The following is a 41,975-nucleotide window of genomic DNA, read 5'->3' as shown; positions in this document are numbered from 1 at the left end:
GGCGGCCAAGGCGGGCTGGGGCGGCAAGCTGCCTGCGGGGCGCGGACGCGGCGTGTCGCTGCAGTTCGTGTTCGGCAGCTACCTTGCGCAGATTGCCGAGGTCGAGGTCGCCAAGGACGGTTCGGTCCGCGTCCATCGCGTGGTCTGCGCGATGGATTGCGGGACCGTCGTCAATCCCGACACGGTGCAGGCGCAGCTGCAGAGCGGCATCAATTTCGGCGTCACCGCCGCGCTCTACGGCGAGATCACGCTGAAGGACGGTCGCGTCGAGCAGACCAATTTCGATAGCTACCAGATGCTGCGCATCGATCAGGCCCCGGCCATCGAGGTCCATATCGTACCGAGCACCGAGCCGCCCGGCGGCATGGGCGAGACCGGGACCTCGGGAATCGTGCCTGCGATCAGCAATGCGATCTTCGCGGCGACGGGAAAACGGCTGCGCAAGATGCCGGTCGATCCGGCGGTGTTGAAGCAGGCGTGAGGCGGCAGCGGCACCACTGGCGCGATCGTGAAGTCGCACGGATTTGCAGGTTCCGCTGATCCGTGCGACAAGCGGGCATGCATGTGAGGCGGCTCGTCAATCTCTGGATTCTGCTGTTCGTCGCGGCCGGGCTGTTGCTCGCGCCCGTGGCGCCGGCGTTTGCCCGGATGATGCCCGATGCATCGGCCGCCACGATGCAGGCGATGTCTGACCATCAGGCCATGTCGGACCACGCAATGTCCGGCCACGCAATGTCCGACATGGCCATGTCCGACGAAGCCATGTCGGGGCAGGCGATGGCGGACAACATGCCGTGCTGTCCGGACCAGACCAAGAGCAAGGGTTGCGACGATTGTCCGTTCCTTGCGCTGTGCATCCTCAGCGTCTCGCTGCCGGCGCCCGGCGGCGCGATGTCGCTGATCGCGCGCGAGCCGTCGCAAAACGTCTTTGCGGCGGGCGACGACCGTCTGCTCGACGGACTCGGCGCCAAGCCTCCGGATCATCCGCCTCGAACCAACGTCTGACAGGCGCTGAAAGCGCCTGATCGCTGACGCGCGCGTCCGATAGCGCGCGTGTCGCTGCATGCCGCTCACGCGGTTCATCAGACGTATCGAGGAATCATACCCATGAAGTCTTTCCACCTCGCGCGCGCCGCTGTGGCCGCGTTGATCGGCGTTGCCCTGACCCATGTGCCCGCCCACGCCGAGATCAAGAACTACGAATTCCAGCTGGTGCAGCCGACCGTCAAGGCCGGGGCCGATCGTATCGTCACGGTTCGGCTGGTCGACAAGAGCACCGGAAAATCCGTCTCCGACGCGGTCATCTTCTCGACCCGGCTCGACATGGCGCCCGACGGCATGCAGGAGATGGCCACCAAGGTGACGCCGATGCCGGGCACCGAGCCCGGCACCTACCGGTTCAAGGCGACCTTCGGCATGGCCGGCCGCTGGCAATTGTCGCTCGGCGCCAAGGTGCAGGGCGAGACCGGCTCGGTCGAGAACAAGCTCGTCGTCACGGCCGAGCAATGAGCCGCCGAGCAACGAGGCCCTTGATATGGGCTGGCGCTGCTGCTGCGATCGCGGCAGCGGCAGCCGTCGCATGGACCGCCCGCGGTTTGCCGCCGCGCCCCTCGACCGCTGCCATCGTCTCTGCCGTGCAGGCGGCGGAGACGACTGCGCCGATCTATTACCGCGATCCCGACGGCAAGCCGCTCTACTCGGCGACGCCGAAGCAGACGGCCGACGGGCGCGACTATCTGCCGGTGTTCCCGGACAGCGATGCGCAATCCGGCGAGCCCGAACAGCCGGCGAACGCGAAGTCCGCGGCCGCGAAGAGCGAGCGCAAGGTCAAATATTATCGCAATCCGATGGGGCTTGCCGACACCTCGCCGGTGCCGAAGAAGGACTCGATGGGGATGGATTACATTCCCGTCTATGACGGCGACGACAGCGACGATGGTTCGATCACGCTGTCACCCGGCAAGATCCAGCGCAGCGGCGTGAAGTCCGAAGCCGCGCAGATGCGCCGCATCCGCACCCTGGTCCGCGCGCCCGGCACGATCCAGCTTGACGAACGCCGCGTCTCCGTCATCGCGATGCGCGCCGAGAGCTATGTGCAGAAGGTCGCCGACGTCACGACCGGCAGCCGGGTGACAAAAGGGCAGCCGCTGATGGAGGTCTATAGCCCGGCGATATCGTCCGCCGCGGCCGAATATGTCGCGACCATCACGTCGAAGGCGACCGCGGGTATCGAGCCCTACGGGCGAGGCTCCAAGCAGCGGCTGACCAATCTCGACGTTCCCGATGCCGTCATTGCCGACATGGAGAAGAGCCGCACCGTTCCGATCGCCATTCCGTGGTCGTCGCCGCGCGACGGCATCGTGCTGCAACGGGCCGCGATCGAGGGCATGCGCGCGCAGCCGGGCGACGTGCTGTTCCGGATCGCCGATGTCTCTGTGGTGTGGGCGCTGGTCGATGTCGCCGAACGCGACCTCGGCAATATCGTGGTCGGGCAAACGGTCACGGTGCGGGCGCGCAGCTATCCCGGCCGCAATTTTGCGGGCCAGATCAGCGTGATCTATCCGCACGTCAACAAGGAGACGCGCACCGCGCGGGTGCGGATCGACCTGGCGAATGCCGATCTCGCGCTGTTGCCCGACATGTATGTCGACGCCGAGATCGACACCGGCAGCGCGGCGCCGGTGCTGTCAGTGGCCGACAACTCCATCCTCGATACCGGCAGCCGACAGACAGTGCTGCTCGACCGCGGCAACGGACGGTTCGAGCCGCGCGAGGTGAAACTCGGACGGCGCGGCGACGGCTATGTCGAAATCCGCGACGGCATCGCCGAGGGCGATGCGATCGTTACCTCAGCCACTTTCCTGATCGACGCCGAGAGCAATCTAAAGGCGGCGATCAAGGGCTTTGCCGAGGCCGGCGCGAAGCCGGCGGCGGGCGAGGGCGCGATGATGGATGGAGGCAAGCCATGATTGCCCGCGTCATCGCCTGGTCGGCACGCAATCTGCTGCTGGTGCTGTTCGGCACCGGCTTCGCGGCGGCAGCAGGTCTCTATGCGTTGTTGCACCTGCCACTGGACGCGATCCCCGATCTCTCGGACACCCAGGTCATCGTCTACACCGAGTATCCAGGGCAGGCGCCGCAGGTGATCGAGGACCAGGTCACCTATCCCTTGACCACGGCGATGCTGACGGTGCCGAAGTCGAAGGTCGTGCGCGGCTTCTCGTTCTTCGGCGTGTCCTTCGTCTATGTCATCTTCGAGGACGGCACCGACATCTACTGGGCGCGCTCGCGTGTGCTCGAATTCCTCAACAGCGCGGCGTCGCGGCTGCCGGCCGGCGTGTCGCCGACCATCGGTCCCGACGCGACCGGCGTCGGCTGGGTCTACCAATATGCCGTGATGTCGAAGCAGCTCAATCTCGCCGACACCAGAACGATCCAGGACTGGAATCTGAAATTCGCGCTGGCCAAGGCCGAAGGCGTCGCCGAGGTCGCAAGCGTCGGCGGCTTCGTCAAGCAATACAATGTGATCCTCGATCCGCAACGGATGCGCGACCGCGGCGTCACCATGCAGCGGATGCGCGATGCGATCCGCGCCAGCAATGCCGATGTCGGCGGCCGCACCGTCGAGCTCTCCGAATTCGAATACGTCATCCGCGGCAAGGGCTATCTGAAAGACATCAACGACCTCGGCAATGTCGTGCTGAAGACCGACAACGGCACGCCGGTGCTGCTGCGCGACGTTGCCCGCGTCGAGCTCGGCCCCGATGAGCGGCGCGGCATCGCCGAGCTGAACGGCGAGGGTGAGGTGGCCAGTGGCATCGTGCTGCAGCGCTTCGGCATGAATGCGCTCGACGTGATCGAGAACGTCAAGAAGCGGTTCAGGGAGATCGCGACCAGCCTGCCGAAATCGGTCGAGATCGTGCCGGTCTATGACCGGTCCAACCTGATCTATGCGGCGATCGAGACGCTGAAGCGCACGCTGTTCGAGGAGAGCGTGGTGGTCGCGCTGGTCTGCATTGTGTTCCTGCTGCATGTGCGCAGCGCGCTGGTAGCGATCCTGATGCTGCCGGTCGGCGTGCTGATGGCGTTCGGCGCGATGAAGTTTTTCGGGATCGGCTCCAACATCATGAGCCTCGGCGGCATCGCGATCGCGATCGGCGCCATGATCGATGCGGCGATCGTGATGATCGAGAACGCGCACAAGCACCTGGAGCGCGCCGAGCCCGGCCGGTCGCGGGTCGCGATCCTGATCGAGGCTGCGGCCGAAGTGGGGCCGGCGCTGTTCTTCAGCCTGCTGATCATCACCGTGTCGTTCATGCCGATCTTCACGCTGGAATCGCAGGAGGGGCGGCTGTTCTCGCCGCTCGCCTTCACCAAGACGTTTGCGATGGCGGCGGCGGCGCTGCTGTCGGTGACGCTGGTGCCGGCGCTGATGGTGATCTTCGTGCGCGGCAGGATCATTCCCGAGCACAAGAACCCGATCAACCGCTTGCTAATCTGGATCTACCGTCCGGTCATCAACGGCGTGTTGCGGGCCAAGACGCTGGTGATCCTGCTGGCGCTCGCCGCGCTCGCCGTGACGGTCTGGCCGGCGCGGCAGCTCGGCACCGAGTTCATGCCCGATCTCAACGAGGGCACGCTGCTCTATATGCCGACCACGCTGCCGGGCATCTCGGTGACCAAGGCATCCGAGCTGATGCAGACCCAGAACCGCATCATCAAGAGCTTTCCGGAGGTCGCCTCGGTCTATGGCAAGGCCGGCCGCGCCGCCACCGCGACCGATCCGGCGCCGTCGGAGATGTTCGAGACCGTCGTCAACCTCAGGCCGAAGCAGGAATGGCGCAAGGGCGTCACCCTCGACGGCCTGATCGCCGAGATGGACAAGGCGCTGCAATTCCCCGGCGTCTCCAACGCCTGGACGATGCCGATCAAGGCGCGCATCGACATGCTGTCGACCGGCATCCGCACCCCTGTCGGTGTCAAGGTGATCGGCCCCGATCTTGGCACGATCGACAAGCTCGCGCGCCAGGTCGAGCAGGTGCTCAAGACCGTGCCGGGAACGTCGTCGGCCTATGCCGAGCGCGGCCTCGGCGGCTACTATCTCGAGATCATCCCGAACCGCGAGGCGCTGGCGCGTTACGGCATCGCGGTGCAGGACGTGCAGGACACGATCGCCACCGCGCTCGGCGGTCAGAGCGTGACCACGACGGTCGAGGGGCGGCAGCGCTTCACCGTCAACATGCGCTATCCGCGCGATTTGCGCGACAATCCCAGCGCGATCGCCGGCGACATCCTGGTGGCGATGCCGGCAGGCGGCGCGGTGCCGCTCGGCGAGGTCGCCAATGTCGTGCCGGCGCGCGGCCCGAGCTCGATCCGGACCGAGAACGGGCAGCTTGCGACCTACATCTATGTCGACATCCGCGAGCGCGATCTCGGCGGCTACGTCGCCGACGCACAGCGCGCGGTACAGGCCGCCGTCCAGTTTCCGCCCGGCACTTATCTGGTGTGGAGCGGGCAATACGAATATCTCGAACGCGCCGCCGCGCGGCTCAGGATCGTGGTGCCGGTGACGCTCTCGATCATCTTCCTGTTGCTCTACCTCAACTTCCGCTCGGTGGCGGAGACCATGATCGTGATGCTGTCGCTGCCGTTCGCGCTGGTCGGCGGGCTCTGGCTGATGTGGGCGCTCGGCTTCAACCTGTCGGTTGCGGTCGCGGTCGGCTTCATCGCGCTGGCCGGCGTCGCCGCCGAAACCGGCGTCGTGATGCTGATCTATCTCAACCACGCGCTGGAGGAGGCGAAAGCGCGCTGTGCCGCCGAACGGCGAACGCTCGGCCGCGACGATCTGCATCGCGCGATCATCGCGGGCGCGGTCGAGCGCGTCCGGCCGAAGATGATGACGGTGGTCGCGATCATGGCCGCCCTGCTGCCGATCATGTGGAGCACCGGCACCGGCTCCGAGATCATGCAGCGCATCGCAGTGCCGATGATCGGCGGCATGATCTCCTCGACCTTGCTGACGCTGATCGTGATCCCCGCGATCTTCGCCATCGTGAAGGGCATCGAGATCAGGGCGAAGGTGTCGGAACGAGAGATTGCTGCAACCGCCGCCTGCCAGCAGCCGCAGTTGTGACCGGGACAACGCATTTCTTGAAATGGAGAATCCAATGAAGAGTTTCACCAGAACCTGCATCGCGCTCGTTGCGCTGTCGGCCGCGGCTGGGCCGTCACGCGCGCACGACAAGCACGGTCACGAAACCTATTCGGCGGGCGAGCCCGGCGATCCCAGCAAGCCGTCGCGCACCGTCGAGGTCGAGATGAAGGAGATGGAGTTCACGCCGTTCCGCATCGAGGTCAAGCGCGGCGAACAGATCCGCTTCGTGATCAGGAATGCCGGCACCGAGGATCATGAATTCCTGCTCGCGACCACCGCAGAGAATTTGAAGCATGCAGAGGTGATGAAGAAGCATCCGCATATGGAGCATGACGATCCGAACGGCGTCCGTCTCGCGCCGAAGAAGAGCGCCGAGATCGTCTGGAAGTTCACCAAGCCCGGAACGTTCGAATATTCCTGCATGATCCCCGATCACCGCGACTACGGGATGACCGGCCGCGTCATCGTGAAATGAAATCAACAATGAACGAAAGGACAACGACGATGAATGGGATCACCAGAACGGCAGGCGCGGTCACGCTCGCCTTGGCGCTGACATTTGGCGCGGCGTTCGCGCAGGCCGCTGATATCAATGGCGAGGTCAAGAAGATCGACGAGGGCGCGGGCAAGATCACGCTCAAGCATGGCCCGGCCAAGAGCCTCGGCATGGAGGAGCCGATGACGATGGTCTACCGGGTCAAGGATCCCGCGCTGCTCAAGCAGGTGAAGGTCGGTGACAAGGTCAGGTTCGAAGCCCAGGAGGGCGACGGCGGCTACACCGTCACGGCGATCCAGAAGGCGAAGTGAGACGATGACCGGCGTCGCGGCGCGCGCGATGCCGGTCGATCGCACCGCATGGTCAGGTGCTCATTGGCCGCCGCATGCGGCATCGCCGCAGCATTTTCCGTCCGCCCGGACCGGAGGGCAGGGCACCGAGCCGTAGGAGCAGAACACGCAGCAATCGCCGGCCTTCGGCTTGAGGCGGGTGCCGCAGCCCGCGCAGTCGTAGAAGAACTGGCAGGCGTCGGTCGGCATGGTCTCGGCCTTGGCGAAGCCGCAAGCCGGGCAGGTCAGGGTGGAGACGAGTTGCATGTTGCCTTCGTAAGCTCTGCGCCTTGCGACCACAAGGACGAGGAAGGCCGCCGGCGAAAGCGGCCGCCTTCGATGATGTTAACTCTACCGCATCGGCGATCGGCGGCATTGGAACGCGATCGGCTCTGGCGCGTTGCTGTGCATCATTCGTGTGCAGAAGGCCCCCTCCATGACAGTCAACGCGGCAATACTGATGGTGGCATTGGCGCTGTCGGGAACCGTGTTGGCGCAGAGCTCCGGCCCGTCGGCCGGCTCGGCGGGAGCCGGGCAAGCCGCCAATGTGACCACCACCGGCCAGGCGCTGAACACCAGCAAGAAGACCGGCGACAGCGGCTCGCCGATCGAGAAGGCTGTGCGTCCGGCAAAGCCTGGAGAAGACGGCAACACGGTCGGCGCGAGCCGTCCGCAAAAGCCCGACCGGCGCCTCGAGCACTACCCGTAATAGGCCAAGGCTCGTTGGCTCCACTCATTCTACGGCGCAGCAAAAAGCCGGCGCAGTCGTTACGACCACGCCGGCTCATGTTGGACGGCAGGCCCGCTCAGTAAACCAGGCCAGTGCCCGGGGGCTTCTCCAGCGCCGCGGCGAGCGAGCGATATTCATCGCTGTTGGTGCCGGCGAGCTGGGCGATGCGGTTCAGATGGTACTGCGCCTGATCGCGGTTGCCCTGCTCGACCTGCCAGAGGCCGTAATACTGCCAGGTGCGCACATGGGCCGGATCTGCCTTCAGCGCGCGCTCGTACCAGATCTGCGAAACCCTGTAGTCGCCGAGCTTGCGATAGGAGTAGCCGATCAAATTGGCGACGTCGGCGCGGTCGTCCTGGCCGAGCGCCTTCAGCTGCTCGATCGCGGCGGTATAGTCGTGCTTGTCGTAGATCGTGGCATAGGCGGCGTGGTAGCCGGCCAGGAACTTCTGATCGTCGATCGCGGAGCTCTTGTCCTTCTTCGCCTTCTTGCCCTTGCTGCCGCTGTCGGACGCCGGCGGCGAGGGATTGTCGCCACCTGCGGCGTAGGCCGAGATGACCGGCCCGGCGGCGAGCGTCATCGAGAGCACTGCGAGGCCTAGAAACTTCGTCGTCTTGCTCATTCCTGGTTGCTCCTGATCGTTCCTGATCGTGCTCGGTAATCCTACACCCAAGCCTGCTGACTTGAACACCCAAGGGTGCAGAACATTCCCGGCCGATCCCACGATTGCGTGAGGCCTGCGAGGGCGGGCAACAAGGGCGGGCAACATGACCAAGATGTCATTCACATGAATGAATTCCGTCCATGTCCTTCAGAACGGGTTCAGTGCGCGGCCCCTAAGGTCACGTGCATTGATCGGTGAGGCCGACCATCCGGCCGGAGACCTCTCGATCCCGAAGAGGAGGACCACCATGTTGAAGACGATTTCCGCCGCGCTGCTCGCCATGTCCGTGATCGCAGCGCCCGCGCTCGCCGCCGAAACCGGCAAGACCGCAACCCCCGCGCCGGCGACCACCACCGCTCCGGCGACGACTGCCCCGGCGACCAAGGCCGCCCCCGTCATCAAGAGCGAGCAGGTCCCGTCGAAGGTGCGCAATGCCAACGCCAAGATGCACCACAAGCACTATGGCCATCACCGCCACCACAAGCACATGGGCATGCTGAAGGTGAAGGCGCCGAAGCACGCGACCAAGCACGTTCACGCCAAGGTCGCGACCAAGCACGTCGTGCCGGCCAAGCGCGGCTGATCGAGCACGGCTGAACTGATCTCGAATCTGATCCTGAGGGCGTAGTTCGCTCCACATTGCCCCGCTGCGCCCTCAGCGACAAAGGCAAAGCCTTTGCGCAGGGATCCAGAACCGGCCCGTCCGTCCATTGCTTCCCCAATGGCGGCGGGCCGGAGTGCGTCCAGGCTTCCGATCGGCGGCTGGCGCGGAAATAACCCAGTTGCGAATTCACTTCCGCCGCCCCCGGCGGTCCAGAGCCCCCGTTCCGATAGGAATCGGAACGGGAGCTTGGATTTTTGTTTTGACGCGTTTTCTTCACGCGAACCGGTAGCCACTTCGCTCGAAAACGCGCTAGTAGACGCGGCCGGGGCAACATGAAACAGCTGACTTTGCGGACTTCATCACAACTGGCGGCGATCCTGCTGCTCTCGATGCCGCTCGCCGGCTGTCTCACCAGCGATGACGGCGGCGGTTCGACCACGTTCACCGACGATCGCGGCGTTGCCAACCAGCCGTTTCCGGACCGCTACCGCGAGCAGATCGTGGCCTTCATGCGGACCTATCTGAACAATCCGGTCGGGGTCCGCGAGGCCGGGATCGCCGAGCCGGTGCAGCGCACGGTCGGCGGCCGGCTGCGCTACGTGGTCTGCCTGCGCTACAGCGCCAAGGATACCGACGGCAATTACCGCCTGGCGCGCGAGCGCGGCGTCATGTTCGTCGACGGCCGGCTCGACCGCATCCTCGACAACGCCGCCGAGCCCTGCGCCGGCGCGTCCTACGCGGCCTTTCCGGATCTGGAAAAAATGTCGCGCTAGGCATGATCCGGAAAAGTGCGAAGCGGTTTTCCCTCGCGACAAACGCGTAGCGTTTGCGCGGAGATCATGCCCACGCCATCGCGCGCGGCGGCTTGTCGCAGCCCTGATCGAAACGTTAGCGAACTCCGATCACTTTTCGGGGAGCGCTGAACTTCACCTTAGCCGTTTGCGACCTACATACAGCCGAAATACGGCTGCTTAACCGGCGAAAAAACCTTCTGTGCCAAGGAACAAACGGGCGGTGTTGCGACCCCGTTACAGCTCGGAAACATCACGGGTCCGGCATTGCCCCAAAGCAACCTAATTGGCGTCACGTTGTTTGGCTTAACAGCGCAGCGTTAGTAACGGGGATCAGAAATGAAGAAGTTTTTGCTCGGCACAGTCGCGCTGGCCGCCCTTGCGGGCCCGGCATTTGCGGCTGACATGCCGGCTCGCACCTATACCAAGGCTCCGCCGCCCTATACCGCACCGGCGCTCGTCTACAACTGGACCGGTTTCTATATCGGCGGCCATGTCGGCGGCGCGTTCACCGACGGCACCAACCTGATGGGCAGCGATGCGCGCTTCATGGGTGGCGTGCAGGGCGGCTTCGACTATCAGTTCGCGCCGAACTGGGTGATGGGCGTCGAGGCGCAGTACTCCTGGCTGCCCAGCTCCTCGAACAACAATGGCGTGCTGCTCCCGGGCGGGACGCTGGTGACCGGGAATACCGACCAGCTCGGCTCAGTGACCGGCCGCCTTGGCTACACCTGGGGTCCGGCGCTGCTCTACGCCAAGGGCGGTTATGCCTGGCGCGACAACAACAACATCACGGCGACGGTCGGTGGCGTGCCGGCGGCCTTCACCACCGATGGCGGCCACAAGGACGGCTACACGGTGGGTGCCGGCCTCGAATACATGTTCGCCCCGAACTGGTCGGCGAAGGCCGAATACCAGTACTACAATTTCGGCAAGTCCAACTTCACCAGCGGCCCGGCCGACCTCGTCGGTACAAGCTTCCGGAACGACGAGCATACCGTCAAGGTCGGGGTCAACTACCGCTTCGGCTGGGGCGGTCCGGTGGGCTCCCGCTACTGATCGCGGTTTCGTTGCAGCGAGATCAAAGGCCGGCCTTCGGGTCGGCCTTTTTTGCTGCCCCACGCCTGCCCATTCAGCCGGTGTTCACGCCTGATCGTGCAATGCAAAAAATAATTCCTGCATTGCACGGAACTTTCATCGTGATCCGTTATTATGCGATCGCCGGGCTGGTGGACAAACAAACATGCGTAGCTTTGCGTTAGGGCTGATCCTCTCTGCGGTCTCCGTGCCGTGCTTTGCCCAGACCATCCTCAAATCCGAACCCTTGGCGCTCGCGCCTTACGAGGTCGTGTTCGTGCAGGACTCGTCCTGCTCGGCCGGCAAGGTGCTCAAGGTGACGGGCGCGATCCGGGGCCTGCATCGGCGGAAGATCTGCGTGTCGCTCGCCGCCGAACAGGCCTCGCTGGCAACCGCGACGCCGTAGGGGGCAACGCGACCATCGCACCAGCACCCGGTTCGCCCATGCGCACCGGGCGATCTGCCATCCGTTAGTTCAGCCGCGGCTCCTGCCGCGCTTCGCGATCGGCATCGGCCTTGTTCTTGACCGGGTCCTCGTTCGGCTCGAGCTGGCAGGGCCGGATCTCGTAGTCATTGTCCAGCACCGGGCGCGGCGAGGCCTTTTTCTCTTCCGAGATGGCATCCACCACCAGCCCGGATTTCCTGGCGAGCTTCCAGACGTCGGCCTCGGTCGGATACGCCTTGCTTAGCTTGGCGTCTTGATAGAACAGCGCGTATGGCATTCGTCGTTTCCCCAATCCCCCGACAACGCCAATGGCCGCCCCGGGTTTCGGGGAAGATCACCTCGTTCCAATCACGGAACCGTGAGCTCGGATATACGGCAAGCATCTGAAAATATGGGTCATTTCGGCCCTTTCGTCGGAGAGCCTTGAGTCCTTAACGGGTCGTAAACTCGGGAAAAAAGAATCCCCGGGACTCTCCGGGTAGAATCGCCGGATGCTCCGACCCATGAGAGCGATCCACCAGTCCCCCTACGAACGCGTGCACCTCGCGCTTGCGGTTGCGCTGCTCGCGGCCTGCGCCGCGAACGTGGCGCTGGTCTGGTCCTGGCTCTAGCTTCTTGTTCACGCGAACCGATTGGCGCGCCCAGCGAAAACGCCGTGGCCGCGCCACGCCTGTAGCGATTGACGGCTCAGCCATTCCTTCCATCATTGCCGGCAGAACAAGTGCCCGCTGCGGTCTGCGCGGACGGGCCGCTCAGCGGGATGGAGCCGATATGATCGAGATGCTGAAGGAACGGGTCAACGGCGACGCCGGCCTGGTGCGGCGCGGCCGCTATCTCACCACGACATTCCTGCTCGAGATCGGCAAGACCGCCTGGCTGATCGCGATCCATGAGGGCCGGATCGTCGCGGTGACCCAGGGGCCGTTCGTGATGCCGTCGTCCTCGTTCGCGCTGCGCACCTCGGACGAGGAGTGGGACAGGTTCTGCGAGCTGAGGCCGCCGCCCGGCTCGAACGACCTGATGGCGCTGATCAAGCGCCGCGTGCTGAAGGCCGAGGGCGAGCTGCAGATCTTCATGGCGAACCTGCGCTACTTCAAGGAAGCGCTCGGCAAGCTGCGCCGCGAGGGAGCCGCCGCATGAGCGCCAAATTCGAGCCGATCATCGGCCGCTACATGCATCTCGAGCTGTCCGGCCGGGCGCACCGCGTCTATGTCGAGGAGGCGGGCGAGGGCACGCCGCTGCTCTGCCTGCACACCGCAGGCGCCGACGGGCGGCAATATCGCGGCCTGATGAACGATCCGCGCGTCACCCGCAACCATCGCGTCATCGCCTTCGACATGCCCTGGCACGGCAAGTCGTCGCCGCCGCAAGGCTGGCACGACGAGGAGTACCAGCTCACCTCGACGCAATACACAGCGATGATCCTCGCCGTGATCGACGCGCTCGAACTCGACAAGCCGATCGTGATCGGCTGCTCGATCGGCGGCCGGATCGCACTGCACCTCGCGCTCGAGCATCCCGAACGCTTCCGCGCCATCATCGGCCTGCAGGCCGGCGCGCATGTCGATCCCTATTACGACCTGAATTTCCTGCACCGGCCCGACGTGCATGGCGGCGAGGTCGCAGCCGCCATCGTCTCCGGCCTCGTTGGGCCCGACGCGCCCGACAGCGAGAGGTGGGAGACGCTGTGGCACTACATGCAGGGCGGGCCCGGCGTGTTCAAGGGCGACCTCTATTTCTACAAGATCGACGGCGACATCCGCGCCCGCGTCGCCGAGATCGACACCAGGCGCTGCCCGCTGTTCCTGCTGTCAGGCGAGTACGATTATTCCTGCACGCCGGCGGAGACGCTGGCGGTGGCGAATAGCATTGCCGGCTGCGAGGCCACCATCATGAAAGGCCTCGGCCATTTCCCGATGAGCGAAAATCCAGGCGAGTTCTTGCAGCATCTGCTGCCGGTGCTGGAGAAGATCGGCGGACGCTAGAGCGCTGGCGCCGCCTGTTCATGGTTTCGACTGCATACCCTGCAAAAAGCGAAGCGGGTTGAGCGGGCCAATCGGGATCAGTTCGAAGCTCATCATATGAGCTTTGCCCAAAGGCAGCTTTTCGAGCATCTCGTGCGCGACGGCCGGATCGGTGACGTTGATGATGAAGGCGACGCCAGGCCTTCCCTGGAGCGAGTACCACTGCTCGATCTTGCCATCGAGGTAGAGCTCGACGGTTTCGCGAACTTCCTCCGGCAGGACAGCGCGCACCTGCGATTGGTCGAAACCGGGATTGATGGTCCCGATCGCGAGAATTTTTGTCGTCGGCGTCGTTTTCATGGCGACTCCCTGCGCGTTTGCGGAATTGAAGCCGACAAGGCAGCCAACAACTGCCAATGCGGCGGCAGAAGCCAATTTCATGTTGTTTCCCCTCTGTGTGTCGCTCAGGCGATCGGGTGAACCCGTTGGCAGCGCATCGCCCGCAAGCCAGCCGGATCAGGCTTGAAGCGCTACGCCGTGATCTTGACAGGTTCGACCGGACAGGCCTGTGCGAGGCCGGAATCCAGCGCGTCCGGCATCGGAAAGCAACGATAATCGTGGCCCTCGACCGCGTGGCGGGATATGACAACTGCGCATCCACGCGTATGGCGTGAACCGGTTGCGCTGGAGGTTTTGATGCTTCCGAAAGCTGAAGCGGCATATTTCGCGATTGCCGATATTTCCGGCTACACCAACTTCCTCGCCGCGGTCGAACTCGACCATGCACAGGATATCATCGCCGATTTCATGGACGCGGTGGTCAAGGGGCTGCGCCCGCCGTTTCGCCTCGCCAAGTTCGAGGGCGACGCCGCATTCGTCTACTCGACCGGGACGATCGACGGCTCGCTGCTGCAGGACGCGATCGAGGGCGCCTATTTCAAGTTTCGCCGGCGCTTGCGCGACGTTCGCCAGGCCTCGACGTGCGAGTGCAAGGCCTGCGTTGCGATGGGCGATCTCGATTTCAAGTTCGTCGTCCATCACGGCGAGATGGTGAAGCAGAAGATGGGCGGCAGGGAAGAGCTCGCCGGCCGCGATGTCATCCTGGTCCACCGGCTGCTCAAGAACACGGTGAGCGAGAAGGTCGGCGGACACGCCTACGCGCTCTACAGCGATGCGGCGATCCGCGCCATGGGCGTCGATCCGGTGGCGCAAGGTCTCGTCCCGCACCAGGAAACCATCGACGTCATCGGCGATGTGACGTTGTGGGTCCGCGATCTCGAAGCCGCGTGGCAGCACGATGATGCGCAAACGCGGATGGAGGTGACGCGCGAAGACGCCTACGCGATCCTGGAATTCGACATCGCAGCGCCGCGGCAGACGGTGTGGGAATTCATCACCGTGCCGGGCAATGGCGGAAATGGTGGGACGCCGACGACATCATCGAGGAGTCAGGCAAGGGGCGACGTGGTATCGGCACCAAAAATCATTGCGCGCACGGCAATCATACCAACGTCGAGGAAACGCTCGATTGGCGACCGGTCGATTACTTCACGGTCGGCATCACGTTGCCGGTGCCCGGAGCGCCGCGGATTATCATGACCCGGGCCGTTCTGGACGGCCCAAACGGAACGTCGCGTTTCGAACTGCGCATCGCGAAGCCGAAGCCGAAGGACAAGGCGTTCCTCGATGGCGCTGCGGCCAAATTCGCCGAACGCATGACCCAGGCGGTGGCCGGCCTGCGATCGATGCTGGAAGGGCAGCAGCCTGCTCTCGCGGTGGAAGAGCCGGCGCTGACGCAATCGGGCGGACGCTTCCTGACCGAGCCGGTGAAGTCGGGCGCGCAGGGCTGAGAGCCGACAAACAGTTCGGAGAAGGGCGCCGGTTATTTACCGGAGCGTGGCAGTTCGCTGTTGTCGCGGATCGCGGCGCGGACCTTGGCCATGGTCGTGGTGCAGTATTCCTCGCGCTCCTTCAGGAAGCGTTGCTGCTGCGCTCGGAAATTGGCAACCCGTTCCCGCACCTCGGACCCGAAGTCGCCGCGGATGTCGAGTTTTGGGAAATGCGGCGGCTGCTCCGGCGGTGGGACCTCGACGACCGTCACCGCCAAGGGCGACGGAGCGGAGGGCAGGCCCTCGAGCACGGTCGGCACTGGAAGCGGGGGTGGCATGACGACCCTTGGGGCCTCCCTTGGGGCCTCGGCCGCAGGCTCGATCTCCGGCGCAACCTTGCTCTCCAAGGCGGCCTTTGTCTCCAGAGGGGCCTTTGTCTCCAAGGCTGCCTCCAATGCTGCCTCGAAGGCTGCCTCGGTCGAGGCCGGCTGCGGGGCGGGCGTCGCGGCGGTCCGCTGCGCAGACGCCGGCACCTCGGCGTCGGGCAGCTTGCCCTTCACCGACTGTACGAAGGCCATTGTCTGCGCGATCAGGAGATCGCGTTCTTTCATCCACTTCATGGCGCACCTTGAGCGCGCGGATTCCAGCAAAGCAACCGCGCGGAATCAAGCGCCGGCCATCATGATGGTTGACGAAGACGCCTGTTTCACAGGTGCGGTGACATAATTGTGACATTCCCGGGGCGGGAGGACCGTCAGCGCTGGCGGGGATTGGTGTTCGGGACGAACGGGGTACCGACGATCCGGACCGGCATCGGACGATCAGCCGGCGCTTGATTCGCAGCGGACCGGGGCGCGGTGTTGGCCGGCGCGGGTGCCGGATCGAGCAGGGCGACGATGCCGGCAGCGGCCACGCTGAGCAGCGTGAAGCTGCCCAGAAGCAGTAAATTGCGGTTGGCCTCGCGTAGCCTCATGCGGGGAAAATCGCCTGAGGGCGCATAATGTTCCGAACAAATCCTCAAGGCGTTTTCGCGCGGTTTGGACGCGGCTTGAGAAAGTGCCTCAGGGGCCGACCTGAATGCCTGGCGGCGTCCCAATCAGAGAATGAGCCAGGCGAGCCGCACCAGGATCGCGGCGGTGATGGCCCCCGGCAAGCGCCAGGCGGCCGATCTTGTGAAGGGTCGATATCTGCGACGGGTCGCGATGCGGTTGCCGATCCAGCCATCGGCCAAATCGCCGGATCGGCAGGCCCAAGATCGATCCGAGCAGAAAGAGGATGCCGTCGAGAGCTTCCAACCGTGTCCCTTGCGTGTGAATTTCCTGGCCGCGATACGTGAGCGGGGTTCGGCCAGCCTTAGTGGGTGGTCACTGCTTCGACGGGCGCCGGTTCGGCGCTCCGGGCCTCGATCAGGTCGGCGTAGCGGCCATACTCCTCGGCCATTTCGAGCAGCTTTTCGCGCACCGTGGCGTCGGTGACCTGGCGGGCCAGCCGTCGCGCCTGATCGGACTGGAAGCGGTAATGTGCTGTGTCGGACATGGTGGGCTCCTCACACATGTGTAAGGGCCATCCGGCAAAGGTTCATCAAGGCGTCATTGAAGGGTCTGGGGGCGTCCGGTCAGCGCGGTCGCGACCGCGTTCCCCGCTTTGTCCTCGCGGACCTCGACCTCGAACCAGCCCATCTCCTTCAGCTCGCGTGCCTTCTTCTCGGCCGCATCTTCGCTGTCGCGCTTCAGCACGATTTGGCTGGTGCCATCCCGGGCAAGGATCAAATAGGTCATTGGCTGAGTCCCATCCGACATTCTGCATACTCCGTTTTGGGCTGCAAGGACAGAAGCAAGACGAGGGATGGGTGAAGCTACGGGGATGATCCCACGATTCCTGCCAAGGCGCAGTGCTGCGGGTGCTGTTGTTCGCCCAACCACTGGCCCGGTTACCTGCTTGGCAGGCGCGATCGCTGTTGCCGTTCGGCAGACAGTGAGACGGATGAATGCCGGTGCGTAGCAGCGCGATCAATGATGTGAAGCGGCGGCCGTGGACCGGAATAGTACGGCTCTCTCCGTGCTTGTGGGGAATCAAGCGAAGCGCTTTGATTGAGTAGCAAGTGCGTGTTCGGATTGCTCCTGGGGACGACACTCGGCGTGAGCCGCAAAAAATCTGGATGGAGGACTCGATGCCCAGGCATTTCGGTTTGAAGGCAACATCCACAGCAGGACGGTCTGCATTCACGGGATCATCGCGAGATCTGCAGCAGCGGACTGCGTCGGCAGCAGCATCGAAGAACCAAGCTGCGGCCAGCGCACCACCAGCGTTAAAGCTCTCGTCCCCGCCCGCGGAGCTGCCGTACTCTCCCGCGAGCTGGCGGGGCTGCCGTGGTCGGCGGTCCATCTCGGTGGACTGAAGATCCACGCGACGAGGTATCGCCGCCCAGTCTTCATGACTGGGGCGGGTCGTATTTTTTCTCGCGCTTCAGGTCCATGCGCTCGATGCGTTCATCGATCAGCCGATTCAGCCTCTCGTCCTGCAGCGAATCCTTCCTGAACAGCCCGCCATGCAGACGATAGGCGAGGAGCAGCAGGACAACAGCCGCGCCCACGAGATAGTACGACCAGTCCATCGTCAGAACCGCGCCTGGCAGCCTCCATTTTCGCAATAGACCGAGGGTAGGGCGAGTTCGGGCGTCTTGTCCAACGCTAACCCGCGGCCGGGCCTGCCGAACATGTTTCGAAACATCAATAGGATGTACCAGGCGCAACATGGAGAGCGCCGGCGACGGGGCCCAGGCGGCGTTACCGGCGTGGAAGCGCAGGCCGGCTTAGTTGGAGCCCGCGAGGATGATCAGATTGTTGTAGACGGGCGTTGCGATGAAGGCGACCACATAGGCCATCTGGCGTTCGCTCTTGCCGCGCCACAGCATCCACATCACGAGATAGGTCAAGCCCAGCTTGGCAATCAGCCACCATTCACCCATCCACTCCTGAGTGAACCGCATGATCGGGTTCAGTTCACCCATTCCGCGCTGCAATATCTCGTTGGTGGTGATGAGATCCGAGTAGCCCATCAGCAGGGCTGAGACCAATAGCATTGCTTTCAGCAAAGATGTTCTCGCCCGCAACTGCTTTTCCGTCATCCGGTACCCGCCCGAAATCCGCGTGTGGCTCGTTGTTCCAACAATTTTGCGGAATGTTTTCAGCGAGCGCAAGCCTCCGCGACCTGGTTGTCCAACGGCAAGTCTTCGAGATCGCGCTGCAAACCGGGCGTTAGGCGGCGTGCGGTGGGCCAGCAGGGAGGGCTGGTGCCGGCTGAGGGGATTGAACCCCCGACCTTCAGTTTACAAAACTGCTGCTCTACCGCTGAGCTAAGCCGGCGACATGGAATGATTTGCGCGCTCGCATAGCAGACTTGGCGGGCCAGAGCCAGAACCTGGGGGCCACAACCCGGGAGGCCGACGGCCCCTTTCACCCCCACCGGCAGGCGGCAAAAAGGCGGCCCGAAGGCCGCCCTTTGCGCCGTCACCGTTGCGCCTGAGCTATTGGCAAGGGTGCTGGCGGCCGTCGCTGCCGCGGAACCAGGTGCCGGGGGTGCAGACAAAGCCGTTCTGCCGCGCATATTCCTCGCCGCCCATCGGGGCACGTCCATAATAGTCGGGGCCGCCGAACGGGGCGGTGGCGATCGCAGCCGCCGTGCCGACCGCGCCGCCGACCACGCCGGCCGCGACGCCGACGGGGCCGGGGTCATACCGGTTGTAGCTGCCTTGCCAGTCACGGTCCCGCCGATAGCTTTGGTGGCGATAGGTGGTGCGCGTGGTGCCCGGTGCCATGGTCTGGCATCGAGCGTTCGGGTCGGCATTCGAGCAGCGCGCGGCGGTACCGATGGTCTGTTGCGCCATCGCGGGGCCGGCCAGTACCGAGGCGAGCAGGGCTGCTGCGCCCAGGAAGGCGCCGCGCATCTTGAGCTGTGTCATGCAAGGTCTCCTCTCGTCGTTGTGACGAGCTAATCTCGCTGTCTGGCTCTCGTTCCGGCTCGGCCTTGCCTCGCGTTCAAACCGATGTGAAGTTCCGCTCTCTCTTCCTGGCGCATGATGCGTTCATGCTGCTTTGAGGTGCTTGTTTGACGCGGTGCCGGCCTGACAAAATCGGCGATGTAGTGTTTGATCTGACGTCACGCGCCGGCGCGGGGGATTGATGTTCGGAATCTTGAGTCTTGGCTTTCTGCTCGGCATGCAGCACGCGCTGGAGCCGGATCACATCGCGGCGGTATCGAGCATCGCGGCGCGCCGCACCCATGTCGGTGATATCGTCAAACATGGCCTGACCTGGGGCCTCGGTCACACGCTGACGCTGTTCATCTTTGCCGGCGTCGCGATCCTGCTCGGCCGGGCGATCCCCGAAACGGTTTCGCAGCCGATCGAGACCGCGGTCGGCGTCATGCTGGTCGGTCTCGGCGCGCATGTGTGGTGGCGGCTATGGCGCGACCGCGTGCATTTCCACAGCCATTCGCATGGCGACACCACGCACTTCCACGCCCATAGCCATGCGGGCGAGACCGGGCCGCATGTCGGCACCGCGCACAGCCACGCGCACGGCTTCCGCTGGCGCACGCTGCTGGTTGGCTTGATGCACGGCATGGCGGGCTCGGCGGCGCTGTTGGTGCTGACGGTGTCGCAGGCGCCGAACCCGGTGATCGGACTTGGCTATGTCGCGCTGTTCGGCGTCGGCTCGATGATCGGCATGGGCGCGCTGTCCAGCGTGATCGCGGTGCCGCTTGCGGCCTCGGCGCGCTGGCTGACCTGGGCCAATCGCGGCCTGCAAATGGCGGTCGGCGCGGTCACGATTGCGATCGGCATCCACTCGATCATCGAGAACGCCTTCACCTGACCCTGCGCCTCGCCCGGGCGGCCGTTAACGATTTCTGATCCCGCTCGGCCGCATTGACCTGATGCCGATGCTTACGCGTTAGGCTTACCGGCAGTTTGGCCTGCCTCCTTAACCCTTCCGGCAAGCCGTTGGATTAGGCTGCACCTGGAACAATTCGGGACGCTGGGTGAACATGCGCGCAAGTCTTGCGCTGGCGATATTGGCTGCGATGAGCTCGACGGCGCTGGCCGGCGGCGGCTTCGACATTGTCGTGCCCAACCGGCCCGGCGTGCCCATCATCATCAACGGCGTCGACGCGTCCTACGCGGTGGTCGAAAGCGCGATGGGGCTTGCCCGCAACGACTCGCTGGTGCCGACCGTCTATGGCGGCCGCCCGGTCGATCCGGTGCCGAATGTCGGCCACTATTATCCGAGCCTCGGCCGCATGCCGGGTTATGGCCGCCTCGAGATCGAGCCGCCGGCCAACCGCAAGCTGCCCAAGCCGGCCGAGAGCTATCACGAATCATGGTCGGCGCACTCCGCGCCGCTGCCGGCACAGTCCAACGTGCCGGTCGATCCGCCGCCGGTGATCTATGCACCGCAATTCAACGGGCCGCGGCCGCTGCCGGGTCCGCCGATGCGGCCGCCGCGACCGAGAGGCCCCTAAATCAGGAGCCCTCGGACAGAGGGCCCTTCATAGCCATCAAGAGCTACGCGACGACAACAAGACCTACAGGCAAGATTTACAGGAGAGAGTAATGCGTCAAATGATCAAAGGACTGATTGCGGCCGTGGCCGTCATGGTGACCGCGCCCGCAATGGCGTGCGGCTTCAACCCTTGCGGCTATTCCGCGCCCGTCGTGAATTACGGCTGCGGCGGTTGCGGTGGCTACGGCTATGGCTACGGCGGCTACGGCGCGGTCGAACGCCTGCCCGACCCGGATGCGGCCTATCCCGACACGGCGCAGCAGTACTACTACGTCAACCAGGGACCGTCCTACACCGGCCCGGGCAATTGGGCGCCGCGCCCGTACTACCGCCAAGGCTATGGCCGTCCGTATTACGGTTATCGCCACTATGGCTACCGTCACTACGGCTATCGTCATCACTACGGCTATCGCTATGGCTACGCGCATCGCGCGCCGGCCTATCACTACGGCCACCGCGTGCTGCGCCGCTACTACTGATCCGGCGATTTGTCGAAGCCAGCAACGCCCGTTCGCACGACGCGAGCGGGCGTTGTTCGTTTGACAATTGAAGTCGGGTCGCTGCTCGAAAGGGCGCGGCATCACCCGCAAGCGACCGCCGCAGGTGTGCGCTGCCAAAATATCGAAAACAACCCCATGCAAAGGAGCTGGCGGCGGCGGCGTTCGACCGGGCGACTTGACACGTCGGGCAAATCAGGGGTACATTTCGAATATTCAGAAATCATGCAGGCGCCGCTTCGCAAACGCCCTCTGGCCCGCAAGTGCCGCGGCCCCATCCAGATATCAAGCTAACCCATCAGGCCGAGCCGGCTGGCGCCGATATAGAGCGCGAGCGCGGCGGCGTTCGACACGTTCAGGCTCTTGATCTCGCCGGGCATGTCGAGGCGGGCGACCACGCGGCAGGTCTCGCGCGTCAACTGCCGCAAGCCCTTGCCTTCGGCGCCGAGCACCAGCGCGAGCGGCTGTTGCAGCTGAACCTTGCCGAGATCCTCCGCGCCCTCGCTGTCGAGGCCGACGGTCTGGAAGCCGTGCTCGTTCAGCTCGTTGAGCGCGCGCGCCAGATTCTGCACCGTGACAACAGGGACCAGCTCGAGCGCGCCGGAGGCCGACTTCGCCAGCACACCGGTCGCCTCCGGGCTGTGCCGGGCGGTGGTGACGATCGCCTTCACCGCGAATGCCGCGGCCGAGCGCAGGATGGCGCCGACATTGTGCGGGTCGGTGATCTGGTCGAGCACCAGGACGATGCCCTCCTGCGCCAGCGTGTCGATGCCGGGCGAGGGCAGGGGATCGGCCTCCGCCAGCAGGCCCTGATGCACGGCATCGGGGGGTAAGGCGGCGGTCGAGGTCGCCGGGCCGGACGATCTCCGGAGTGACGCGGGTCGCGATGTTTTCCTCGGTGAGCCGCCGCGCCGCGTTCTCGGTGAGGTAAAGCTTGCGGATCTGCCGCTCCGGGTTGGCGAGCGCAGCCGCCACCGTGTGCCAGCCGTACAGAATCACCGGCCCGTCGGAACCGGATTCGCGTTCTCGCCGGCCCTGCGGGCGGGCGAATTTCGGCCCTTTTTGGAAGGGTTTACCGCCCTTGCCTCGGAAATTGGGTCTGCGGTCACGATCGCTCATGTGAGGCTTGTGTCACGGCTCCCGAATATTGGCAATTTAACCTCCAAATAGGCGGCCCGCTTGGTTGACTTTGGGGACCGCCTTCCCCCATAAACGCGCCCGACCGCGCACCCGCTTCGGGTCGGCCCGGTTATCAGCGTCATTTCGATGACCCGGTCCGCCGCCACTCGCGCGGCCGGTCTGATGCTGTTGGACGGGGGAGTGTCCCGAGTGGCAAAGGGAGCTGACTGTAAATCAGCCGCCTCATGGCTTCGCAGGTTCGAGTCCTGCCTCCCCCACCAGCCTTCGCTCGCTTCGCGAGCTACGGCTGGGCAGGCCAGCAAAACTCCATCGTGGCGAAGTGAGCGAAGGCTGCCACGCCGAAGCCCGGAGGGCGAAGGCGGGCCGTGTCCGCACAATCCCGAACTCGCGAGCTACGGCTGGGCAGGCCAGCAAAACTCCATCGTAGCGAAGCGAGCGAAGGCTGCCACGCCGAAGCCCAGAGGGCGAAGGCGGGCCGTGTCCGCAAAATCTGCTCGCTTCGCCCCCGTAGTCGCTCTGATTGTCCCGACACGACCCGCGGTGGTAAGCATCCATCGAGCGCGGTGGAGTTCAAAAATCGGGCAGGGCAATGCGACCGGAGCTACGGGCATTGACTGGGTTGCGCGGAGTGGCGGCGATGGCCGTCGCGTTTGCTCACTTTCAGCTATTTTATCCCGGCTACGCCAACGCCCCCTTCATGTGGGGCAACGCCGTTGACCTGTTTTTCGTTCTCAGCGGCTTTACGCTGTCCTACGTCTATCGTCGCGAGGACGTCCAGTTCTCGAGCTTTTTCACGGCTCGCATCGCCAGGATCTTTCCGCTCTACCTTCTAACCACGGTCATTGCCGGCGCGGCCATCGTTGTGCCGCTGCAGTTCAATCCAACGACCTACCCGCTCAAAGACGCGATATCGGACTTTGTGCTTCAGGCCTTGATGCTGAACGCGTGGCCTTTCGGATCCGACGTTCATTGGAACGTGACGGCGTGGTCGATATCCTCCGAATGGTTCTGTTACCTCGCACTGTTCCCGCTGTTGCTCTACCAGAAGGTGGCAAGGTCGGCAGCAATGAGGCTGCTCTGTATCGTCGTGCTGTCGGCGACGTCATATTCCATCTTCGTGCGCTATTACGATGGCAACCTCGGCACGGCCCAGATCTACCATGCGAAAAGCCAATGGAGCTATTGGGTCGCTCTTCTCCGAGGGGTCTTCGGCTTCACGGCCGGCTGGGTCGTCTTCGCGTGCTACGAACGACGCGACGGGCTCTACATCTTCTGCACACGGGCTTCGGCGTTGATTTGGTCGACCTTGATCGTCGGCGTTGTCCTGGCATACCGCGATCTCCTTAATCCGCAGGCGCTGGTGTTCATCCATCCATTCGTCGTCCTTGCCGCGACCGACCAGGGATCGGCCACGTCGCGCCTGCTGGGATCAAGGCCGCTGCATTTTCTGGGCGTGATTTCGTACTCGATCTATATGACGCACTATATCCTTTTCGTGGGATACCTTGCTGTGTTCGGTCTGCCCAGTGCTTGGTCGGCCCAGACCTATGTCCTGCTCGCCTGTACAACCCTTGCCGTCTTCGCAGGCAGTTACTTCTTCTTCGAGCGGCCGGCGCGCGATGTCATCCGGAGCCTTCAACGCGTGCGCCCGGCGCAGACCAGCGCGTGACAGGCAGAGCTTTCTGTTGCGGCGGACTGCTGGGTCCAGTCCACCTAAAGTTTAAGCGGGCACCACGATCGCTCTGGTTGTGTCTGCGCTACCAGAGGTGGTAAGCACTCGCCCTTACGCGGGAAAACCCGCGAGGCAAGGGCGCGGGAATGCGGCAGGAGCTACGGGCGTTAACCGGGCTGCGAGGGGCGGCCGCTATGGCCGTTGCTCTCGCTCATTTCAACAACGCCTTTCCCGCCAATGCCGGCGCCGCGTTCATGTGGCACAACGCTGTCGACCTGTTCTTCTGCCTCAGCGGATTCACGCTGTCCTATGTCTACAGCCGCGAGACGTTCCGCTTTTCAGACTATCTGACGGCGCGCATTGCCCGCGTCTATCCGCTTTATGTGCTCTGCCTGATCTCCGCCGGCGCGCTCTATGTGTGGCCGTACCTGGTCGATCCAGTCACCTATCCCGCCAGCCGCGCTGCCCTGGACTTCGCGTTGCAGCTCACCATGCTGAATGCGTGGCCGGTGATCGGTACCGGCATGCACTGGGACGCACCGGCCTGGTCGCTCTCGGCCGAGTGGTTTTGCTATGTCGTGTTGTTCCCCTTGCTGCTGTTCCGGAACGCACCGTCCACGGTTGCCACCAGGTTTCTCGGCAGCGTGCTTTGCTCCGCCCTCGGCTTTTGGCTGTTCGCTCGCTACTATTTTGAGGGCAGCATCGGTATGAGCGTCCCGGAAAGCCAGTTGAGCTACTGGGTTCCGGTGGTGCGGGCAACCTGCGGATTCGTCTCGGGCTGGCTCGTCTTCGCGAGCTTCCAGCGCCGTGACGGGCTTCATGCCGCGTGCACGCGATTTTCCGGCGTGATCTGGTGCGGCGTGGCGCTCATTGTGCTGCTGGCCTATCGCGGTCTGATCAACCCGCAGATGCCGGTGTTCGTGTGGCCGTTCGTGGTGCTTGCCGGGACCGGCGAGGATTCGCTCAGTTCACGGCTGCTTGGATCGAAGCCGATGCACTTCCTCGGCGTGATTTCCTACTCGATCTATATGACGCATTTCATCATCCTGATCAGTTTCATGACGAGGTTCGGCCCGCTCGACATTTGGTCTCCGGCGATTTTCGGCCTGCTGTCCGGAACGACTGTCGTCGTGTCGATCGGTACGCATTTCGTGCTTGAGGTGCCGGCGCGCGATGCGATCCGCGGCCTGCGGCGCTTGCGTCGGGCTCCGGCGGGCACGTGAGAAGGCTCGATCATGCGAGGCCGCGCGGTGATATCACGCGATCGTCAGGCCGCATGCGGCTGCGGCGTTTGGCCAAGACGCTCAGGACTGGCAACAATCCATGGTTGGGTGCCATCCGATTCTCACGCCCGCAGCGCGCGCCGGAGCAATCCGGCGAAATCCAGCGCCACCTGGGAGGGCGCTTCGTGCGTGGGGGAGAGGATGGCGATCTGGTACTGGATCCTCGGTTTGAACGGGCGAACGACAAGGCCCTCGGTGAACGGCTTGCTCACCACCGGATCGACAATCCCGACGCCTCGGCCTTCGGTGACCAGCTGGCAGGCGGTCGAGAAGAACTCCGTCTCTGCGACCACGTTCCAGCGTGCGCCATATTCGGAGAAGGCCGACGCCAGCTGCTGGTAGATCGGGTCGCCGCGAAACAGCGTGACGAACGGGACGCCGTCGAGATCATCAGGGGTGATCTGCTTCAGCTTCGCAAGTGGATGCGCATACGGCAGCATGCACATGCAGTCATATGAGAACACCTCCATGTGCGAGGTCGGATAATCCAGCGGCAGCTCGGCGACCGCGAGATCGAATTGCTGCGTCGAGATCAGCTCCCGGACGGTCGCGGAATTCCGCGTGATGATCTTGATCTGCAGCTCCGGCTTGTTTTTCGCGAATTGCGACAGCAGCCGCGGCAGCAGGTTGATCGAGATGCTCGGATAGGCGGCGATCGCAAGATGACCGCGCCGGCCGGACCTGATCTCGGCCGCGACGCGGGAGGCGTTCTCGGCAGCTTCGAGCGCGCGCGCCGCCTCGACATAGAACAGCTTGGCTTCCGGGGTCGGTTGCAGGCGGCCGCCGCGCCGCACGAACAGGTTAAGGCCGGTCTCGTGCTCGAGGCCTGCGATCATCGTGCTGATCCCGGGCTGCGACATGCCGAGCAGTTCGGCCGCCCTCGTCATGGTGCCGTGGAGCATCAGGGCGCGAAAGCATTCAAGCTGTCTGAGGCGCATCGGACGACTATACGAATACGTTATAATGGACACAATTAATATTATTAGAATTGCATGAGCGGCCGTGCTCCAATGGCGCGACTGAGCCTTGAGGAGACATCACGTGACCGCTGCAACCGCCGATCTCACCCGCGCCCGCCTGATCCCAGCCCGCAACGGTGTGGCGGCGCGCCTGAAAGCGGGGGAGACCGTCACCGTGGTCAACACCCACGGCAAGCAGGTGGTCGACACCTGGGCCTTCAATGCCGGCGACACCGGCGAGTTCATGTCGATGGAGCACAGCCGTGCATCGATGCTGCGGCTCATTCCCCGCGTCGGCGATACGCTGACGACCAACCGGCGTCGCGCGATCCTCACCTTCGTCGCCGATACGACGCCGGGAATCCACGACACGCTGATCGCGGCGTGCGACATTCACCGCTATCGCCAGCTCGGCGCCGCCGGCCATCACGACAATTGCACGCAGAATCTGGCGCACGCGCTCGAGGCCGTAGGCCTTTCGGCCGCGGTGACGCCGGCCCCGCTGAACCTGTTCATGAACGTGCCCGTCACCGACAATGGAGAGTTGGACTTCAAGTCACCGGTCAGCGAGGCCGGGCAGTATGTGGCGCTGCGTGCCGAGATGGACCTGGTCATCGTGTTCTCCGCCTGTCCGCAGGACATGGTGCCGGTGAACGACATGCGGCCGACCGACGCGCATTTTCTCATCGCCTGACGCGGCCGCGTGGAGAACCGATCATGCGCAAACTGCCGCCGCTCAATGCCGTCCGCGCGTTCGAAGCCGCGGCGCGCCACGAAAGCTTCACCGCCGCCGCCAACGAACTCTGCGTCACGGTGACGGCGATCAGCCACCAGGTCCGGCAACTCGAAGCGATCCTCGGACACAAGCTGTTCGAGCGCTCCGGCCGCGCGGTCGTGTTGACCGCGGAGGGACACGCAGTCTTTCCGTTGCTGCGCGACGGCTTCGACCGTATGGCGAGCGCGTTTGCCGCGATCAGGCCGCCGGCCGACGGCGATGCGATCACGGTATCGACCACGCGCGCCTTCGCCGAGCGCTGGCTGATGCCGCGGCTCGCGCGCTTCAATGCGGCATTTCCTCACCTCGTGGTCCACATCGATGCGACCGAAGAGGTGCGGGCGCCGGGCACCGAGGGCGTCGATCTGGCCATCCGCTACGGACGCGTCGACCGCGCCGGCGAGCCATCGGTGCTGTTCAGCGATCGCTACATTGCGGTTGCGGCAAGCGCGATCTGTCCGCCCGGTGCCCGTCCAGCCATCGACGACGTCCGTTCGCGCTCGCTGCTGGCGTTCCGCTGGAAGAACGCAGCGCTGGATTCTCCGGCTTGGTCGGCCTGGCTCGCGGGGGCCGATCATGATCCCGGCCGGGACTTCCGCATCTCCTGGTACAGCGAGGAGCCGCTGGCGTTGCATGCCGCCGAGCGCGGGCTCGGACCTTTGTTGTGCAGCGACGCGCTGGTCGACGAGCAATTGCGCGAGGGCACGCTGCGCCGGCTCGACGGACCCGCGCTTGCGGGCTTCGCCTATCGCCTGGTGGATGCGCCGACCGCTGCCCGGCGCAAATCAGTGACGGCGTTCATCGATTGGCTGCGCGGGGAGGCCGCCGCATTTCGCGCGGCTCCCGGACAGGTCATGACACGGGCTGCGTGAAGTAGGGCAGGGTCTCGACGCGCACCTGGTAGGTGCCTGACTTGACCAGGCCGTCGAGATGCGCGGCGATTTCCTCGAGCGATGCGAACCACACTTTGTGTTCGGCGACGATCCGCTCGAGCCAGCGCTCCACCACGCGCCAGCGGGCAAGCCGGCCGGTCAGGAACGGGTGCCAGATCCCCATCCAGAATCCACCGGCCTCATAGGCGGCCTCGAACTCCTCGAAGGAGGCGGCAAGGCCTTCGCTCGGCGATTTGACCGGCATCATGTAGCCGATCTCCGCGTAATGGGCGAAAGGCGGCCAATCGTCCGATCCCCAGTGCGGCGGCATCTCGTAGAGCGATCCGCGCGCGGTACGCATCTGATACGGGATGTCGTCGGCCATCAGCGACGAATCGTAGACAAAGCCATGCTCGATCAAGAGATCGATCGTGGCCTGGTTGGCGTTGTAGACCGGCGCGCGGTAGCCGCGCGGCTTGCGTCCGGTCATCGCGACATGAATGGCGAGGGCGCGTTCGAAGGCTTCGCGCTGCTGCGCCGAGGAAATCTCCGTCGGATCCTCATGGATGTAGCCGTGATGGCCGATCTCGTGGCCCGCTTTCAGGATCGCTTCTACCGCCTCGGGATAGCGCTGCATGGTCCAGGCCGGCATGAAGAACGACTGCTTGAGCCCGAGGCGGCGATAGGTCTCCAGGATGCGCGGCACGCCGACGGTCGGCCCATATCGTCCCATCGTGATCGGATAGAGCCGGTCGAACGAATCCTTCGGCCTCGCGATGTGAATCAGGCTGTCGGCATCGACGTCGAACGTGATCGCACAGGCGCAGCGCGCGCCGTTCGGCCAGGGGATGGGATTGCGTATCATCTGATCATCCTCGTGCAGCCGGCGGGAGGCCGTGCTTCATTCCGCAGCAATATTAACAGGCCCATCGATCCCAAGACACTGCCGGACCAGCACCGGAATGGCGGCAAAGGCGGCGGCGAGCGATCGCCGGTAGCGTTCGTCGTTGAACTCCTGGTAGTCGACCGCGATCAGATGGCTCTCCTGCACACCTAAATAATGCGCACAGGTGAAGATATGGGTTTCCAGATGGTTCATGGTCTCCCGCACCCCGCCGGGGCCGAAGCCGAATTCGCCGCGCGAGCTCAGCACCACCAGCGTCTTGCCGCGCATGATCGGATCGAGCGGAAAGTCGCCGCGTGCGAGATCGAAGCTGAAGGTCTTGTCGATCCGGATCACCTTGTCGAACCATGACTTCAGCGCCGCCGGCATGCCGTAATTGTGCATCGGCGCCCCGATCACGATCACATTGGCGCGTTCAAGCTCGTCGATCAATTCGTCGGAGAGGCGAAGCTCGTCATGCTGCTCCGCCGTGCGGTCGGCGGGCGCGGTGAAGGCCGCGGCCACCCACGCCTCCGTGATGAGGGGCGGCGGGTTGCGTCCGACGTCGCGCGAGATGATCGTGGCGCTGGGCTCGTGCGTCAGCCAGTGCTCGACAAACGATCTGGAGAGCTTCCGGCTGACCGAACGGTCGCCGCGCGGGCTGGCATCGATATGCAGAAGTGTCGTCATCCCTGGCCTCGGCTGATTTGGGGCAATGCGTCGTGCTCTACAATGACCGAGTGCCGCCTGCGGCGTGATTGACGAATCCGGCAGCTGAGTTGAGAAAATCTCAACAGTGAAGCGGCGCGCCATTGTGGCGCGGTGTGCGGGCCTGGTCGCGGCCCGATCTGTCCATATTCGAAACGCAAGCTTCACTCTCGATATGGTCTCAACCCGGCTTGAGGAATTCTCATTATCGTCTCATCGCCGCCTGCTGCTCAGATGCCCCATCCCGGCCCAAGCCAATGCGCCGGACAAACGGGGGAAACATGTTGCTCAAGCAGACACAGCTTCCGGCGCAGGATGAAGCCGGCTTCGATGCCCACGGAATCGAGCCGGTGCCGGCGGCGCACCGCACGTCGTCATCATCAGATCAGTTCTGGATCTGGACCGGTGCCAACATCGCGCCGATCAACTGGGTGCTGGGCGCGCTCGGCATCCAGCTCGGCCTCAGCCTGCTGCAAACGCTTGCCGTCATCGTCGTCGGCAATCTGTTCGGCGCGGCGCTGTTTGCCGCCTTCTGCCTGATGGGACACCGCACCGGCGTGCCGCAGATGGTGCTCGGTCGCCTCGCGTTCGGCAGGCGCGGCGCCTATCTGCCGGCACTGGCGCAGGTGCTGATGCCGATGGGTTGGGTTGCGATCAACACCTGGATCGTGCTCGACCTCTGCATGGCCGCGCTCGAGCGGATGGGAATCGGCGGCGGCGTCGAGCTTAAATACGCGATCGCGGTGCTGGTGATGCTGTTTCAGGTCGGCATCGCGGCTTGGGGCTTCAACGCCATCAAGGTGTTCGAGCGCTACACCATGCCGGTTATTCTGCTGATCATGGCGGTCATGACTGCACTGGCCTTCCTGCGCGTCGATAGCAAATGGCAGTCCGCTGGTGTGACCGGCATGCCTGCCTTCGCCGCGGCAACGCAGCTGATGACCGCGATCGGCATCGGCTGGGGCATTTCGTGGCTCACCTACGCCTCCGACTATACGCGCTTCACCAGGCCCTCGCTCGGCGCCGCCAAAGTGTTCCGGGCGACATTCCTCGGCATGTTCCTGCCGACGGTCTGGCTCGCCTTCCTGGGCGCTGCGATCGCGTCCGCCGGCGCGGGCTCCGATCCGTCGAAGCTGATCATCGCAGCATTTGGCACCATGGCGCTGCCGGTGCTGCTGGTGCTGCTCCATGGCCCGATCGCAACCAACATCGTCGTGATCTATTCAGCGGCGCTGTCGTCGCTCGCGCTCGATCTGCGGCGGCCGCGCTGGGTGATCTCGGTGGTCTCAGGCCTGATCGCCTCGGCGATCCTCTACGCTTTCCTGCAATCGGGCGATTTCGCCCATGCCTTCGACAATTTCATGGTCGCCCTGATCGTCTGGATCAGCCCATGGGCCGGGGTCACGCTCGCCGATTTCTACCTCGTGCGACGCGGCCGCATCGATGTCCCGTCGCTTTACGACGAGCCGGGTCACGGCCGCGATTTCAACTGGGCTGGGCTGATCGCCTTTGCTGCCGGCTTCGTGGCGGCATGGGCGTTCCAGATGGGCACGATCAAGGCGATGCAAGGTCCGCTGGCGCTCGCGACCGGCGGGGTCGATCTGTCGTGGCTCACGGGGATCGGTGTGGCAGCGGTGAGCTATCTGGCGCTGCATCGGCTCTTTGGACGTCCGCTGGCGCGGAGCTGTGCGTTGCCGGCCGCGGACGAGGCATCGATCGAGCCCGCGCCGACATCGACCTGACGGAACACATCTTGCGCCTGTTCACTCGATCCGCGCGAACAGCTCCACCAGCGTCTCGCGCAACCAGCGCTGCGCGGGGACGGTGTCGTTGCGCTGGTGCCAGAACAGGCTGACGATGCGCGGCGGCGCCGGCAGCGGCACCGGCACGGCGTGCAGATGCGGCGCCTGGCGCGACTGCGCGCTGAGATCGCGCGGCAGCACCGCGATCAGATCGGACTGCCGCACGATCTCGTAGGCGGCGTTGTAGTGATTGACGATGGCGACGAGGTTGCGCGACAGCCCGCGCGAGGCGAGGAACTGATCGTAGGTCGGCGCCGTCCGGCCGGCGAGGCTCACATCGACATGCTTGGCGTTGAGGAAGCTGCGCACGTTCAGCCGGTTCCGGTTCGCAAGCGGGTGATCGCGCCGCATGAAGCAGGCATAGTCGACCGTCCACAGCGAACGCGAGCGGATCAATCCCGGATGCTGGGCCTCGTTGACATAGACGCTCAGCACGCAATCGACCCGGTTGTCCTCGAGCTGGTCGGCGATCCCGATGATGGTGTTTGGTGCGGTACGCAGGCGCGCGGTCGGCGCCATCTCGGTAAAGCGGTTCAACAGAGCCGGCATCACCAGCGACGCCACATAGTCCGACATCGACAGGCTGAACTCGGTCTGCGCGCTGCGTGAATCGAACACCTTCTCGTCGAGCGCGCCGCGGATGCTTTCCAGCGCGCCGCCGATCGGATCCCACAATGCCACGGCCCGCTGGGTCGGGCGGATTCCGGTGCCGGATCTGACGAACAAGGGATCGCCGAGCGCGTCGCGCAGCCTCGCGAGCGCGTTGCTGACCGCGGGCTGGGTCATGGTCAGCGCGCTCGCGGCGCGGGTGACGCTGCCCTCGGTCATCAGCGCCTCGAAGACTTTCAACAGGTTGAGGTCGAGCGTGCGGAAGGACACGGGCAATATTCACCGTGGTGATGTATCAGATAATAATTATAAATTATTCCCATAATGCCGATTTGTCTATCATTGCTCCCAACCGACCCCGTGGCGTGTGCCGACCGCGGGGCGGAGGGGGGCTATTTCATGTCGATGATCTCGGCGCGCATCGAGCGCCTGCCGTTCGCGCGTTTCCATGTGCACCTGCTGCTGATGGGCGGCCTCGGTTATCTGTTCGACGCGATGGATGCCGCGGTGCTGGCGTTCATCCTGCCGGTGCTGCGCACCGCCTGGAACCTGACCAATGTCGAGACCGGCGTGCTCGGCAGCAGCACCTTCGTCGGTTATCTCTTCGGCGCGCTGCTGGCGGGAACGCTGGGCGACCTGATCGGCCGCCGCGCGGTGATGATGTCGGCGCTGGCGCTCTACAGCGTGGCCTCGCTGGTCAGCGCGGCGGTGGACAGCTGGCCGGCGTTCTTTGCCGCGCGCGTCGTCGCCGGCATGGGCACCGGCGCGGAGAGCGCGATCATCGCGCCATACCTCGCGGAATTCGTGGCGCGGCGCTACCGCGGCGCCTTCACCGGCGCGCTCGCCGGATTCTTCTCGTTCGGCTTCGTCGCCGCCGCCTTGCTCGGCTATTTCATCGTGCCTGCCTACGAGAACGGCTGGCGTATCGTGCTCGTCATCACCGCGGTGCCGGTCGTGATGCTGCTGTGGTGGCGGAGGTCGCTGCCGGAATCGCCGCGCTGGCTGGAAAGCCGGGGCAGGGCGAAGGAGGCCGAAGCGGTGCTCGACAAGATCGAGGCTGTTTTCGCGCGCGAAGGCCGCGTGCTGCCGGCTCCGGTCCCCGAGCCCGCGCTGCCTGCCGTATCGTCGGGAACGCTGCTGAGCAATTTTGCGGCGCTGCTGGCCGGCCGCCAGGCCCGCATCACCACCATGACCTGGATCATGTGGCTGTCGATCACGTTCAGCTACTATTCCTTCTTCGTCTGGATTCCCGGCCTCCTGGTGCAGAACGGCATGAGCATCACCAAGAGCTTTGGCTATTCGCTCGCGATGTATTGCGCGCAGGTGCCGGGCTATTTCACCGCCGCCTTCTTCAATGAACGGATCGGACGGCAGGCGACGATTGCGACCTACATGCTGCTCGGCGGCGTCAGCGCGCTCGGGCTCGCCTTTGCCAAGAGCGATGGCGAGATCATGACGGCCGGCCTGCTGCTGTCGTTCTTCATGAACGGCACCTATGCGGGCGTCTATGCCTACACGGCCGAGGTGTTCCCGACATCGATCCGGACCACTGGAGCCGGGCTCGCATCCGCGATCGGCCGCATCGGCGCGATCGCAGCGCCGATCCTGGTCGGCTACCTCTATCCGAATTTCGGCTTTGCCGGCGTGTTCGGCGTCACCACGTCGGTCCTGTTGATCGGCGCGCTGACCGTCGTGCTGATGGGCGTGCCGACGCGCGGCCGGTCGCTGGAAGAAATTGCAAGCGAGACCGCGTGACGACAGCGGCGTCCTGACAGGAGATCCTTCATGTCCACCATCCTCTTCAAGAATGCCGCGCTGCTCGATCCGCTGCGCTCCGACCTGCTCGAAGGGCACCACGTGCTGGTCGAGGATCGCCTGATCAAGGAAGTCTCCGATCGGCCGATCGACGCTTCGGCCGATCGGGTCATCGATCTCAAGGGCAAGACCCTGATGCCCGGCCTGATCGACCTGCATGTCCATGCGGTCGCCGTCGAACTCGATTTGTCGCAGCAGGCGCGGATGGCCAACGTGCTGGTGACGCTGCGCTCGACCATGCTGTTGCGCGGCATGCTGAAGCGCGGCTTCACCACCGTCCGCGATGCGGGCGGTGCCGGCTATGCGCTGAAGCAGGCGATCGACACCGGCCTCACCGATGGTCCGCGGCTGTTCGTCTCCGGCCGCGCGCTGAGCCAGACCGGCGGCCACGGCGACGGACGTGCCCGCTCGGACTATCTGGCCGACCCGACCTGCTCCTGCTGCGTGCGGGTCGGCGCCATCGCGCGCGTCGTCGACGGCGTCGACGCGGTGCGCAAGGCGGTGCGCGAGGAACTGCAGATGGGCGCCGACCAGATCAAGATCATGGCGTCCGGCGGCGTCGCGTCGCCGACCGATCCGATCGGCGCCTACGGCTATTCCGAGGATGAGATCCGCGCCATCGTTGCGGAGGCGAAGGCGCGGCACACCTATGTGCTGGCCCACGCCTACACTGCCGAGGCGATGGGGCGCGCGGTGCGCTGCGGCGTGCGGACCATCGAGCACGGCAATCTGGTCGATCTGCCGACCGCGCGCCTGATGGCGGAGCAGGGCGCCTATGTGGTGCCGACGCTGGTCACCTACGAGGCGCTGGCCAATGAGGGCGCGAAATACGGCCTGCCGGCGGCGAGCGTCGCCAAGATCGCCGACGTGCGCGACGCCGGACTGCGCTCGCTCGCGATCTATCGCGAGGCCGGGGTGAAGATGGGATTCGGCACCGACCTGCTCGGGCCGTCGCAGCGCCTGCAGAGCGACGAGTTCCGGATCCGCGCCGAATTGCTCGGCCCGCAGGCGGTGATCGCCAGTGCCACGGTCATTGGCGCCGAGGTACTCGGCATGGAAGGCAAGCTCGGCCGGATCGCGCCGGAGGCCTTCGCCGATCTCCTAGTGGTCGAAGGCAATCCGCTGCGTGACGTGACGTGCCTGCTCGGCCAGGGCGAGCACATCCCGATGGTGATGAAGGCAGGCCACGCCGAGGTGGACAGGGTCGGCGGGTAGCGGCGCCGCTCGTTCCGTCGGCGCGGATGCGGCCGTTGTGCTGGAGCGGAGTCGCTTGGGCCGGCATCAAGCCTTCAATGCTTCGATCACCGCGCGCAAGCCTGCGGTCTGATGCGCGCGGCTGGGGAAGTACAGAAACAGGTCGTCGTCGACCGGGCACCAGTCCCCGAGGCAACGGACAAGTTTGCCGTCACGCAGGCCGGATGCCGCGCGCTGCTCCCAGACGTAGGCGAGGCCAAGGCCGCGCATCGCGGCGTCCACCATTAGCTCCTGGCTGTCGACGGTAAGCGGACCGTCAACCTGAACCTCGATGGATTCGCCATCCTTTTCGAAAACCCAATTGAGGATCGTACCGTTCGGAAACGCGTAGCGGATGCAGATGTGATCGCGCAGCTCCCGGGGCGTGACCGGAGCTTTCCTGCTCTCGAAATACGCGGGCGCGCCGACAACGGCAAAGCGCAGGCCGGAGCGGATGCGCACGGCGACCATATCCTGCGACAGCCGTTCGCCGAGGCGGATGCCGGCATCAAAACCCTCTTCGACGATGTCGACGCGCTGGTCCGTCGCCGCGATCTCCAGCCGGAGACCGGGATTCGTCTTCAGCAGCTTTTCGATCGCGTCGCCAAGCACGTAGGGCGCCATCGTGTTGGGCACGTTGAGCCGCACCGTGCCAAACGGAGTGTTGCGCCATGAGTTCAATTCGTCGATGGCCACGCGGATGTTCGACAATGCCGGGCCCAGTCGCGCGAACAGCATCTGTCCTGCGTCGGTGAGGGACACGTTGCGCGTCGTGCGATGGATCAGCCGCACGCCAACGCGCGCCTCGAGATTGCGAATGGCATGGCTCACGGCGGAAGCAGACGTGCCGCGTTCGACCGCCGCTTTGCGGAAGCTGCGATGAGCTGCAACAGCGGCGAAGGCAGCCAGCTCCGAGAGCTCGCTATTCTCGATCATTGATGAATCTGGCTCAGCTTCGAGTGCACGACGGACGATCTTATCGGACCGCCCGATTCCGTCCAGATAGTCGGCGATCACCTGCTGACCGACCACATTCGGGAAACATCGATATGCGCGCGCTCATCCTCGACACCTATCAGAACGGCCGCTTTCGTGATGCGGATATCCAGCCGCGATCGCCCGCGCATGGTGAACTGCAAATTCGGGTTCACGCCAGCGGCGTGAACCCGGTCGATGTGCTGATCCGCACCGGGCAGGCGCCGTTCGCGATGCCGGAACTCCCGGCGGTACTGGGCACCGATGCCGCGGGGGTCGTCACTGCGGTCGGAGCAGGAGTAAAGGGATTTGCCCTGGGCGATGAGGTCTATGGTCTTGCCGGCGGCGTGCGCGGATTGCCGGGCTCGCTCGCAGAGTTCATGACCGTCGACGCCGCGCTGATGGCGAAGAAGCCAGCCAATCTCACCATGCGCGAAGCCGCCGCGTTGCCGCTGGTCGCGCTCACCGCGTGGGAAGGGCTGGTCGACCGTGCCAAGGTGCAGTCGGGGCAGAAGGTCCTGGTGCAGGGTGGCTCTGGCGGGGTCGGTCACGTCGTCGTCCAGCTCGCGAAAGCGTTCGGCGCAGAGGTCTACGCGACGGCGCAACCGCAGAAGCAGGATCTGGTGCGCGCGCTCGGCGCAACGCCGATCGACTACATGAAGACGAGTGTCGAGCAATACGTCAAGATCTTCACCGGCGGGAAAGGATTCGATATCATCTACGACACGGTGGGAGGCGACACGCTCGAAGCGTCGCTCGGTGCTATCAATCATTACGGTCATATCACGAGCTGCGCGGCGTTTGAGACGCACAATCTGCTCATTTCGTCGCTGCGATGCGCAGTGATCAGCGCCGTCTATGTCCTCTATCCGATGCTGAGCGGCGAGCGCCGGGCACATCACGGTGCGATCCTGCGCGAGGTCACCCAGCTCGTCGAGGCCGGTAGGCTCCGCCCCGTGCTGGACCCGCGCCGGTTCACGCTCGACACCGCGATGGACGCGCATGACGCGGTCAAGGCCGGCGCCAACGTCAAGGTCGTGATCGACGTTGCGAAAGACGCGTAGACAGGAGCTTCACGATGCCGAAGCAATACATCAACCCGCCCGGACTTTCGAGAAGTGCATACTACACGCGTATCCTCAGCATCACGAGGCCGTCGAGGCTCATCTATATCGCAGGCCAGGTGCCCTCCGACGAGCGGGCGAAGCCGGTCCATGTCGGAGACATCAGGGCGCAATACATCGCGGTGCTGGATGCCCTGACGGTGCAGCTTGAAGCGGCCGGAGCGACATGGGACGACGTTGCGTTCCGGCGAGTCTATGCAATCGATGTTCCAGCCTTTGTCGAGCGCTGCGTCCGCGACGATACGGTCCCGGTGCCTTGGGCCCGCGAGCGTCCCTCTCCGAGCACGCTGATCGGCGTCACTGCACTGGCGAATCCGGATTTCCTGATCGAACTCGAGATCGCGGCCGTGATCGCCGATTGAGCTCGCGGGCGAGGGGGACGTGTGCAAGGCGGAGGTTCACAGCTCCGGAACCGGAATATCGAACGTGTTGAGCGTGACCGACACCATGCAGTAGAAGCCTATGAAATATGACAGTTCGGCGGCGCCGTGGGCGCCGAACTGCGCGACGGCGGCCTGGTAGGTCAGCTCGGGCAACGACCCGCCGGACAGCAGCGCCGATGCGAAGTCGTAGGCGACCGCCTCCTGCCTTGTGAGGTCCGTGGGACGCTGGCCGGCCACGATCGTTGCGAGCTTATCGTCGGACAGTCCCCTTCGCTCGGCCATGCTGACGTGGGCATAGAGCTCGTAGGCTGCCTTGAAGCGCGTGCCGGTGACGAGGATTGCGACTTCCCGCACTGCTGCCGGCACGGTCGTGTTGAACGCCATCGCCTTCGCCAGGTCCCAGATCGGCTTGCCGAACTTCGGCTCGTGGAGCCAAGGATTCCAGGGACCCATCAGCGCGCCGTCCCCGCGCGTGTTGGCAAAGCCCTGATAGTTCCTGGCGATCTCGGCTTTCATATCGGCTGCCAGAAGCCTTTGCTCCTGGGTGAATTGATCGGGCGGAATGATCGGTAAGCGCATCGGTGGCTCTCCTCGTTCTGGCCGGTTTCGACATCTGCTCGTCGGCCGGAGGCCGTTATGACCGCGATCGAGGAAGCGGATAAGGTGGCCTAATGCGCACTCGATGCTGAGCTAGGTTCATCAATGATCGAAGACCGCGGGACCACGCCCCGGGATGCCACGCAGGCGGTGGCCGCCCATGCCCATGATCACATTGCCGCTGGCCCGTTGACGTTGCCTGGCGAAAGCACGACATATCGGCTATCGGACCCCACCCGCCGCTCCGGAGCCAGCCATGAACGCGCCCAACATCGAGTCCGTCACGCCGCAGTCCGACGGCGACGTTGTGGGCTGGCTGACCAACGAGACGCGCGACCAGCGATTCATCGACAACATCTTCGCCGAGCTGTGCATCCGGCTGCAGCGCACCGGCATTCCCCTCAAGCGGGCGACGATGAATCTGCTGATCCAGCATCCGCAATGGCTCGGCGCCCGGATCATCTGGGCCGACGGCAGGCGTGAGGCTGAGATCACGAGGGTCGACTACGAGGTCAGGGAGCGCTCGGAATATATCGGCAGTCCGGTCTACGAAATCCATGAGGGGGCCACCGAGGTGCGCGAGCGCCTCGAACGGGCGTCGGACCGCAAGCATGCGCTTTATGACGAGATGCGCGCGCAAGGCCTGACCGACTATGTGGCCTGGCCGCTGCTGCATACGCTCGGCAAGCGGCATGTCGTGACCTTCGCGACCGACCGTGCAGGCGGCTTCGACAACGCCCATATCGCCAGCCTGATGAAGGTGCTGCCGGTGCTGGCGCTGGTCAGCGAGATCCGGATGAAGAACCGCCTGGCGCGGACGCTGCTCGAGACCTATGTCGGCACCCATGCCGGCGAGATGATCCTGGCCGGTGCGACGCGGCGCGGCAGTGGCACGACGGTCCACGCCGCGATCATGATCTGCGACCTCAGAGATTTCACCCGCATCTCGGACTCCTGGCCGCGCGACGACGTGATCGATCTCCTGAACGATTATTTCGACGCGATGTCGGAGCCGATTGCCCGGCATGGCGGCGAGATCCTGAAATTCATCGGCGACGGGCTGCTTGCCATTTTCCCGCTCAGTGAGCCCAAGGCCTGCGCCAACCTGCTGCACGCGGTGTCCGAGGCGCGCGAGGCGATGGCGGCGCTCAGCGAAAGGAACAGCATGATGGGCCGTGCGCCGATGAACTACGGCATCGGCGTTCATGTCGGCGACGTCATGTACGGCAATATCGGGTCACGCAGCCGGCTCGACTTCACCGTGATCGGTCCTGCGGTGAACATGGCCTCGCGGCTCGAAGCGCTGACCAAGCAGTTGAAGAAGAACGTGCTGCTGTCGCGCGCATTCGCCGATCTCGTCGAGCATGACTTTGCACTCGAACATGTCGGCGAGCATCAGGTGCGCGGCTTCAGCGAGCCGATCGAGCTGTTTGCCTATAACGGCTGAGGCCGGTCTGGAAGCTTGCGAATATCACTGTTAGGTGCCGAGCGGGCCCTTGTGTGAGGGTAACCCGGGTCGAACTCGGCTATCTTCACGAGACGGGAAGGCAGGCAGAGGGGCGTCCGCCTCTGTAGTGTCGGTCGTGCATATTGACCAATCGTTCCGCCGCTGAAGATTGTTCCAAAGGAACGACTCCCGCCACCAGCAAGTTTTTACTACAGCATTCGAAGGTCAGGAGCGGAACCATGCGTAGCTTGACTGAGCAGAATATTCGGACCCGGGCCTACAGGCTTTGGCAGGCGGCAGGTGAACCCAACATCAAGTTTGATGCGTTCTGGTACCAGGCGGAGAAAGAATTGCTGGAAGAGAGAACCAGAGAGACTGCCAATCCCGGTCGATCGAAGTCGACGCGACGAGTCGTGCGGCGTCGGGATGCGGCCGTGACGGGCACTCACTAGACCGATGTTGGCTGCGCCGGTGTAGCCCGATCGACAAATCCCTTGGCGAGGGCGTGATAGACGCCTTCCTTGCAGATCAGGCGCGAGCTCGCATGCGCGATCAGGGCCGCGGCCATCAGCGGCACCACCATTGCGTGATTGTCGGTCATCTCGGTGACGATCACGAAGGCCGTAATGGGCGCCTGAACCACCCCTGCGAAGTATGAAACCATGCCGAGCAGCATGATGGCCGGCAGCGGCGCGCCGTGGAACAGCGGGGCGATGTTGGAGCCGAGCCCGGCGCCGACCGCGAGCGAGGGCGCGAAGATGCCGCCCGGCATGCCGCTGATCGAGGCGAATGTGGTTGCGAGGAATTTCCACACGCTGAAGCTCGCGGGCAATTGTGACCCGGCTTCGAGCGCGGATTTCACCTGCTGATATCCCGTGCCGTAGATCGCGCCGTCGGAAGCGATCCCGCAGATCGCCGCCGCCAGTCCGCAGATCGCGGCAAAGCCGACCGGATAGCGCTTGATCGCGCGCCCGGCCGGATTGGCAAATCCGCGTGCCATTACGATCAGGATGCGGCTGAACAAGCCGCCCGCCAGCCCTCCGGCCACGCCGCAGAGCGGGATCGCGAGCCAGTCGGCGCCGTTGCGCAAGCCCGTCGCGCTGGTGCCGAAATACGTATAGTTGCCCATCAGCGCCAGCGAGGTGAGGCCCGCGGCGATCACCGCGCCGATGATCAGGCTGCTCGTTCGCGTCTCGAAGGCGCGGCTCATCTCCTCGATGCCGAACACGATTCCCGCGAGCGGTGTGTTGAACGCTGCCGCGACACCCGCGGCCGCGCCCGCAAGGATCAGGCCGGGCTGGCGGCGGGGCGAGAAGCGGCCGAGCGCAAACATGATCGACGCGCCGATCTGCACAGTCGGTCCCTCGCGCCCAACCGATGCGCCACACAGCAGGCCGAACAGGGTCAGCAGGATCTTGCCGGCCGCAATGCGCAGCGAAACCAGACTTTCGCGCGCGGTCTGGTCGGTCAGATGCCGCGCAGCGATCGCCTGCGGGATGCCGCTGCCCTGCGCGTTCTGAAAGAAGCGATTGGTCAGGAAGACCGACAGCGCGAAGCCGGCGGGCGTCAACAGCAGCGAGGCATAACGGAAATGCGACACTAGCGCGGAAAAGACGATCTGTGCCCAATCGGCGAGCTGCGCCAGCGCGACGGCCGCCGCACCGACCGCAATGCCGCCCAGCAAGAAGATGGCGCGGCGTTGCCAACGCGCGGAGACGATTCTGAATAGCCGCCGCTGGCGGTTGGAGGGGAAGGTCATGCTGGCGGATTCTGGCTCATGTCGTGATCCGATACGAAACGGATCACGTCATTCCTAGCACGCGTCGACGGAGTGCGAAGCTCAAGAAATCAGCAGGATATGCCGGCGCAATCGCCAGATCGCGGCGCCGAAATCAGCGCCCGCCGTCTATCTCCGGCGCCGCTACTTTCGCGGAAACAGCCGGTCGCGGATGTAGCGCGAGGTCGCCGTCATGCGGATTCCGCGGGGCTTCTGCCAGGCGGCGCGGTCGATCTCCTTCTTATCGCCGATCGCCAGCCGTCCCTTGGCATTCTTGGCGATGAAGATCGCGTCGCTCATCCTGCGGCCGGAACGCTTGTTCTTGGCCGTCACTTCCTTCCAGAGGCTGAGCCGGCCGAGCTTGAGCTTCGGCAGCTCTTCCTTGATCTCGCGCTTGATGCAATCCTTCCCGGTCTCGCGCGCGCGCCTGCGGCCGCCGGGGAACATCCACAGCCCGTCAGATCGGCGTCGAACCAGAAGAACCTTGCCGCGCTTAGCGGCTACCAGCTTGGAGGACTTGGTCATGTACTGCGCAATGATCGAAACAGAATCTGGTCCTATTCTAACTTGTCTACTTGGGTAGACAAGTTTTAACGGTGCATTGTTCCACAGCCATATGTCGGCTGTTTGTTCGCGTCAGCAGCCTGCACTCGGAGCTTTGACGACGCGCATATCCGGTGAGGAGAAGGCGGCAAAAATGACAGAGACTTCCGTCAGCTGTAACGGTCTGTCGCGCCTTCGCTGCGTCTCGGTGCTTTGCGTGCGTTCGCGTGATCCTCG

At 64.4% G+C, this 41,975-nt stretch carries 49 protein-coding genes, 2 tRNA genes and 1 pseudogene; 31 read left to right on the top strand and 21 right to left on the bottom strand.

The window, feature by feature from the left end; genetic code table 11:
• From AC628_RS13225 to AC628_RS13195, 7 genes are all read left to right on the top strand, one after another.
• The coding region (locus tag AC628_RS13225; RefSeq protein ID WP_143201579.1) for a molybdopterin cofactor-binding domain-containing protein at positions 1-481 on the top strand (481 nt) is incomplete at its 5' end.
• A 77-nt stretch (positions 482-558) separates the two neighbouring features.
• On the top strand, positions 559-1,005 hold the full coding sequence (locus tag AC628_RS13220; RefSeq protein ID WP_074127245.1) for a hypothetical protein: 447 nt from the start codon (positions 559-561) through the stop codon (positions 1,003-1,005).
• A gap of 102 nt (positions 1,006-1,107) precedes the next feature.
• Positions 1,108-1,509 carry a FixH family protein gene (locus tag AC628_RS13215; protein WP_074127244.1) on the top strand — a complete coding sequence of 134 codons (402 nt, stop codon included), beginning with the start codon at positions 1,108-1,110 and terminating at the stop codon, positions 1,507-1,509.
• On the top strand, positions 1,506-2,969 hold the full coding sequence (locus AC628_RS13210; RefSeq protein WP_074127243.1) for an efflux RND transporter periplasmic adaptor subunit: 1,464 nt from the start codon (positions 1,506-1,508) through the stop codon (positions 2,967-2,969). The genes AC628_RS13215 and AC628_RS13210 overlap by 4 nt, the downstream gene beginning before the upstream one ends.
• Positions 2,966-6,133 (top strand): efflux RND transporter permease subunit, encoded by a 3,168-nt coding sequence (locus AC628_RS13205; protein ID WP_074127242.1) that lies wholly within the window; start codon positions 2,966-2,968, stop codon positions 6,131-6,133. Before AC628_RS13210 ends, AC628_RS13205 begins: the two co-directional genes overlap by 4 nt.
• A 34-nt stretch (positions 6,134-6,167) precedes the next feature.
• Positions 6,168-6,629, top strand: a complete 462-nt coding sequence (locus tag AC628_RS13200) for a cupredoxin domain-containing protein (RefSeq protein ID WP_074127241.1) — start codon at positions 6,168-6,170, stop codon at positions 6,627-6,629.
• A 29-nt stretch (positions 6,630-6,658) separates the two neighbouring features.
• Positions 6,659-6,961, top strand: a complete 303-nt coding sequence (locus AC628_RS13195; RefSeq protein WP_074127240.1) for a copper-binding protein — start codon at positions 6,659-6,661, stop codon at positions 6,959-6,961.
• A gap of 60 nt (positions 6,962-7,021) precedes the next feature.
• On the opposite strand, the gene AC628_RS13190 is transcribed toward AC628_RS13195, so the two are convergent.
• Complete coding sequence (locus tag AC628_RS13190) at positions 7,022-7,246, bottom strand: GDCCVxC domain-containing (seleno)protein (RefSeq protein WP_074127239.1); 225 nt, start codon at positions 7,244-7,246, stop codon at positions 7,022-7,024.
• Between the two features lie 169 nt (positions 7,247-7,415).
• Between AC628_RS13190 and AC628_RS13185 the strand changes: the two genes are divergently transcribed.
• A complete protein-coding gene (locus AC628_RS13185; RefSeq protein WP_074127238.1) occupies positions 7,416-7,688 on the top strand; it encodes a hypothetical protein in 273 nt (90 codons plus the stop codon).
• Positions 7,689-7,785: 97 nt separating this feature from the next.
• Here AC628_RS13185 and AC628_RS13180 read toward each other — a convergent pair whose 3' ends face one another.
• Positions 7,786-8,331: a tetratricopeptide repeat protein gene (locus AC628_RS13180; RefSeq protein WP_074127237.1), complete on the bottom strand. Its 546-nt coding sequence runs from the start codon at positions 8,329-8,331 to the stop codon at positions 7,786-7,788.
• A 289-nt stretch (positions 8,332-8,620) separates the two neighbouring features.
• Between AC628_RS13180 and AC628_RS13175 the strand changes: the two genes are divergently transcribed.
• The 4 genes from AC628_RS13175 to AC628_RS13160 all read left to right on the top strand — a co-directional run bounded on the left by AC628_RS13175 (position 8,621) and on the right by AC628_RS13160 (position 11,251).
• Positions 8,621-8,956 (top strand): hypothetical protein, encoded by a 336-nt coding sequence (locus tag AC628_RS13175; protein ID WP_074127249.1) that lies wholly within the window; start codon positions 8,621-8,623, stop codon positions 8,954-8,956.
• 353 nt (positions 8,957-9,309) lie between these two features.
• The gene (locus AC628_RS13170; RefSeq protein WP_245321161.1) at positions 9,310-9,750 is read left to right on the top strand and encodes a hypothetical protein; all 441 of its coding nucleotides are present in this window, start codon (positions 9,310-9,312) and stop codon (positions 9,748-9,750) included.
• Between the two features lie 357 nt (positions 9,751-10,107).
• On the top strand, positions 10,108-10,827 hold the full coding sequence (locus AC628_RS13165) for an outer membrane protein (RefSeq protein WP_074127236.1): 720 nt from the start codon (positions 10,108-10,110) through the stop codon (positions 10,825-10,827).
• Positions 10,828-11,011: 184 nt separating this feature from the next.
• The gene (locus tag AC628_RS13160; protein ID WP_074127235.1) at positions 11,012-11,251 is read left to right on the top strand and encodes a DUF6719 family protein; all 240 of its coding nucleotides are present in this window, start codon (positions 11,012-11,014) and stop codon (positions 11,249-11,251) included.
• 64 nt (positions 11,252-11,315) lie between these two features.
• On the opposite strand, the gene AC628_RS13155 is transcribed toward AC628_RS13160, so the two are convergent.
• The gene (locus tag AC628_RS13155) at positions 11,316-11,567 is read right to left on the bottom strand and encodes a hypothetical protein (RefSeq protein WP_074127234.1); all 252 of its coding nucleotides are present in this window, start codon (positions 11,565-11,567) and stop codon (positions 11,316-11,318) included.
• A gap of 494 nt (positions 11,568-12,061) precedes the next feature.
• On the opposite strand from AC628_RS13155, the gene AC628_RS13150 reads away from it, so the two are divergent.
• Positions 12,062-12,430, top strand: coding sequence for a hypothetical protein (locus AC628_RS13150; protein ID WP_074127233.1), 369 nt, complete (start codon positions 12,062-12,064; stop codon positions 12,428-12,430).
• A complete protein-coding gene (locus AC628_RS13145) occupies positions 12,427-13,275 on the top strand; it encodes an alpha/beta fold hydrolase (RefSeq protein WP_074127232.1) in 849 nt (282 codons plus the stop codon). The genes AC628_RS13150 and AC628_RS13145 overlap by 4 nt, the downstream gene beginning before the upstream one ends.
• Positions 13,276-13,293: 18 nt before the next feature.
• Here the strand turns inward: AC628_RS13145 and AC628_RS13140 are convergent, their stop codons facing one another.
• Positions 13,294-13,695: a muconolactone Delta-isomerase family protein gene (locus AC628_RS13140; RefSeq protein ID WP_074127231.1), complete on the bottom strand. Its 402-nt coding sequence runs from the start codon at positions 13,693-13,695 to the stop codon at positions 13,294-13,296.
• A gap of 255 nt (positions 13,696-13,950) precedes the next feature.
• On the opposite strand from AC628_RS13140, the gene AC628_RS13135 reads away from it, so the two are divergent.
• Both AC628_RS13135 and AC628_RS45285 read left to right on the top strand, forming a co-directional pair.
• Entirely contained in the window at positions 13,951-14,853 is a 903-nt protein-coding gene (locus AC628_RS13135) for a DUF2652 domain-containing protein (RefSeq protein ID WP_245321160.1), read from the top strand.
• Positions 14,850-15,104, top strand: a complete 255-nt coding sequence (locus AC628_RS45285; RefSeq protein WP_245321159.1) for a hypothetical protein — start codon at positions 14,850-14,852, stop codon at positions 15,102-15,104. The genes AC628_RS13135 and AC628_RS45285 overlap by 4 nt, the downstream gene beginning before the upstream one ends.
• Before the next feature lie 32 nt (positions 15,105-15,136).
• Here the strand turns inward: AC628_RS45285 and AC628_RS13130 are convergent, their stop codons facing one another.
• From AC628_RS13130 to AC628_RS13095, 8 genes are all read right to left on the bottom strand, one after another.
• Positions 15,137-15,703, bottom strand: a complete 567-nt coding sequence (locus AC628_RS13130) for a hypothetical protein (RefSeq protein WP_074127230.1) — start codon at positions 15,701-15,703, stop codon at positions 15,137-15,139.
• A 134-nt stretch (positions 15,704-15,837) separates the two neighbouring features.
• Complete coding sequence (locus AC628_RS13125) at positions 15,838-16,056, bottom strand: hypothetical protein (protein WP_074127229.1); 219 nt, start codon at positions 16,054-16,056, stop codon at positions 15,838-15,840.
• A 380-nt stretch (positions 16,057-16,436) separates the two neighbouring features.
• Positions 16,437-16,619 (bottom strand): hypothetical protein, encoded by a 183-nt coding sequence (locus AC628_RS13120; protein WP_074127228.1) that lies wholly within the window; start codon positions 16,617-16,619, stop codon positions 16,437-16,439.
• Positions 16,620-16,672: 53 nt separating this feature from the next.
• Complete coding sequence (locus tag AC628_RS13115; protein WP_074127227.1) at positions 16,673-16,861, bottom strand: hypothetical protein; 189 nt, start codon at positions 16,859-16,861, stop codon at positions 16,673-16,675.
• 653 nt (positions 16,862-17,514) lie between these two features.
• Positions 17,515-17,697, bottom strand: a complete 183-nt coding sequence (locus tag AC628_RS13110; RefSeq protein ID WP_074127226.1) for a hypothetical protein — start codon at positions 17,695-17,697, stop codon at positions 17,515-17,517.
• A 198-nt stretch (positions 17,698-17,895) separates the two neighbouring features.
• A complete protein-coding gene (locus tag AC628_RS13105; protein WP_245321158.1) occupies positions 17,896-18,282 on the bottom strand; it encodes a DUF5658 family protein in 387 nt (128 codons plus the stop codon).
• 91 nt (positions 18,283-18,373) lie between these two features.
• A tRNA-Thr gene (locus AC628_RS13100) sits at positions 18,374-18,448 on the bottom strand.
• Positions 18,449-18,609: 161 nt separating this feature from the next.
• Positions 18,610-19,044, bottom strand: a complete 435-nt coding sequence (locus AC628_RS13095; protein ID WP_074127224.1) for a hypothetical protein — start codon at positions 19,042-19,044, stop codon at positions 18,610-18,612.
• A 220-nt stretch (positions 19,045-19,264) separates the two neighbouring features.
• Between AC628_RS13095 and AC628_RS13090 the strand changes: the two genes are divergently transcribed.
• The 3 genes from AC628_RS13090 (at position 19,265) to AC628_RS13080 (ending at position 21,123) form a co-directional block, all read left to right on the top strand.
• Positions 19,265-19,957 carry a HoxN/HupN/NixA family nickel/cobalt transporter gene (locus AC628_RS13090; RefSeq protein WP_074127223.1) on the top strand — a complete coding sequence of 231 codons (693 nt, stop codon included), beginning with the start codon at positions 19,265-19,267 and terminating at the stop codon, positions 19,955-19,957.
• A gap of 172 nt (positions 19,958-20,129) precedes the next feature.
• On the top strand, positions 20,130-20,603 hold the full coding sequence (locus AC628_RS13085) for a hypothetical protein (protein ID WP_074127222.1): 474 nt from the start codon (positions 20,130-20,132) through the stop codon (positions 20,601-20,603).
• A 91-nt stretch (positions 20,604-20,694) separates the two neighbouring features.
• On the top strand, positions 20,695-21,123 hold the full coding sequence (locus AC628_RS13080; protein ID WP_210190197.1) for a hypothetical protein: 429 nt from the start codon (positions 20,695-20,697) through the stop codon (positions 21,121-21,123).
• 308 nt (positions 21,124-21,431) lie between these two features.
• Here the strand turns inward: AC628_RS13080 and rlmB are convergent.
• Positions 21,432-22,260: pseudogene (rlmB, locus tag AC628_RS13075) on the bottom strand (23S rRNA (guanosine(2251)-2'-O)-methyltransferase RlmB).
• A gap of 195 nt (positions 22,261-22,455) precedes the next feature.
• On the opposite strand from rlmB, the gene AC628_RS13070 reads away from it, so the two are divergent.
• From AC628_RS13070 to AC628_RS13060, 3 genes are all read left to right on the top strand, one after another.
• Positions 22,456-22,541: transfer RNA gene (locus tag AC628_RS13070), tRNA-Tyr, on the top strand.
• 329 nt (positions 22,542-22,870) lie between these two features.
• Complete coding sequence (locus tag AC628_RS13065) at positions 22,871-23,950, top strand: acyltransferase family protein (RefSeq protein ID WP_074127220.1); 1,080 nt, start codon at positions 22,871-22,873, stop codon at positions 23,948-23,950.
• 149 nt (positions 23,951-24,099) lie between these two features.
• The gene (locus tag AC628_RS13060; protein ID WP_074127219.1) at positions 24,100-25,176 is read left to right on the top strand and encodes an acyltransferase family protein; all 1,077 of its coding nucleotides are present in this window, start codon (positions 24,100-24,102) and stop codon (positions 25,174-25,176) included.
• Positions 25,177-25,298: 122 nt separating this feature from the next.
• On the opposite strand, the gene AC628_RS13055 is transcribed toward AC628_RS13060, so the two are convergent.
• The gene (locus AC628_RS13055) at positions 25,299-26,174 is read right to left on the bottom strand and encodes a LysR family transcriptional regulator (protein WP_074127218.1); all 876 of its coding nucleotides are present in this window, start codon (positions 26,172-26,174) and stop codon (positions 25,299-25,301) included.
• Between the two features lie 103 nt (positions 26,175-26,277).
• Here AC628_RS13055 and AC628_RS13050 point away from each other — a divergent pair, with 103 nt between their 5' ends.
• On the top strand, positions 26,278-26,889 hold the full coding sequence (locus AC628_RS13050) for a DUF1989 domain-containing protein (RefSeq protein ID WP_074127217.1): 612 nt from the start codon (positions 26,278-26,280) through the stop codon (positions 26,887-26,889).
• A gap of 23 nt (positions 26,890-26,912) precedes the next feature.
• Positions 26,913-27,842 (top strand): LysR substrate-binding domain-containing protein, encoded by a 930-nt coding sequence (locus tag AC628_RS13045; RefSeq protein ID WP_074127216.1) that lies wholly within the window; start codon positions 26,913-26,915, stop codon positions 27,840-27,842.
• On the opposite strand, the gene AC628_RS13040 is transcribed toward AC628_RS13045, so the two are convergent.
• Together AC628_RS13040 and AC628_RS13035 are read right to left on the bottom strand one after the other, a co-directional pair.
• Complete coding sequence (locus tag AC628_RS13040; protein WP_074127215.1) at positions 27,823-28,707, bottom strand: polysaccharide deacetylase family protein; 885 nt, start codon at positions 28,705-28,707, stop codon at positions 27,823-27,825. The two genes, AC628_RS13045 and AC628_RS13040, sit on opposite strands and share 20 nt — an antisense overlap.
• 36 nt (positions 28,708-28,743) lie before the next feature.
• Complete coding sequence (locus AC628_RS13035) at positions 28,744-29,415, bottom strand: FMN-dependent NADH-azoreductase (protein ID WP_074127214.1); 672 nt, start codon at positions 29,413-29,415, stop codon at positions 28,744-28,746.
• A gap of 299 nt (positions 29,416-29,714) precedes the next feature.
• Between AC628_RS13035 and AC628_RS13030 the strand changes: the two genes are divergently transcribed.
• Positions 29,715-31,175, top strand: a complete 1,461-nt coding sequence (locus AC628_RS13030) for a purine-cytosine permease family protein (protein ID WP_074127213.1) — start codon at positions 29,715-29,717, stop codon at positions 31,173-31,175.
• 21 nt (positions 31,176-31,196) lie between these two features.
• Here the strand turns inward: AC628_RS13030 and AC628_RS13025 are convergent, their stop codons facing one another.
• Positions 31,197-32,120 carry a LysR family transcriptional regulator gene (locus AC628_RS13025; RefSeq protein ID WP_074127212.1) on the bottom strand — a complete coding sequence of 308 codons (924 nt, stop codon included), beginning with the start codon at positions 32,118-32,120 and terminating at the stop codon, positions 31,197-31,199.
• A gap of 123 nt (positions 32,121-32,243) precedes the next feature.
• On the opposite strand from AC628_RS13025, the gene AC628_RS13020 reads away from it, so the two are divergent.
• The gene (locus AC628_RS13020) at positions 32,244-33,599 is read left to right on the top strand and encodes an MFS transporter (protein ID WP_074127247.1); all 1,356 of its coding nucleotides are present in this window, start codon (positions 32,244-32,246) and stop codon (positions 33,597-33,599) included.
• Positions 33,600-33,629: 30 nt separating this feature from the next.
• Positions 33,630-34,874, top strand: a complete 1,245-nt coding sequence (locus AC628_RS13015) for a metal-dependent hydrolase family protein (protein WP_074127211.1) — start codon at positions 33,630-33,632, stop codon at positions 34,872-34,874.
• 66 nt (positions 34,875-34,940) lie between these two features.
• On the opposite strand, the gene AC628_RS13010 is transcribed toward AC628_RS13015, so the two are convergent.
• The gene (locus tag AC628_RS13010; RefSeq protein WP_168193366.1) at positions 34,941-35,825 is read right to left on the bottom strand and encodes a LysR family transcriptional regulator; all 885 of its coding nucleotides are present in this window, start codon (positions 35,823-35,825) and stop codon (positions 34,941-34,943) included.
• A 116-nt stretch (positions 35,826-35,941) separates the two neighbouring features.
• Here AC628_RS13010 and AC628_RS13005 point away from each other — a divergent pair, with 116 nt between their 5' ends.
• Both AC628_RS13005 and AC628_RS13000 read left to right on the top strand, forming a co-directional pair.
• Positions 35,942-36,931, top strand: a complete 990-nt coding sequence (locus AC628_RS13005) for a zinc-dependent alcohol dehydrogenase family protein (RefSeq protein WP_074127210.1) — start codon at positions 35,942-35,944, stop codon at positions 36,929-36,931.
• A 14-nt stretch (positions 36,932-36,945) separates the two neighbouring features.
• The gene (locus tag AC628_RS13000; protein WP_074127209.1) at positions 36,946-37,353 is read left to right on the top strand and encodes a RidA family protein; all 408 of its coding nucleotides are present in this window, start codon (positions 36,946-36,948) and stop codon (positions 37,351-37,353) included.
• Positions 37,354-37,389: 36 nt separating this feature from the next.
• Here the strand turns inward: AC628_RS13000 and AC628_RS12995 are convergent, their stop codons facing one another.
• Positions 37,390-37,953: a carboxymuconolactone decarboxylase family protein gene (locus AC628_RS12995; protein WP_074127208.1), complete on the bottom strand. Its 564-nt coding sequence runs from the start codon at positions 37,951-37,953 to the stop codon at positions 37,390-37,392.
• Positions 37,954-38,227: 274 nt separating this feature from the next.
• Here AC628_RS12995 and AC628_RS12990 point away from each other — a divergent pair, with 274 nt between their 5' ends.
• Positions 38,228-39,418, top strand: a complete 1,191-nt coding sequence (locus AC628_RS12990) for an adenylate/guanylate cyclase domain-containing protein (RefSeq protein ID WP_074127207.1) — start codon at positions 38,228-38,230, stop codon at positions 39,416-39,418.
• 239 nt (positions 39,419-39,657) lie between these two features.
• The gene (locus tag AC628_RS12985) at positions 39,658-39,870 is read left to right on the top strand and encodes a DUF2934 domain-containing protein (RefSeq protein WP_074127206.1); all 213 of its coding nucleotides are present in this window, start codon (positions 39,658-39,660) and stop codon (positions 39,868-39,870) included.
• Here the strand turns inward: AC628_RS12985 and AC628_RS12980 are convergent.
• On the bottom strand, positions 39,867-41,177 hold the full coding sequence (locus AC628_RS12980; protein WP_074127205.1) for a chloride channel protein: 1,311 nt from the start codon (positions 41,175-41,177) through the stop codon (positions 39,867-39,869). The genes AC628_RS12985 and AC628_RS12980 overlap by 4 nt on opposite strands.
• Before the next feature lie 162 nt (positions 41,178-41,339).
• Entirely contained in the window at positions 41,340-41,720 is a 381-nt protein-coding gene (locus AC628_RS12975; RefSeq protein ID WP_074127204.1) for an NUDIX hydrolase, read from the bottom strand.
• Positions 41,721-41,975 lie beyond the last annotated feature (255 nt).

It is taken from the genome of Bradyrhizobium sp. NAS96.2 (genome assembly GCF_001908235.1).
Lineage (GTDB): Bacteria > Pseudomonadota > Alphaproteobacteria > Rhizobiales > Xanthobacteraceae > Bradyrhizobium.
The sequence above is the reverse complement of the archived record's forward strand: the minus strand, read 5'-3'. Positions and strand labels throughout refer to the sequence as shown.

Excerpts from the sequence above, each read along its gene's own strand:
- AC628_RS13185 (WP_074127238.1), top strand. The coding sequence starts at position 7,416 with ATGACAGTCAACGCGGCAATACTGATGGTGGCATTGGCGCTGTCGGGA.
- AC628_RS13220 (WP_074127245.1), top strand. The coding sequence starts at position 559 with ATGCATGTGAGGCGGCTCGTCAATCTCTGGATTCTGCTGTTCGTCGCG.
- AC628_RS13155 (WP_074127234.1), bottom strand. The coding sequence starts at position 11,567 with ATGCCATACGCGCTGTTCTATCAAGACGCCAAGCTAAGCAAGGCGTAT.
- AC628_RS13120 (WP_074127228.1), bottom strand. The coding sequence starts at position 16,619 with ATGTCCGACACAGCACATTACCGCTTCCAGTCCGATCAGGCGCGACGG.
- AC628_RS12985 (WP_074127206.1), top strand. The coding sequence starts at position 39,658 with ATGCGTAGCTTGACTGAGCAGAATATTCGGACCCGGGCCTACAGGCTT.
- AC628_RS13195 (WP_074127240.1), top strand. The coding sequence starts at position 6,659 with ATGAATGGGATCACCAGAACGGCAGGCGCGGTCACGCTCGCCTTGGCG.
- AC628_RS13040 (WP_074127215.1), bottom strand. The coding sequence starts at position 28,707 with ATGATACGCAATCCCATCCCCTGGCCGAACGGCGCGCGCTGCGCCTGT.
- AC628_RS13085 (WP_074127222.1), top strand. The coding sequence starts at position 20,130 with ATGCGCGCAAGTCTTGCGCTGGCGATATTGGCTGCGATGAGCTCGACG.
- AC628_RS13030 (WP_074127213.1), top strand. The coding sequence starts at position 29,715 with ATGTTGCTCAAGCAGACACAGCTTCCGGCGCAGGATGAAGCCGGCTTC.
- AC628_RS13125 (WP_074127229.1), bottom strand. The coding sequence starts at position 16,056 with ATGAGGCTACGCGAGGCCAACCGCAATTTACTGCTTCTGGGCAGCTTC.
- AC628_RS13170 (WP_245321161.1), top strand. The coding sequence starts at position 9,310 with ATGAAACAGCTGACTTTGCGGACTTCATCACAACTGGCGGCGATCCTG.
- AC628_RS12990 (WP_074127207.1), top strand. The coding sequence starts at position 38,228 with ATGAACGCGCCCAACATCGAGTCCGTCACGCCGCAGTCCGACGGCGAC.
- AC628_RS12975 (WP_074127204.1), bottom strand. The coding sequence starts at position 41,720 with ATGACCAAGTCCTCCAAGCTGGTAGCCGCTAAGCGCGGCAAGGTTCTT.
- AC628_RS13065 (WP_074127220.1), top strand. The coding sequence starts at position 22,871 with ATGCGACCGGAGCTACGGGCATTGACTGGGTTGCGCGGAGTGGCGGCG.
- AC628_RS45285 (WP_245321159.1), top strand. The coding sequence starts at position 14,850 with ATGACCCGGGCCGTTCTGGACGGCCCAAACGGAACGTCGCGTTTCGAA.
- AC628_RS13135 (WP_245321160.1), top strand. The coding sequence starts at position 13,951 with ATGCTTCCGAAAGCTGAAGCGGCATATTTCGCGATTGCCGATATTTCC.
- AC628_RS12995 (WP_074127208.1), bottom strand. The coding sequence starts at position 37,953 with ATGCGCTTACCGATCATTCCGCCCGATCAATTCACCCAGGAGCAAAGG.
- AC628_RS13160 (WP_074127235.1), top strand. The coding sequence starts at position 11,012 with ATGCGTAGCTTTGCGTTAGGGCTGATCCTCTCTGCGGTCTCCGTGCCG.
- AC628_RS13095 (WP_074127224.1), bottom strand. The coding sequence starts at position 19,044 with ATGACACAGCTCAAGATGCGCGGCGCCTTCCTGGGCGCAGCAGCCCTG.
- AC628_RS13150 (WP_074127233.1), top strand. The coding sequence starts at position 12,062 with ATGATCGAGATGCTGAAGGAACGGGTCAACGGCGACGCCGGCCTGGTG.
- AC628_RS13145 (WP_074127232.1), top strand. The coding sequence starts at position 12,427 with ATGAGCGCCAAATTCGAGCCGATCATCGGCCGCTACATGCATCTCGAG.
- AC628_RS13090 (WP_074127223.1), top strand. The coding sequence starts at position 19,265 with ATGTTCGGAATCTTGAGTCTTGGCTTTCTGCTCGGCATGCAGCACGCG.
- AC628_RS13130 (WP_074127230.1), bottom strand. The coding sequence starts at position 15,703 with ATGAAGTGGATGAAAGAACGCGATCTCCTGATCGCGCAGACAATGGCC.
- AC628_RS13000 (WP_074127209.1), top strand. The coding sequence starts at position 36,946 with ATGCCGAAGCAATACATCAACCCGCCCGGACTTTCGAGAAGTGCATAC.
- AC628_RS12980 (WP_074127205.1), bottom strand. The coding sequence starts at position 41,177 with ATGACCTTCCCCTCCAACCGCCAGCGGCGGCTATTCAGAATCGTCTCC.
- AC628_RS13110 (WP_074127226.1), bottom strand. The coding sequence starts at position 17,697 with ATGGACTGGTCGTACTATCTCGTGGGCGCGGCTGTTGTCCTGCTGCTC.
- AC628_RS13175 (WP_074127249.1), top strand. The coding sequence starts at position 8,621 with ATGTTGAAGACGATTTCCGCCGCGCTGCTCGCCATGTCCGTGATCGCA.
- AC628_RS13205 (WP_074127242.1), top strand. The coding sequence starts at position 2,966 with ATGATTGCCCGCGTCATCGCCTGGTCGGCACGCAATCTGCTGCTGGTG.
- AC628_RS13045 (WP_074127216.1), top strand. The coding sequence starts at position 26,913 with ATGCGCAAACTGCCGCCGCTCAATGCCGTCCGCGCGTTCGAAGCCGCG.
- AC628_RS13210 (WP_074127243.1), top strand. The coding sequence starts at position 1,506 with ATGAGCCGCCGAGCAACGAGGCCCTTGATATGGGCTGGCGCTGCTGCT.
- AC628_RS13055 (WP_074127218.1), bottom strand. The coding sequence starts at position 26,174 with ATGCGCCTCAGACAGCTTGAATGCTTTCGCGCCCTGATGCTCCACGGC.
- AC628_RS13060 (WP_074127219.1), top strand. The coding sequence starts at position 24,100 with ATGCGGCAGGAGCTACGGGCGTTAACCGGGCTGCGAGGGGCGGCCGCT.
- AC628_RS13015 (WP_074127211.1), top strand. The coding sequence starts at position 33,630 with ATGTCCACCATCCTCTTCAAGAATGCCGCGCTGCTCGATCCGCTGCGC.
- AC628_RS13115 (WP_074127227.1), bottom strand. The coding sequence starts at position 16,861 with ATGACCTATTTGATCCTTGCCCGGGATGGCACCAGCCAAATCGTGCTG.
- AC628_RS13180 (WP_074127237.1), bottom strand. The coding sequence starts at position 8,331 with ATGAGCAAGACGACGAAGTTTCTAGGCCTCGCAGTGCTCTCGATGACG.
- AC628_RS13215 (WP_074127244.1), top strand. The coding sequence starts at position 1,108 with ATGAAGTCTTTCCACCTCGCGCGCGCCGCTGTGGCCGCGTTGATCGGC.
- AC628_RS13020 (WP_074127247.1), top strand. The coding sequence starts at position 32,244 with ATGTCGATGATCTCGGCGCGCATCGAGCGCCTGCCGTTCGCGCGTTTC.
- AC628_RS13005 (WP_074127210.1), top strand. The coding sequence starts at position 35,942 with ATGCGCGCGCTCATCCTCGACACCTATCAGAACGGCCGCTTTCGTGAT.
- AC628_RS13190 (WP_074127239.1), bottom strand. The coding sequence starts at position 7,246 with ATGCAACTCGTCTCCACCCTGACCTGCCCGGCTTGCGGCTTCGCCAAG.
- AC628_RS13165 (WP_074127236.1), top strand. The coding sequence starts at position 10,108 with ATGAAGAAGTTTTTGCTCGGCACAGTCGCGCTGGCCGCCCTTGCGGGC.
- AC628_RS13200 (WP_074127241.1), top strand. The coding sequence starts at position 6,168 with ATGAAGAGTTTCACCAGAACCTGCATCGCGCTCGTTGCGCTGTCGGCC.
- AC628_RS13080 (WP_210190197.1), top strand. The coding sequence starts at position 20,695 with ATGCGTCAAATGATCAAAGGACTGATTGCGGCCGTGGCCGTCATGGTG.
- AC628_RS13140 (WP_074127231.1), bottom strand. The coding sequence starts at position 13,695 with ATGAAATTGGCTTCTGCCGCCGCATTGGCAGTTGTTGGCTGCCTTGTC.
- AC628_RS13035 (WP_074127214.1), bottom strand. The coding sequence starts at position 29,415 with ATGACGACACTTCTGCATATCGATGCCAGCCCGCGCGGCGACCGTTCG.